The 57,671-nt window shown below is 69.8% G+C and carries 51 protein-coding genes (2 of these 51 cut by a window edge); 16 read left to right on the forward strand and 35 right to left on the reverse strand.

Translation table 11 applies throughout. From position 1 onward, the window contains the following. Positions 1-626, forward strand: the 3' end of a protein-coding gene (locus tag HF323_RS04910; RefSeq protein WP_169581480.1) for an SH3 domain-containing protein. It extends 1,255 nt beyond the left edge of the window; only the last 626 of its 1,881 coding nucleotides appear in the window; its start codon lies off the left edge, out of view; it ends in the stop codon at positions 624-626. Between the two features lie 18 nt (positions 627-644). On the opposite strand, the gene HF323_RS04915 is transcribed toward HF323_RS04910, so the two are convergent. Genes HF323_RS04915 through HF323_RS04925 form a run of 3 tightly spaced genes read right to left on the reverse strand, consistent with a single transcriptional unit; the run spans position 645 to position 2,580 of the window. Beyond that, positions 645-1,013 (reverse strand): hypothetical protein, encoded by a 369-nt coding sequence (locus tag HF323_RS04915; protein WP_169581481.1) that lies wholly within the window; start codon positions 1,011-1,013, stop codon positions 645-647. Then, positions 1,010-1,894 (reverse strand): tRNA pseudouridine(55) synthase TruB, encoded by an 885-nt coding sequence (gene truB / locus HF323_RS04920; protein ID WP_169581482.1) that lies wholly within the window; start codon positions 1,892-1,894, stop codon positions 1,010-1,012. Before truB ends, HF323_RS04915 begins: the two co-directional genes overlap by 4 nt. Then, positions 1,894-2,580, reverse strand: coding sequence for a uridine kinase (locus HF323_RS04925; RefSeq protein WP_169581483.1), 687 nt, complete (start codon positions 2,578-2,580; stop codon positions 1,894-1,896). Before HF323_RS04925 ends, truB begins: the two co-directional genes overlap by 1 nt. Positions 2,581-2,636: 56 nt before the next feature. Between HF323_RS04925 and HF323_RS04930 the strand changes: the two genes are divergently transcribed. Then, positions 2,637-3,503: an A/G-specific adenine glycosylase gene (locus tag HF323_RS04930; protein WP_169581484.1), complete on the forward strand. Its 867-nt coding sequence runs from the start codon at positions 2,637-2,639 to the stop codon at positions 3,501-3,503. 3 nt (positions 3,504-3,506) lie between these two features. Here the strand turns inward: HF323_RS04930 and rbfA are convergent, their stop codons facing one another. The 4 genes from rbfA to nusA form a co-directional block, all read right to left on the reverse strand. Beyond that, positions 3,507-3,947 (reverse strand): 30S ribosome-binding factor RbfA, encoded by a 441-nt coding sequence (gene rbfA, locus HF323_RS04935; protein ID WP_169581485.1) that lies wholly within the window; start codon positions 3,945-3,947, stop codon positions 3,507-3,509. 70 nt (positions 3,948-4,017) lie between these two features. Further along, positions 4,018-6,771, reverse strand: a complete 2,754-nt coding sequence (infB, locus tag HF323_RS04940; protein WP_169582104.1) for a translation initiation factor IF-2 — start codon at positions 6,769-6,771, stop codon at positions 4,018-4,020. 114 nt (positions 6,772-6,885) lie between these two features. Continuing rightward, entirely contained in the window at positions 6,886-7,137 is a 252-nt protein-coding gene (locus HF323_RS04945) for a YlxR family protein (protein WP_169581486.1), read from the reverse strand. A gap of 70 nt (positions 7,138-7,207) precedes the next feature. Further along, complete coding sequence (gene nusA, locus HF323_RS04950; protein WP_169581487.1) at positions 7,208-8,194, reverse strand: transcription termination factor NusA; 987 nt, start codon at positions 8,192-8,194, stop codon at positions 7,208-7,210. Positions 8,195-8,319: 125 nt separating this feature from the next. On the opposite strand from nusA, the gene HF323_RS04955 reads away from it, so the two are divergent. The 3 genes from HF323_RS04955 (at position 8,320) to HF323_RS04965 (ending at position 11,334) form a co-directional block, all read left to right on the forward strand. After that, complete coding sequence (locus HF323_RS04955; RefSeq protein WP_211160313.1) at positions 8,320-9,864, forward strand: alanine/glycine:cation symporter family protein; 1,545 nt, start codon at positions 8,320-8,322, stop codon at positions 9,862-9,864. 45 nt (positions 9,865-9,909) lie between these two features. After that, positions 9,910-10,743, forward strand: a complete 834-nt coding sequence (locus HF323_RS04960; RefSeq protein WP_169581489.1) for a DUF1206 domain-containing protein — start codon at positions 9,910-9,912, stop codon at positions 10,741-10,743. A gap of 69 nt (positions 10,744-10,812) precedes the next feature. Further along, entirely contained in the window at positions 10,813-11,334 is a 522-nt protein-coding gene (locus tag HF323_RS04965; RefSeq protein ID WP_169581490.1) for a pyridoxamine 5'-phosphate oxidase family protein, read from the forward strand. A gap of 51 nt (positions 11,335-11,385) precedes the next feature. On the opposite strand, the gene HF323_RS04970 is transcribed toward HF323_RS04965, so the two are convergent. From HF323_RS04970 to HF323_RS04990, 5 genes are all read right to left on the reverse strand, one after another. Further along, positions 11,386-13,449 (reverse strand): PhoX family phosphatase, encoded by a 2,064-nt coding sequence (locus HF323_RS04970; protein WP_169581491.1) that lies wholly within the window; start codon positions 13,447-13,449, stop codon positions 11,386-11,388. Positions 13,450-13,566: 117 nt separating this feature from the next. Next, a complete protein-coding gene (locus tag HF323_RS04975; RefSeq protein ID WP_169581492.1) occupies positions 13,567-14,625 on the reverse strand; it encodes a TIGR00730 family Rossman fold protein in 1,059 nt (352 codons plus the stop codon). 38 nt (positions 14,626-14,663) lie between these two features. Further along, positions 14,664-16,460 carry a proline--tRNA ligase gene (locus tag HF323_RS04980; RefSeq protein WP_169581493.1) on the reverse strand — a complete coding sequence of 599 codons (1,797 nt, stop codon included), beginning with the start codon at positions 16,458-16,460 and terminating at the stop codon, positions 14,664-14,666. 192 nt (positions 16,461-16,652) lie between these two features. Beyond that, on the reverse strand, positions 16,653-17,834 hold the full coding sequence (locus HF323_RS04985) for a hypothetical protein (protein WP_169581494.1): 1,182 nt from the start codon (positions 17,832-17,834) through the stop codon (positions 16,653-16,655). Then, on the reverse strand, positions 17,831-18,367 hold the full coding sequence (locus HF323_RS04990) for an RNA polymerase sigma factor (protein ID WP_169581495.1): 537 nt from the start codon (positions 18,365-18,367) through the stop codon (positions 17,831-17,833). The genes HF323_RS04985 and HF323_RS04990 overlap by 4 nt, the downstream gene beginning before the upstream one ends. A 122-nt stretch (positions 18,368-18,489) precedes the next feature. On the opposite strand from HF323_RS04990, the gene pcp reads away from it, so the two are divergent. Both pcp and HF323_RS05000 read left to right on the forward strand, forming a co-directional pair. After that, positions 18,490-19,125 (forward strand): pyroglutamyl-peptidase I, encoded by a 636-nt coding sequence (gene pcp, locus HF323_RS04995; protein WP_169581496.1) that lies wholly within the window; start codon positions 18,490-18,492, stop codon positions 19,123-19,125. Positions 19,126-19,205: 80 nt separating this feature from the next. After that, positions 19,206-20,225: a 1-aminocyclopropane-1-carboxylate deaminase gene (locus HF323_RS05000; RefSeq protein WP_169581497.1), complete on the forward strand. Its 1,020-nt coding sequence runs from the start codon at positions 19,206-19,208 to the stop codon at positions 20,223-20,225. Between the two features lie 22 nt (positions 20,226-20,247). On the opposite strand, the gene HF323_RS05005 is transcribed toward HF323_RS05000, so the two are convergent. From HF323_RS05005 to ispG, 5 genes are all read right to left on the reverse strand, one after another. Continuing rightward, the gene (locus HF323_RS05005) at positions 20,248-21,351 is read right to left on the reverse strand and encodes a hypothetical protein (RefSeq protein ID WP_169581498.1); all 1,104 of its coding nucleotides are present in this window, start codon (positions 21,349-21,351) and stop codon (positions 20,248-20,250) included. A 128-nt stretch (positions 21,352-21,479) separates the two neighbouring features. Beyond that, positions 21,480-22,307 carry a hypothetical protein gene (locus tag HF323_RS05010; RefSeq protein WP_169581499.1) on the reverse strand — a complete coding sequence of 276 codons (828 nt, stop codon included), beginning with the start codon at positions 22,305-22,307 and terminating at the stop codon, positions 21,480-21,482. A gap of 305 nt (positions 22,308-22,612) precedes the next feature. Then, positions 22,613-23,674: a hypothetical protein gene (locus HF323_RS05015; protein WP_169581500.1), complete on the reverse strand. Its 1,062-nt coding sequence runs from the start codon at positions 23,672-23,674 to the stop codon at positions 22,613-22,615. A 97-nt stretch (positions 23,675-23,771) separates the two neighbouring features. After that, positions 23,772-24,635 carry a phosphotransferase gene (locus HF323_RS05020; RefSeq protein ID WP_169581501.1) on the reverse strand — a complete coding sequence of 288 codons (864 nt, stop codon included), beginning with the start codon at positions 24,633-24,635 and terminating at the stop codon, positions 23,772-23,774. Positions 24,636-24,639: 4 nt separating this feature from the next. Further along, positions 24,640-25,770: a flavodoxin-dependent (E)-4-hydroxy-3-methylbut-2-enyl-diphosphate synthase gene (gene ispG, locus HF323_RS05025; protein WP_169582105.1), complete on the reverse strand. Its 1,131-nt coding sequence runs from the start codon at positions 25,768-25,770 to the stop codon at positions 24,640-24,642. 117 nt (positions 25,771-25,887) lie between these two features. On the opposite strand from ispG, the gene HF323_RS05030 reads away from it, so the two are divergent. Continuing rightward, the gene (locus HF323_RS05030; RefSeq protein ID WP_169581502.1) at positions 25,888-27,126 is read left to right on the forward strand and encodes a low temperature requirement protein A; all 1,239 of its coding nucleotides are present in this window, start codon (positions 25,888-25,890) and stop codon (positions 27,124-27,126) included. Between the two features lie 173 nt (positions 27,127-27,299). Further along, positions 27,300-29,258, forward strand: a complete 1,959-nt coding sequence (locus HF323_RS05035) for a chorismate-binding protein (protein ID WP_169581503.1) — start codon at positions 27,300-27,302, stop codon at positions 29,256-29,258. A 45-nt stretch (positions 29,259-29,303) separates the two neighbouring features. Here HF323_RS05035 and HF323_RS05040 read toward each other — a convergent pair whose 3' ends face one another. The 3 genes from HF323_RS05040 to HF323_RS05050 form a co-directional block, all read right to left on the reverse strand. After that, complete coding sequence (locus HF323_RS05040) at positions 29,304-30,563, reverse strand: DUF6596 domain-containing protein (RefSeq protein WP_317451000.1); 1,260 nt, start codon at positions 30,561-30,563, stop codon at positions 29,304-29,306. After that, the gene (locus HF323_RS05045; RefSeq protein WP_169581504.1) at positions 30,560-30,928 is read right to left on the reverse strand and encodes a YciI family protein; all 369 of its coding nucleotides are present in this window, start codon (positions 30,926-30,928) and stop codon (positions 30,560-30,562) included. The genes HF323_RS05040 and HF323_RS05045 overlap by 4 nt, the downstream gene beginning before the upstream one ends. Positions 30,929-31,011: 83 nt before the next feature. Continuing rightward, positions 31,012-32,361: a site-2 protease family protein gene (locus tag HF323_RS05050; protein WP_169581505.1), complete on the reverse strand. Its 1,350-nt coding sequence runs from the start codon at positions 32,359-32,361 to the stop codon at positions 31,012-31,014. A gap of 80 nt (positions 32,362-32,441) precedes the next feature. On the opposite strand from HF323_RS05050, the gene HF323_RS05055 reads away from it, so the two are divergent. The 3 genes from HF323_RS05055 (at position 32,442) to HF323_RS05065 (ending at position 35,605) form a co-directional block, all read left to right on the forward strand. Beyond that, on the forward strand, positions 32,442-33,023 hold the full coding sequence (locus HF323_RS05055) for a hypothetical protein (RefSeq protein ID WP_169581506.1): 582 nt from the start codon (positions 32,442-32,444) through the stop codon (positions 33,021-33,023). Positions 33,024-33,120: 97 nt separating this feature from the next. Beyond that, positions 33,121-33,828, forward strand: coding sequence for a YcnI family protein (locus HF323_RS05060; protein WP_169581507.1), 708 nt, complete (start codon positions 33,121-33,123; stop codon positions 33,826-33,828). 112 nt (positions 33,829-33,940) lie between these two features. Further along, positions 33,941-35,605 carry a UDP-N-acetylmuramoyl-L-alanyl-D-glutamate--2,6-diaminopimelate ligase gene (locus HF323_RS05065; protein ID WP_169581508.1) on the forward strand — a complete coding sequence of 555 codons (1,665 nt, stop codon included), beginning with the start codon at positions 33,941-33,943 and terminating at the stop codon, positions 35,603-35,605. Between the two features lie 95 nt (positions 35,606-35,700). Here HF323_RS05065 and dxr read toward each other — a convergent pair whose 3' ends face one another. Together dxr and HF323_RS05075 are read right to left on the reverse strand one after the other, a co-directional pair. Beyond that, the gene (gene dxr / locus HF323_RS05070) at positions 35,701-36,786 is read right to left on the reverse strand and encodes a 1-deoxy-D-xylulose-5-phosphate reductoisomerase (RefSeq protein WP_169581509.1); all 1,086 of its coding nucleotides are present in this window, start codon (positions 36,784-36,786) and stop codon (positions 35,701-35,703) included. Between the two features lie 25 nt (positions 36,787-36,811). Further along, positions 36,812-37,756 (reverse strand): FKBP-type peptidyl-prolyl cis-trans isomerase, encoded by a 945-nt coding sequence (locus HF323_RS05075; RefSeq protein WP_169581510.1) that lies wholly within the window; start codon positions 37,754-37,756, stop codon positions 36,812-36,814. Between the two features lie 183 nt (positions 37,757-37,939). Here HF323_RS05075 and HF323_RS05080 point away from each other — a divergent pair, with 183 nt between their 5' ends. Next, positions 37,940-38,656 (forward strand): lysophospholipid acyltransferase family protein, encoded by a 717-nt coding sequence (locus HF323_RS05080; protein WP_169582107.1) that lies wholly within the window; start codon positions 37,940-37,942, stop codon positions 38,654-38,656. A gap of 6 nt (positions 38,657-38,662) precedes the next feature. Here HF323_RS05080 and HF323_RS05085 read toward each other — a convergent pair whose 3' ends face one another. Next, positions 38,663-39,139, reverse strand: coding sequence for an OsmC family protein (locus tag HF323_RS05085; protein WP_169581511.1), 477 nt, complete (start codon positions 39,137-39,139; stop codon positions 38,663-38,665). Positions 39,140-39,190: 51 nt separating this feature from the next. Here HF323_RS05085 and HF323_RS05090 point away from each other — a divergent pair, with 51 nt between their 5' ends. Together HF323_RS05090 and ald are read left to right on the forward strand one after the other, a co-directional pair. After that, the gene (locus tag HF323_RS05090; RefSeq protein ID WP_169581512.1) at positions 39,191-40,180 is read left to right on the forward strand and encodes an asparaginase; all 990 of its coding nucleotides are present in this window, start codon (positions 39,191-39,193) and stop codon (positions 40,178-40,180) included. A 57-nt stretch (positions 40,181-40,237) separates the two neighbouring features. Further along, entirely contained in the window at positions 40,238-41,353 is a 1,116-nt protein-coding gene (gene ald, locus HF323_RS05095; RefSeq protein ID WP_169581513.1) for an alanine dehydrogenase, read from the forward strand. 67 nt (positions 41,354-41,420) lie between these two features. On the opposite strand, the gene HF323_RS05100 is transcribed toward ald, so the two are convergent. The 7 genes from HF323_RS05100 to HF323_RS05130 all read right to left on the reverse strand — a co-directional run bounded on the left by HF323_RS05100 (position 41,421) and on the right by HF323_RS05130 (position 52,645). Then, a complete protein-coding gene (locus HF323_RS05100) occupies positions 41,421-42,986 on the reverse strand; it encodes an APC family permease (RefSeq protein ID WP_169581514.1) in 1,566 nt (521 codons plus the stop codon). 9 nt (positions 42,987-42,995) lie between these two features. Beyond that, entirely contained in the window at positions 42,996-45,887 is a 2,892-nt protein-coding gene (locus HF323_RS15705) for an FtsK/SpoIIIE domain-containing protein (RefSeq protein ID WP_169581515.1), read from the reverse strand. Positions 45,888-45,953: 66 nt separating this feature from the next. Beyond that, positions 45,954-46,781 (reverse strand): protein phosphatase 2C domain-containing protein, encoded by an 828-nt coding sequence (locus HF323_RS05110; RefSeq protein WP_169581516.1) that lies wholly within the window; start codon positions 46,779-46,781, stop codon positions 45,954-45,956. A 49-nt stretch (positions 46,782-46,830) separates the two neighbouring features. Then, positions 46,831-48,840 (reverse strand): ABC transporter ATP-binding protein, encoded by a 2,010-nt coding sequence (locus HF323_RS05115; RefSeq protein WP_169582108.1) that lies wholly within the window; start codon positions 48,838-48,840, stop codon positions 46,831-46,833. 26 nt (positions 48,841-48,866) lie between these two features. Beyond that, complete coding sequence (locus tag HF323_RS05120) at positions 48,867-50,597, reverse strand: ABC transporter ATP-binding protein (RefSeq protein WP_169581517.1); 1,731 nt, start codon at positions 50,595-50,597, stop codon at positions 48,867-48,869. A gap of 141 nt (positions 50,598-50,738) precedes the next feature. Further along, positions 50,739-51,737 carry an aldo/keto reductase gene (locus tag HF323_RS05125; protein ID WP_169581518.1) on the reverse strand — a complete coding sequence of 333 codons (999 nt, stop codon included), beginning with the start codon at positions 51,735-51,737 and terminating at the stop codon, positions 50,739-50,741. A 101-nt stretch (positions 51,738-51,838) separates the two neighbouring features. Then, positions 51,839-52,645 (reverse strand): large exoprotein, encoded by an 807-nt coding sequence (locus HF323_RS05130; RefSeq protein ID WP_169581519.1) that lies wholly within the window; start codon positions 52,643-52,645, stop codon positions 51,839-51,841. Between the two features lie 158 nt (positions 52,646-52,803). Between HF323_RS05130 and HF323_RS05135 the strand changes: the two genes are divergently transcribed. Continuing rightward, positions 52,804-53,295, forward strand: coding sequence for a DUF4282 domain-containing protein (locus tag HF323_RS05135; protein WP_169581520.1), 492 nt, complete (start codon positions 52,804-52,806; stop codon positions 53,293-53,295). A 2-nt stretch (positions 53,296-53,297) separates the two neighbouring features. Here HF323_RS05135 and HF323_RS05140 read toward each other — a convergent pair whose 3' ends face one another. From HF323_RS05140 to atpA, 5 genes are all read right to left on the reverse strand, one after another. After that, complete coding sequence (locus HF323_RS05140; protein ID WP_169581521.1) at positions 53,298-54,047, reverse strand: peroxide stress protein YaaA; 750 nt, start codon at positions 54,045-54,047, stop codon at positions 53,298-53,300. 84 nt (positions 54,048-54,131) lie between these two features. Beyond that, the gene (locus tag HF323_RS05145; RefSeq protein WP_169581522.1) at positions 54,132-54,392 is read right to left on the reverse strand and encodes a F0F1 ATP synthase subunit epsilon; all 261 of its coding nucleotides are present in this window, start codon (positions 54,390-54,392) and stop codon (positions 54,132-54,134) included. 2 nt (positions 54,393-54,394) lie between these two features. Further along, positions 54,395-55,843: a F0F1 ATP synthase subunit beta gene (atpD, locus tag HF323_RS05150; RefSeq protein ID WP_169581523.1), complete on the reverse strand. Its 1,449-nt coding sequence runs from the start codon at positions 55,841-55,843 to the stop codon at positions 54,395-54,397. A gap of 22 nt (positions 55,844-55,865) precedes the next feature. After that, a complete protein-coding gene (locus HF323_RS05155) occupies positions 55,866-56,762 on the reverse strand; it encodes a F0F1 ATP synthase subunit gamma (RefSeq protein WP_169581524.1) in 897 nt (298 codons plus the stop codon). A gap of 20 nt (positions 56,763-56,782) precedes the next feature. Further along, positions 56,783-57,671: the 3' portion of a F0F1 ATP synthase subunit alpha gene (gene atpA, locus HF323_RS05160; protein ID WP_169581525.1), read on the reverse strand. 749 nt of this gene lie beyond the right edge of the window; only the last 889 of its 1,638 coding nucleotides appear in the window; its start codon lies beyond the right edge, outside the window; it ends in the stop codon at positions 56,783-56,785.

Below are 57,671 nucleotides of genomic sequence, written 5' to 3' on the forward strand. Positions count from 1 at the left end.
CCACCACCGCACCCGCACCCGCACCAGCACCAGCACCAGCACCAGCACCGACGTACTACGCGAAGGTCGCACTCGCGTTCCGCGCCACCGCCTCCAGCACCGGCGCCGTCCTGCCCACGATCCCCGCCGGCGCGAAAGTCGGCGCCATCCAGGCGGCCTCCGGCTCGTGGGCCAAGATCACCTACAACGGCACCATTGGCTGGGTTCAGCAGTCCGGACTCACCACCACGGCACCCGCGCCCGCACCGGCACCGGTCACGACCTACGTGTCGACCGTGGCGCTGGCGTTCCGCGCCACCGCCTCCAGCACCGGCGCCGTCCTGCCCATCATTCCGGCCGGTACGAACGTCGGCATCATCCAGGCCATCTCCGGGTCGTGGGCGAAGGTCACCTACAACGGCACGACCGGCTGGGTTCAGCGCGGCGGCATCGTCGTTGCCCCGAGCTACGTGACGACGGCGGCGCTTCACCTTCGGGAGAGCCCGTCCACCACGGCGTCGAGCATCCTCATCATCGGCTTGGGCGCCGACGTAGGCGTGGTGCTCGAATCGCGCGACGTCTGGCGCAAGGTGAGCTACGCCGGCAAGACCGGCTGGGTGCACTCCGCCTATCTCGTCAAGCGCTGACGCGTCGGGACGCGCCGATCAGGCGACCTGGATCGTCCAGATCACCTGCATGCGCCACACCATGACCGCGACCGCGAGAGCGGCGACGCCCATGATGACGGTGCTCCACCGACTGCGTTCGAGGAGGGCCCAGCCGACGCCCGCGATGGGCAGGAGCGCCGCGGAGACCAGGTAGACCCAGAACTCGAGCACGCTCCCCGTCGGCGGATTGCCCGCGAACGGCGCGACGACGGCGACGACGATCTGGGCGATCAGCAAGAGCTCGAGCAGCGCGAGCGAGCCCACGGTCAGGTCACTCGGGCGCCGGCCCGCGAGACCAGCCACGATGCACAGCACTCCTGCGGCGACGGCGACGGCCATTTCGACGATCGTGAACCACAGGATCATCGTGCCTCCTCGGGCATGTTCATCACGCTCTTGATATCGGTGCCGCGGGCGCCCACCACGCCGACCAGCGACCCGTCCGGGTCGATCGCCGCCGCCGGATCCGCCGGAAGCCGCGACGCCGCGCCGGTCAGCCGCTTGCCGTGGCGGAGATCGCGCGCCTCCTCGGTCGTGACATCGACGCGCCCGAGCACTGCGGCGGCGACGTCTGCGGGCGATCGGAGCGGGCGATCCGCGATCTCGTCCGCGCCGACGGCATCCACGAGGTCGAACGGGCCGATCCGGGTCCGTCGCAGCGCCGTGAGATGGCCGCCCACGCCGAGTGCGGCGCCCACGTCGCGAGCGAGCGAGCGGATGTACGTGCCACTCGAGCAATCGACGACGACGTCCAGATCGACGACGCCACCGGCACGCCGCTCGGCAACGACGTCGAACCGGGAGACCGTCACCTCGCGGGCTTTCAGGCGCACCTCCTGACCGGCCCGCGCCAGATCGTACGCCCGCCGCCCTTCCACCTTGATGGCCGAGAACGTGCTCGGCACCTGCGAGATCCGCCCGGTGAGCGATCCGATCGCGGCATCGATCGCGTCGGAGGTGAGAGCCGAGGCATCCGTGGTCGAGATCGTCTCGCCGTCCGCGTCGTCGGTGTCTGTCGCAACGCCCAGCCGAACGGTCGCCTCGTAGGTCTTGTCGAGGCCCACGATGAAGGTGAGCAGGCGGGTGGCTCCCTCGACTCCGAGGAGCAGGAGTCCGGTGGCCATCGGATCCAGTGTGCCGGCATGCCCGATCTTGCGGGTGCCGAGCGCGCGACGGGCGCGCGCGACGACGTCGTGGGAGGTCATCCCGCCGGGCTTGTCGACGAGAAGGATGCCGGACGCCGCCATCAGCAGAAGTCCCGGTACACGCGGCGGGGGTGGGCGAGGTCGCTGTTGTCGACGATGGCGGATGCCGCGAGTTCGGGCTGCGCCGCGCGCCGATAGATCTCCTGCCCCTCGCGGTAGCGGGCGTTCGACGGCGCCGCCGGGTCGGGATCGCTGCCATCGCGGATGGCCATGCGTGCGCACGCCACTTCGTCGGGGACATCCAGCCACACCGACCAGTGCCAGAGATCCCGCAGCTCGGGCCGGTGGAGGAAGATGCCGTCGACGACGAGAACGGCGTCGCGGGGCGCCGTCACCCACTGCGCCTCGATCGGCGCGTCGCGTGCCACGTCGAAGGCCGCGAGCTGGAATCCGGTCGCACCGGACGTCTGCGCTCCCTCGCGGAACGGGTCGATCAGCACCCTCCGGAACGTCGGGTAGTCGAACGAGTCGAGATAGAAGCCCTCGGGGCTCCGACGCCCGCGCGCGTACCGCTCCGATCGCGGGCGGTGGAACCCGTCGATGCTCGCGCGGTACACCGCGGAGCCCGCCTCGGCGAAGACCTCTGCGAGTCCGTCGGCGAACGTGGACTTTCCCGCGCCGTCGACTCCATCCACCGCCACGATCACACGCCCGCCTGGGTACTGATGACGCACCTCGTCACGCAGCTCGCGCCACAGAGTCGTCGCGGGCGTGATCGGCAGACGCATGCCTCCAGCCTACGGCCGCACGGGTTCCGTCCCGAGCGGCGCCTAGGCTGATGCGCATGCCGGATCTCGCGACGCCCCTCATCGCGTGGTACCGCCACAACGCCCGTGATCTGCCGTGGCGGCGACCCGGCTTCGGGGCCTGGGGCACCCTGGTCAGCGAGTTCATGCTGCAGCAGACCCCGGTGAACCGGGTGATCCCGCACCTGCACGCCTGGCTCGAGCGGTGGCCCACGCCCCCGTCGCTCGCGGCCGATGCCCCGGCCGAGGCGGTGCGGCAGTGGGCGAACCTCGGCTATCCGCGTCGCGCGCTGTGGCTGCATCGGGCGGCGGCGGAGATCCGCGATCGCCACGGCGGTGCGGTGCCCCGCGACGTCGACGCCCTCCTCGCGCTGACCGGAATCGGCGACTACACGGCGCGTGCGGTGGCCGTCTTCGCCTACGGCGACCGGCACCCGGTCGTCGACACGAACACCCGACGGGTGCTCGCGCGTGCGGTCGAGGGGCGCGCGCAGCCGGGCGCGCCGGCGCGGCGCGACCTCGCCGCGATGGACGCGATCCTTCCCGAAGACGACGCGGCGGCCGCGGTCATGAACGCCGCCACGATGGAACTCGGCGCGACCGTCTGCACGGCGCGCGCACCCAGATGCGATCTGTGTCCGGTGGCCGATCGATGCGCCTGGCGTGCCGCCGGGTATCCCGACACGGGTGACGACAGACGTCGCCAGGCGCGTTATGAGGGCAGCGATCGGCAGGCGCGCGGCGCGGTGCTGAAGGCGTTGCGGGATGCCTCGGCACACGCCGTGCCGCTGACCAATATCGCGCCCGACTGGCCGGATCCGCGTCAGCGGGATCGGGCGATCGACTCGCTCATCGCGGACGGGCTGGCCGAGGCATCCGATGGATTCCTCCGCCTGCCCGGCTGACGATCAGACGTCGTCCTCGTCCTCATCCTCACGAGGCTTGAGGTAGGGGTCGGGATCGCCCGCGTACGTGGCCGAGGAGGCGAGGCCGGCGACCGCCTGGTCGCGCTCGCGCGCCTCGCGGAGCAGGTCGGCGATGTGGTCGGCGTTCTCGGGGATGGCATCGGGGATGAACTCGAGCGACGGCGTGAGGCGCACGTTGAGGTGCTTGCCGACCTCGGAGCGGAGCATCCCGGTCGCCGAGCGGAGAGCGGCAGCGGACGCCTCGCGCTCCTCCGCGGTGCCGAGCACCGTGTAGAACACCGACGCGTGCTGCAGGTCGCCCGTCACGCGCACGTCGGTGATGGTGACGAAGCCCAATCGGGGATCGCGCAGCCCCTTCTCGAGCCGCTCGGCGAGGATCACGCGGATGCGGTCGCCCAGCCGTGCCTGACGTTCGCCGGCCATGTCCGTTCCTTTCAACAGGTGAGGGGCGCCCGCTGCTGTTCAGCACCGTGGCGCCCCTCACCGCTTGCGATCAGCCGCGAGGCTTCTCGACCAGCTCGGTGGTCTCGATCTCGTCGCCGATCTGGATGTCGTTGTACTTGCCGAGGCCGATACCCGCCTCGAAGTCCGTACGGACCTCGGTGACGTCGTCCTTGAAGCGGCGCAGCGACTCGATGGCCAGGCCATCGGCGATGACGACGCCGTCGCGGATGACGCGCGCCTTGGCGTTTCGGGTGATCGTGCCCGAGCGGACGATGACACCCGCGATGTTGCCGAACTTCGAGGAGCGGAACACCTCGCGGATCTCGGCCACACCCGACTGGACCTCTTCGTACTCCGGCTTGAGCAGGCCCTTGAGCGACTGCTCGACGTCGTCGATCGCGTTGTAGATGACCGAGTAGAACCGGACGTCCACGCCTTCGCGCGAGGCGCGCTCGCGCGCCTTGGTGTCGGGGCGGACGTTGAAGCCGATCACGATCGCGTTGTCGATCGTGGCCAGGTTGATGTCGGACTCGGTGATCGCACCCACACCGCGGTGGATGATCCGCAGCTGCACGGACTCGTCGACCTCGATCTTGAGGAGCGACTCCTCGAGCGCCTCGACGGCACCCGAGACGTCACCCTTGATGATGAGGTTGAGCGACTCGACCTTGCCCTCTTCGAGAGCGCGGGTGAAGTCCTCGAGCGAGATGCGCTTGCGGGCCTTCGCCAGCTGGGCGTTGCGCTCGGCGGCCTCGCGCTTCTCGGCGATCTGGCGGGCCGTACGGTCCTCCTCGGTCACGATGAACGTGTCGCCGGCACGCGGCACCGAGTTCAGACCCTGCACCTGCACCGGACGCGAGGGGTAGGCCTCCTCGACCGGCTCGCCGTTCTCGTCGATCATGGCGCGCACGCGGCCGTAGGCCGTGCCCGCCACGATCGCGTCGCCGACGCGGAGCGTTCCGGACTGGATGAGCACCGTCGCCACCGAACCCCGGCCCTTGTCGAGCTTCGCCTCGATCGCGACACCGCGGGCGTCCTTGTTCGGGTTGGCCGTGAGGTCGAGACCGGCGTCCGCTGTGAGCAGCACCGCGTCGAGGAGCTCCTGGATGCCGGTGTTCTGGCGTGCAGAGACGTCGACGAACATGACCTCGCCGCCGTACTCCTCGGCCACCAGCCCGTACTCGGTGAGCTGCTGGCGCACCTTGGCCGGGTTCGCCTCGGGCTTGTCGACCTTGTTGACCGCCACGACGATCGGCACGTTCGCCGCCTGCGCGTGGTTCAACGCTTCCACCGTCTGCGGCATGATGCCGTCGTCGGCCGCGACCACGAGGATCGCGATGTCGGTGACCTGGGCACCACGTGCACGCATGGCGGTGAACGCCTCGTGACCCGGGGTGTCGATGAACGTGATGGCGCGCTCGATGCCGTCGTGCTCGGTCCACACCTGGTACGCGCCGATGTGCTGCGTGATGCCGCCGGCCTCGCCCGCGACCACGTTGGTCTGTCGGATGGCGTCCAGCAGTCGGGTCTTACCGTGGTCGACGTGACCCATGACGGTCACGACCGGCGGACGGATCTCGAGGTCTTCCTCGTTCTCCGCCTCGAGCTCGGCCTCGAGGTCGAGACCGAAGCCCTCGAGGAGCTCCTTGTCCTCGTCCTCGGGCGAGACCATCTGGATCTTGTAGCCCAGCTCGGCGCCGAGCACCTCGAACGTCGCTTCGTCGAGCGACTCGGTGGCCGTGGCCATCTCGCCCAGGTTGAAGAGGATCGTCACCAGCGTGCCGGGCTGGACGGTGTAGCCGTTCAGCGCCTCGAGCTTGTCGGCGAAGTCGGCGATCGACGCACCGCGACGCAGGCGGATGATCTCGCCGTTGCCCTTCTGGACGTTGACGCCGCCGACGACCGGAGCCGACCGCATCTCGAATTCCTGCCGCTTCGCGCGACGCGACTTGCGCTGCTTGGACTTGCCGCCGCCCTTGCCGAAAGCACCTGCGGTACCACCGCCGGGACCGCGGCCACGGCCGCCGCCTCCACCGGGACGACCCGCGAAGCCACCGGGAGCACCCGTGCCGGGTGCGCCGGGACGCTGGAAGCCGCCACCACCGCCGCCGGGACGGCCGGGGCCGCCGGGACGCTGCTGGAAGGGCGCGCCAGGACGACCGCCGCCGCCGGGACGACCCGCACCACCGGGGCGCGGGGCACCGGGACGGGGCGCGCCGGGTCGGGGAGCCTGCGGACGCGGGATGTTGCCGGGGGTGGGACGCTGTCCCATGCCCTGCGCAGATGCGAAGGGATTATTGCCGGGTCGCGGGCCGGCTGGGCGCTGTCCCATGCCCTGCGCCGACGCGAACGGGTTGTTGCCGGGACGGGCGGCGCCGCCGGGGCGCGGAGCACCGGGGGTGGGGCCGCCGGGCTTGGGCCCGGAGGTCGCCGGAGCGGAAGTCTCGGCAGCGGGGGCAGCGGGAGCGGCGGGAGCGGCCGGAGCCTTCGCCGCGGCAGGCGCGGGGGCGGGTGCCGCAGCGGCCGGAGTCGCAGCGGCGGCGGGAGCGGCCGGAGCGGCGGGGGCCGCGGCCGGAGCGGCGGGTCGGGCCGGTCCGGGGCGAGCAGCGGGGCGCGCGGGGGCGGCCGGCTTCGCGTCAGCGGCCGGCTTGGCGGTCCCGTCGGCCTCGAGGGCGGCGCGCAGCTTTCGAGCGACGGGCGGCTCGATGGTCGACGACGGGCTCTTCACGAACTCGCCGAGTTCCTTGAGCTTCGCAAGGGCAACCTTGCTGTCGACGCCGAGCTCGGACGCGATCTCGTGCACGCGGGGTTTGGCGTTTGCCACAATTCTCCTGTCTGGGGTCTACCCAGACAGGGCAGACCACACTATTGGCGGACGGGTCTCATTTCGAGCCGTTCACTTTGATTCCATAGCCGTTCAGCCTTTTCGCTGGATGTGCTCTTCGATGGTCTGCGTGTCAAGCGGGCCCGACACGCGCAATGCCCGCACGAACGCGCGACGCCGCAGTGCGGCATCCACGCATTCACGCGTCTCATGCACCCACGCGCCTCGTCCCGGCATCGACGCTCGCTCGTCGGGGACGAGAACGGAATCGATGGAGACCACCCTCAGAAGGGCGGACCGGGGAGCACGCGCGCGGCATCCGACGCACGTTCGTACGGCTTCCATGTTACACCTCCGCGCTGGGTGGCCGCCGCGCCCTCCGGCTTCAAGACCGCAGACCGACCGGCGAGCGGCGTCAGGACTCGAGGATGCTGTCGGGCTGGATGTCGATCTTCGCGCCGGTGAGCTTGGCGGCCAGACGGGCGTTCTGGCCTTCCTTGCCGATGGCGAGCGAAAGCTGGTAGTCGGGCACGAGCGCGCGCACGGCCTTGCTCGAGGCATCCAGGATGAAGCTGGACGTCACCTTCGAGGGAGAGAGCGCGTTCGCGACGAACTTCGCGAGTTCGGGGTCGTAGTCGACGATGTCGATCTTCTCGCCGCCGAGCTCCTCGGTGACGGCACGGACTCGGCGGCCGAGCTCGCCGATGCACGCGCCCTTCGCGTTGATGGTCGGGTCGTTCGCCTTGACGGCGATCTTGCTGCGGTGGCCGGCCTCGCGTGCGAGCGAGACGATCTCGACCAGGCCGCTGGCGATCTCGGGCACCTCGAGGGCGAAGAGCTTGCGGACCAGTCCGGGATGCGTTCGCGACACGGTGATCTGCGGGCCCTTGGTGCCCTTCGAGACCGAGGTCACGTAGACGCGAAGCCGCGACCCGTGGGGGTACTCCTCCCCTGCCACCTGCTCCTCGGGTGGAAGGATCGCCTCGACCGTGCCGAGGTCGACGTGAACCATGCGGGGATTGGGGCCCTGCTGAACGACGCCCGCGACGATGTCACCTTCCTTGCCGCGGAACTCGCCGAGCACTGCATCGTCGGCGATGTCCCGGAGCCTCTGGCTGATGACCTGCTTGGCGGCGAACGCGGCGATGCGGCCGAAGTCCTCGGGCGTGCTCTCCTCCTCACCGATGACCGCGCCCTCGTCATCGAGAACGGGCACGAAGACGGCGACATGACCGGTCTTGCGGTCGAGTTCGGCACGCGCGCCGGCGGGCAGTTCGCCAGTGGGAGAGGTGTGCTTGGCATACGCCGTCAGGATCGCCTGCTCGATGATCCTGACGAGTTCGTCGAAGGGAATCTCCTTCTCACGCTCGACGGTCCGCAGCAATCCGAGATCGATGTCCACTCTGGCCTCCGTATTCAGCTCTCACCGACGCGCAACCAGCCGCCGGAACCCTCTAACGTTACCGGATGCCGCGGCCGGCGACGCTGGGAAGTGTCCGCCCCGGGGTCGCGGATCACCCGAAGAGGATGGCGTCGCCGGATGAAGGCCGCCGCCATACTGAGCGCGTGGACGCTGTGAACCAATGGCTCATCACGTGGGGCGACAATCTGTGGAATTGGATCGTGCTGCCCCTGGTGATCCTGCTCGGCCTGTACTTCACCATCCGATCGAGGGTGGTCCAGTTCCGGATGATCCCGGAGATGTTCCGCACCCTGACCGACAGGACGCCGCGTGGAGAAGGCGGCAAGACGCAGTCGGTGTCGGCCTTCCAGGCCTTCACGATCTCCGCCGCGTCCCGGGTGGGAGTGGGGAACATCGCCGGCGTCGGGACGGCGATCGCCCTCGGCGGTCCGGGCGCGGTCTTCTGGATGTGGCTCATGGCGTTCATCGGCGGGGCGTCGAGCTTCATCGAGTCGACGCTCGCGCAGCTGTTCAAGGTGCGCGATGCAGACGGCTTCCGCGGCGGCCCGGCGTACTACATGCAGCGCGGGCTCGGGGTGCGGTGGATGGGCATCCTCTTCGCCGTCATCCTCATCGTGTGCTTCCCGTATGCCTTCAGCGCGCTGCAGGCGAACACGATCACGGCCACCCTCAGCGGGACGATCGGCCCGGATGCACCGGCCTGGCTCCCTTGGGCGGTCGGAGCCTTCCTCGCGGCGCTCACGGCGCTCGTGGTGTTCGGCGGTGTCCGCCGGATCGCCTCGGTGACGCAGGCCGTGGTGCCCGCCATGGCGCTCGCCTATCTCCTCCTGGGCCTCGGGGTCGTCGCCACCAATGTCGACTACATTCCCACCGCGTTCGCCGAGATCTTCACGCAGGCCTTCGGATTCAACGAGGTCGTCGGAGCGACGTTCGGATACATCGTCCTGGTCGGCGTGCGAAGGGGGATGTTCTCGAACGAGGCCGGGCTCGGCTCCGCGCCGAACGCCGGTGCGACGGCCGCCGTGACCCACCCGGTGAAGCAGGGTCTCGTGCAGACGCTCGGCGTCTACTTCGACACCTTCCTCGTATGCTCGATCACCGCGTTCATCATCCTCGTCTCCGAACCCGATCTGGCCAACGCGTCCCGGGGCATCAGCCTCACCCAGAACGCCCTCGTGTCCACGCTCGGCCAGTGGTCCAGCGTCGTGCTGACGCTGATCATCTTCCTCCTCGGCTTCAGTTCGATCCTGGCCAACTACTACTACGGCGAATCGAACGTGGAGTTCATCACGGAGCGGCGCGGCGTCCTCGCCGGCTATCGGATCCTCGTCGTCGCGGCCGTGCTCGTGGGCGCCGTCGTCGGAGCGGACATCGTCTGGAGCTTCGCGGACGGCGTCATGGGATTCATGGCGCTGACGAACCTCATCGCGATCGCACTGCTGTCGGGGATCGCCTTCCGCCTCCTCAGTGATTACACGAGGCAGCGCAGGCTCGGACGGGATCCCCTGTTCACACGCGACCTCCTCCCTGACGTCCGAGGGATCGCGGTATGGGAGAACGCCCTGAGCGTGACCGGGCCGATCGACGCCACGCTCGAGCAGCGACAGGCGACGAAGCATCGCGACCGGTTGCACAGCCAACGCCGGTGAGGCAAGGCCCGGACGATCGCGCGCCGCTCGTCTTAGGCTGACGGGATGCCGGCACCCAGCCCCAAGGCCGCCGCGAGGGCCGCGGCGCGGGACGCCGAGTCGAGCACGGCGTTCGAGGTGCTCGCACGCGCAGGCTACGTCGCGAACGGCCTCGTCCACATCCTGATCGGCCTGATCGTGCTGGTGCTCGCCTTCGGTGGCGACGCCGAGGGAGATCAGGCGGGAGCGATGAAGGCGCTCGCCGCCGCTCCCCTCGGGTTCGTGCTGCTGTGGGTGATCGCCGTCGCACTGTGGGCCCTCGGCTTGTGGCATCTCGCCGAGGGCATCCTCGCCGTGGACCTGTCGGGCGACGCGAAGGGTGCCGCCCGCAAGTGGGGGCGGCGTGCGGCGGAGTGGGGTCAGGCCCTGGTCTTCCTCGCCCTCGGTACGATCGCGGCGGCGATCGCGCTGGGCGCGCGACCCGACGCCGAAGCCACCGCCGAGTCCGCGAGCCGGGGCCTGCTCGAGATCCCCGGCGGCCCCATCGTGCTCGCGCTGATCGGCATCGGCGTGGGAGCCGGCGGCGTGGCGTTCGTCGTGATGGGCATCCTCCGCAGCTTCCACAAGCGGATGGACCTCCCCGACGGCAAGCGGGGCCGATCGATCGAGATCGCGGGCGTCATTGGGTTCGTCGCGAAGGGGATCTCCCTCGTGATCGTCGGGGTGCTGATCCTCATCGCAGCAGTCAGGACGGATGCCGAGACGGCGGGCGCGCTGGACGGCGCCGTCGAGGCGCTGCTCGACCTCGCACTCGGGCCAGTGCTGGTCGGGATCGTCGGCGCGGGATTCCTGGCCTACGGTTTCTTCACGGTCTTCCGGGGGCGCTTCGCCAGAATGTGAGGCGAGGACGAGGCATCCGTCCCCTGTCAATGCCTTGTGCCCCGCGCAACCCCGGAGGAGCGTCGAGGCATGGCAGAGACAACACCGAACGAGATCGGCGGCGCCGAGGCGATCGCGCGGGTGAAGGAACTGGTCGAGGACATCGACTTCACGATGCTGACGACGCGCGACAGCTCGGGAAACCTCATCAGCCGCCCGATGAGCACGCGGCAGATGGACGATGCGGGAGACATCTGGTTCTTCACGCTCGAGCACACGCAGAAGGTCGCTCAGGCCGAGAGCGATCCGGAGCATGACGTGGGGCTGTCCTACATCGACGCCAAGGATCATCGGTATGTCTCGGTCGCCGGGCGCGCCACCGTGGTCCACGACCGCGCGAAGATGAAGGAGCTCTACTCCCCCGACCTCGACATCTGGTTCGAGGACGGCCTCGAGACCCCCGACATCGCGCTTCTTCGCGTCACTCCTGTCGAGTGCGAGTTCTGGGAGCCGGCGCACGGAAAGCTGGTGACGGCCGCCGGGATGCTGAAGGCTCTCGTGACGCGGGACTCCCCCGACGACACGATGCGTCACGGCCGCGTCAGCTGCTGAGCCGCGAGGGGCGGTGCCGGGCCGTCGGCACCGCCCTTCGTTCTTCCGCGGTCAGGCGCGGTACACCTGCACCACCGAGGGTCGCGGAGCGTTGGGCACATCGCCGGGCGCCGTCGAGCCGTAGTCGGGGAAGCGTGACGTGGGAGCGGCGAATGTCCCGTTCTCTCCCGGATGCTGCACGGCGACGAAGACGAGGCCCTCCCTGTCGTGGATGACAGGCCCGCACGTCTCGGCCTCGCGGGGCACCGCGAGGAACTGCTGAACGTGGCCGCGCTCGGACCCTTCCAGCGGGACGAGGAACAGTCCGTCGTTGTAACCGATCGTGCTCGGGGCTCCGTCGGTGGAGACCCACAGGTTCCCCTGCGAGTCGAACGCGACGTTGTCCGGGCACGAGATCGGCGAGACCAGCTCCTTCGGGAACCCCGCGAAGTAGGAGTTCGCGAACACCTTCGGGTCTCCGCACAGCAGCAGGATGCTCCAGCCGAACGTCGTCCCCGCCTGGCCGGCCGTCTCGGTCATCTCGATCACGTGGCCGTACCGGTTGCCGGTGACCGGGTTCGCCTCGTCGAGCGTCGCGACCGAACGTGCCGAGTTGTTCGTGAGCGCCAGGTAGACCTTTCCGGTCTTGGGGCTCGGCTCGACATCCTCCGGGCGGTCCATCTTGGTCGCGCCGACCGCGTCTGCCGCGAGACGCGTGAAGACGAGCACCTCCTCCGTGGTGAAGCCGGGCACGACGCTCTCGCCGTTGCGCGTCAGCGGAATCCACTCGCCGCTGCCGTCGAAGAGCTGGTCGGCGGGAAGGGCGCCCGTGCCGGTGATCTCGCCGCGCGGCGAGTTGCCCCGGAACTTGGCGACGAACAGGTCGCCTTCGGACAGCAGCGTCAGGTTCTTCTTGCGTGAGCCCGAGAGTTTGTTCTTCGAGACGAACTTGTAGAGGTAGTCGTTGCGCTCGTCGTCGCCCATGTACGCCACGACACGGCCGTCCTCGGCGACGATGACGTTCGCGCCCTCGTGCTTGAAGCGCCCCATCGCCGTGTGCTTCTTCGGCGTGGATGTGGGGTCCTGAGGATCGATCTCGACGATGTAGCCGAAGCGGTTCGGCTCGTTGGCGTAACCGGGGTCATGCGCGTTGAAGCGGGGGTCGTAGGTCTCCCATCCCGTCGACGTCGATGTGGACGGGGTCGACTGGTAGCGCTTCTGCCCGGCGGTCTCCGCCTTCCACGCGAAGTAGCCGTTGAAGTTCTCCTCGCCCGAGAGGATCGTTCCCCACGGCGTCGTCCCGCCCGCGCAGTTGCCGAGCGTGCCATGCACCCACCGTCCCTCGGGGTCGGTGGCCGTCTTGACGAGATCCGTTCCTGCGGCGGGCCCCGTCAGCTCGAAGACGGTCTCGACGGTGATGCGGCGGTTGCGCTTGCCGCCCACGACGTAGCTCCACGGCTCGCCGACGCGCTTGCGACGGATCTCCACCACCGACATCCCTTGAGCCGCCTTGTAGATGTCGCCACGACGACGCAGTTCGACGGGGTCGGCGCTCGGCGCGAACATGAGGTTCGGGTTGACGTACTCGTGGTTGTTGACGAGCACGCCGGTCTTGCCGCTCGGGTCGGCGATGATGTCGAGATAGTCGCTGTTGTAGCCGAACTGCAGCGCCTGCGCTTGGGGCGACTGGGCGGCGAAGTCGAAGACGGGAGAGTTGGCGAACAGCGGATCGCCCCAGCGGATGATCGGCTGCCAGACGTAGCCTGCCGGCACGGTGAAGGCGTCGACGCTCGCTGCCACGGGCGCGATGGGCTCGAAGGCGAGACCCGCGGACGCGGGACGTCCGAAGGAGGCACCCGCGCCGCCGACGCCCGACGCCGATGCGGCCGAGACCGGCGCGCGTCCACCGGCGGACGCCAGCGCGACCGATACCGCGGCCGCGGCGCCCAGTCCGAGCAGAGCCCGGCGTGAGAGGGCCGCGTGAGCGACTTCCTGGAACGTCTCGTTCCGGGACGGATTGCACTCCGGGTTCATGCAGGCGTTGGCGCACTTGAGCTGGCAGGTCACCGCCGAGCGCTTGCCTCGTGCGTGCTCCGCGAGCGGAAGCGACCGGCGGTTGTTGTGGATGATGCTCATGTGCCCTCCCTGGCGATGCGTCCGCGCCAGCCTGACGGCCCGCTCGTACGCCAGAGGGAATCGCAGATGAACGACAGGCGACCGCCGGATGAGAAGCACTTCATCCGGCCGTCGTGCTCAGGCCGCGCGGGCGGGTCCTTCGGGGGCGCTCGGGAGGCGGTTGATCGCCCGGATGAGCCGGTAGAGCGAGCCGACCCGCATCGGGTTCAAGCGCATCACCAGTCGGGGCAACACGGCGCGTGGCTCGTCGTCCGCCTCCGCCCGCAGGGCCTCGGTGCGCTCGATGCGCCCGGATGACAGGAGCCCCGCGAACTCGTCGTTGAGCGCTGAGATCTCCGCGTCGCTGGGCTCCGACTTGAGGCGCAGCACCAGGCGGTCGCCCACCCAGCGCAGCGAGTCGTAGTTTCGCCAGAAGTCGGTGATGGCGGCGGCCGCCTCCTCGACCGAGTCGGTGAGGAGGAGCCGATCGAAGTCATCGGGTGAGATGAGGCCCGATCCGGCGAGCTCATCGTCGACGAAACGCTGCAGTCCACGCCAGAAGGACCCGCCCGGCTTGTCGAGCAGCACGATCGGCGTCGGCTCGGCCTTCCCCGTCTGCTGCAGCGTGAGCAGCTCGAACAGTTCGTCCAACGTGCCGAATCCGCCGGGCACGCACACGAATCCGTGCGACTCCTTCACCAGCATGAGCTTGCGGGTGAAGAAGTACTTCATGGCGACGTTCCGCGAGTTCTCGGCGATGACGGCGTTCGGCCGCTCCTCGAACGGGAGTCGGATCGACACCCCGAGGGAGCGATCGGGACCCGCCCCCTCTGCCGCCGCCTGCATGATTCCCGGCCCCGCTCCGGTGACCACCATCCAGCCGCTCTCGGCGAGCGCCTCGGCCACCCTCGACGCGGCGAGGTACACCGGCTCATCGGGTTTCGTGCGCGCGGACCCGAAGATCGTCACCTTCGGCACGCCGGCATAGGGGGCGAAGTGCTGGAAGGCCGCGCGCATCTCGGCGAGCGCCGCCGTCGTGATCTTCAGGTCGAGTCTGCTCGCGCGGTCCAGGCCCAGTCCCACCCCGGTGGCCAGGATGCGCGCGATGAGGTCGGTGTTCTCGGTGATGCCGGCGTCGGCCATGACGCCGCGCAGGTCGTTGGTGACATCGGACGACACGGAGGCATGATCGTGCATGCCTCCAGGGTGCCACGCCCAGGCGGCCCGAGCCGGTGTCAGCCGCCCAGCCGCGCGACCGCGTCCGCGACCGAGACCACGTCGCGCTCACCCGACCGGCGATCCCACAGCTCGACCTGACCGTCGGCAGCGCCGCGTCCGACGATGACGATCTGCGGCACGCCCACCAGCTCGGCGTCGCCGAACTTGACACCGGGCGACACCTTGGGCCGGTCGTCGTAGAGGACGTCGAGGCCGGATGCCTCGAGCTCAGCCGACAGCCGCTCGGCCAGGTCGAACGCGACCGCGTCCTTTCCTGTCGCGACGACGTGCACGTCGAACGGCGCGACCGAGGCCGGCCATACGAGGCCCTTCTCGTCGTTGTTCAGCTCGGCGAGGATCGCGAGGATGCGGGTGACTCCGATGCCGTACGACCCCATCGTGACCGTGACGAGCTTGCCGTTCTCATCGAGGACCTTGAGCCCCAGTGTCTCGGCGAAGAACCGGCCGAGCTGGAACACGTGTCCGATCTCCATGCCGCGTGCGAGCTCGACAGGGCCGGAGCCGTCGGGCGCCGGGTCGCCGGCGCGGACGTTGGCCACCTCGACGAATCCGTCCCCGGTGAAGTCGCGCCCGGCCACGAGCGTGTGGACGTGCTTCTCGTCGATGTTGGCGCCGGTGACCCACGCGGTGCCGTCGACCACACGCGGGTCGAGCAGGTACCGGATGCCTGTGGCCGACTCCTCGCCGAGGACGGGGCCGGTCTCGGACCAGGGCCCGATGTAGCCCTTCACGAGCAGCGGGTTGTTCTCGAAATCCTGCTCGGTCGCCGGCTCGACGGCCGCGGGAGCGAACGCGACCTCGACGCGCTTGTCGTCGACGTCGCGGTCGCCGGGCACGCCGACGATCACGAGCTCGCGCGTGCCGTCGAGATGGGTGAGGGCGAGCACGACGTTCTTCAGCGTGTGGGCCGCAGTCCACTCGGTCACGCCGTCGGTGTCGGGTCCCGCGATGCCGGCCGCGGGCGGGTCCAGGTGGGCGTTGGAGTGATCGACGAGAGTCTGAATCGTCGGGGTGTTCGGGGAGTCGAAGATCACGGGCTCACCGAGGCCGTCGAACGGGATCGCGTCGGGAACGGTGGTCGTGTAGGCCTCGACGTTGGCTGCGTAGCCGCCGGCGGAACGGACGAAGGTGTCCTCCCCCACCGCGATGGGGTGGAGGAACTCCTCCGAACGGGCGCCGCCCATCAGGCCGTTGTCGGCCGCCACGATGACGTACTCGAGACCCAGGCGCTGGAAGATCCGCTCGTACGCGTCGCGCTGCGCCTGGTACGAGGCATCCTGACCCTCGTCGGTGTAATCGAACGAGTACGCGTCTTTCATCGTGAACTCGCGTCCACGGAGGAGGCCGGCGCGCGGGCGTGCCTCGTCACGGTACTTGTCCTGGATCTGGTAGATCGACAGGGGCAGGTCCTTGTAAGAGGAGTACAGATCCTTCACGAGAAGGGTGAACATCTCCTCGTGCGTCGGAGCGAGCAGGTAGTCCGCGCCCTTGCGGTCGTGAAGCCGGAAGATGCCGTCGCCGTATGAGGTCCAGCGACCCGACTGCTCGTAGGGCTCACGCGGAAGCAGCGCGGGGAAGTGCACTTCATACGCACCCGCGTTCGCCATCTCCTCGCGGATGATGTCCTCGATCTTCGCCTTGACCCTCAGTCCCAGCGGCAGCCACGTGAAGATACCGGGCGCGGCGCGGCGGATGTAGCCGGCGCGCACGAGCAGCCGGTGGCTCGTGACTTCGGCATCAGCCGGGTCTTCGCGGAGCGTGCGGAGGAAGAAGTGCGACAGACGGGTGACCACGAGGGTCAAGTCTATGGGGGCGCGCCGAAGGCGCCGGCGAGCGAAGCGAGTCCTCGCGGGGACCACCCCGCGATCAGACAAGCACAGCGCGCGCCGAAGGCGCCGGCGAGCGAAGCGAGTCCTCGCGGGGACCACCCCGCGATCAGACAAGCACAGCGCGCGCCGAAGGCGCCGGCGAGCGAAGCGTCCCCCTCACGGATGCATCATGCTCAGCAGGATCGACGTCAGCGCTGCGGCATCCGAGGCGGGCCGGATGAAGTCCGGTGTCACCATGAGCACGTTGACGCCGTCGGTGGCGACGACGACGCTCCCTGCCCCCTCATACCGGTTCAGCCCCGGGGCGATGACTGCGGCTTGCGCCCCGTCCACCGTGACCGGCTGCGTATCCGCTGCGTCGAGAGCGGTCTGGAACGCGATGGCGCCACCCGGCACCACGTCGATCCGGACGACCTCGCCGGAGCTCGAATCACCGCTTCCAGACGTGAAGTGCAGTTCGCACCAGCTCGTCGCTCCTGAGATGAGCGTGAGGTCGCTCTGCGCCTCGGTGGGCTCCCCGGGCGAACTCTGCGCGAGGAGCGCGACGCGTTCGAACCCGTACACGGCCGGATCCACAGCGGCGACGACCTCGTTGCAGTCCGGAAGCGTCCACCACTCGTCCGTCCGTGTCGCAGGCACGGGCGAGGGGTGGTCGGCGAGCCTTGTGGAGGCTTGTGTGAGCAGACCGTCTGCGGACGCCTCATTGACGCTGGTCTCAGCTCCGGTGACTCGAACGAGAACCCAGGTGTCATCGGCAAGCGCTGCCTGGGTGCACTCGACGCGCGAGCCGTCCTCTGCTACCGGGCGGCACCCCGTGGGGGTACCGGCGCGCAGCTCCTCGCTCACCACGGCGGAAGGGTAGGCGAGCAGGTGAACGATCGCCTCCAAGTAGGCGCCGTCGGACACCCACACGCAGTCGATTCCGCCGAGCACTTCGTTGGCGCCGGTCCTCCAGCGGTAATCCGACAGCATCATCGGGATGCCTGCAGCAACTTCGACCTCTCCGTCGCTGAGGGCGTTCTCACACTCGCCTTCGAACGCCACGTTCCCCTCCGCCGGGGGTCCAGGCGGGACCGTCGGCTCGGGGGCAGGCGCGGTGACGCTCGGCTCCGGGTCAGGAGTCGCGGTCGGGGTCGCGACGGGGCCGGGATCGGTGCCGAGGCCGATGAGGGATGCCGTCGCGATCGCTCCGCCGCTGATACCGGCGACCAGCACGAAGGCGACGGACGCCGCGATCACCTGCATGCGGCGCTGGCTCGTCGAGCGAAGGCGTTGCGCGCCGGCGAGGATCGTGTCGCGCATGTCCGCGTGCTCGCGCGGCGTGAGTTCCGGGTTCATGCCCATGCTCCTTCCATCGCCGCCATTTCGTCTCGCAGCTTGGCCTTTGCGCGCGCGAGCCGGGACTTGACAGTGCCGACCGGTATTCCCAGCGTCTCCGCTGCCACGCGGTCGGGGTAGCCTTCGAGCACGGTCAGGACGATCACGCTCTGCTCCCGCGCGGGAAGTCGCTTGAGAGCTGCCAGGATGCCTGTTTCGTCGGGTGCAACCGGGGCCTGCGTGTGGGGAGACAGCGGCGCGCGGACGAGCAGAGCGCGGTAACGCCGCGCCGAGCGTTCGAGGTTCCTCGCTGAGTGGGACACCGTGTTCAGCAGCCACGGAAGCGGCGATCCGTCAACGAGCCGTACCGTCTCGCGTTTGCGCCAGAGTTCGAAGAATGCGACGGCGACAGCGTCCTTCGCGTCCTCGCGCGCCGTGAGGAGGCGGCTGGCATGGCGGAATAGTCGCGCCTCATGGCGATCGAACAGGTCGCCCAGAGCGGACTCGTTCCCAGCCCTCAGCCGCGCCCAGAGGGCCGCGTCATCTTCGCTCATAACAAGTAGTGTCCGGCAACGGCGATTTCGTTCACACCCACTCGCTGCGCACCGGGACGTAGCCTGGACCGAGGACACCGATCATCGACCGGTCGGGGGCCGCGAGACTGAAGGGCAGGCGGATGGCCACCGTTCTCCTCACCGGATTCGAGCCCTTCGGCGGCGATGCCGCCAACCCGTCCAGCGAGGCCGTGCATCGGGTCGCTGCGCGATGGAACGGCCCGGAAACGCTCATCACCGCGATTCTGCCGGTGGCGTTCGGCGGGGCAGCACGCCGCCTTCGTGAACTGCTCGCCCTGCACGCGCCCGACGTCGTGATCGCCGCAGGACTCGCCGGTGGTCGCGCGGCGATCGGGATCGAGCGGGTCGCCGTGAACCTGATTGATGCCCGTATCCCCGACAACGACGGCGCTCAACCTGTCGATGCGCCCTCGATCGAGGGCGCGCCTGCCGCGGCGTTCGCAACCCTTCCGGTCAAGGCGATCGCGAAGGCGATCTGTGACGCCGGCATCCCCGCAGAGGTGTCGTATTCCGCCGGCACGTTCGTGTGCAACCACGTCCTCTTCACCGCACTCGACGCCGCTGCGCCCGGCACGCGCGCCGGTTTCGTCCACGTGCCATGGTCCGCCGAGGACGCACCGGGACCGGATGCCTCGACCCTGCCGCTCTCCGACATCGTGCATGCCCTCGAGATCGCCGTCCGCACGGCGCTCGATGAGCCCACCGACCTCCCCCTGCCGGGCGGCACGCTGCACTGAACGCGGAGCGGTCGACCGAGCGCGATATATTGCATATCGACCTGTCGTCGCGCGTCGACGACCCGACTCGAGGAGATCCCGTGAAGCTCGACCAGTTCCCCCGCTATCCGCTCACCTTCGGGCCCAGCCCGCTCCAGCACCTCAAGCGCCTGACGCAGCACCTCGGCGGCGCGCAGGTGTGGGCCAAGCGTGAGGACGTCTCGAGCGGGCTGGCCTACGGCGGCAACAAGATGCGCAAGCTCGAGTACATCGTTCCCGACGTGCTCGCCTCCGGCGCCGACACGCTCGTGTCGATCGGCGGCTATCAGTCCAACCACACGCGGCAGGTCGCCGCCGTCGCCGCCCACCTCGGGCTCAAGGCCCGCCTCGTTCAGGAGAAGTGGGTGCCGTGGGACAACCCGGTGAATGACAAGGTCGGCAACATCCTGCTCTCGCGGATGATGGGTGCCGATTCCCGGCTCGACGACGCCGGCTTCGATATCGGAATACGTGATTCGTGGAAGAACGCACTCGCCGAGGTCGAGGCATCCGGAGGCACCCCATACCCGATCCCCGCCGGCGCCTCTGAGCACCCTCTCGGCGGACTCGGCTTCGCGAACTGGGCGTTCGAGGTCGCGGAGCAGGAGAAGCAGCTCGGCGTGTTCTTCGACACGATCGTGGTCTGCACGGTCACCGGTTCGACGCACGCCGGCATGATCGCGGGATTCGCGGCGCTCGAGGACCTCACCGGAGTGAAGCGCCGGGTGATCGGCATCGATGCCTCAGCGACCCTCGAGAAGACCCGCGACCAGGTGGCGCGCATCGCGCGGAACACCGCCGAGCTCATCGAACTCGGTCGAGACCTGCGCGACGAAGAGATCCACGTGCTCGAGGGATGGGCGGGTGACCTCTACGGGATCCCGGTCCAGTCGACGATGGACGCGATCGCGCTCGGTGCCCAGCTCGAGGCGATGATCACCGACCCCGTTTATGAGGGCAAGTCCCTGGCCGGCCTCATCGACCTCGTGAAGAGCGGCGACATCGCGAAGGAATCGACCGTGCTCTACGCGCACCTCGGCGGCCAGCCGGCGATCAACGCCTACCACTCGCTCTGGAGCTGACCGAGAAGGGGTGTTGCGAGGGTCAGCTCTGCAGAGCCCCGAGAATCCGCTCCGCGACGAGGATCCGATCCGCCCCCTCGAGGCCGTAGACACCTATCAGGTTCACGCCGTCGGTCACAAAGAGGGTCGCCCAGGGCTCACCCGGGCGCGGGATCACCGCGCCGACAGCCCCCTCGACGTCGACCGCGACGGCCGACTCGAGTCCGGCGATCGCCTCCCAAGCCCAGGCACCTCCCGCTGCAAGGATCGCGGTCGGGAAGAAGCTATCGCCTCGCGGACCGCTGCCGTCGACGCTGAACCACGGGCAGACGACGGCGACCCCAGCTTCCCTGATCATCGCGTCCTCGGGCGCCTCTGAAGCTCCCCAAGGGTCTCCGTGCTCGTACCCGGTGCCGATGATCTCGTCGAGTCGGATGTCACGAGCGAGATCCTCGCACTCAGGGAGGAGAAGCCAATCGGCCTGGCGCTGTCGCGCCGTGCCCTCGAACGTCGCGCCGACGGTGCTCGCGACGTGCCCCGTGGCGCGCTCGAGCATCTGTGTCGGGAGGTCGTCGGACGCCGCAAGCGCCTGGGTCATCACCCAGTAGTCCCCGGCGAATGCACTGGCACGGCAGACCGTGCCGTCGGACGACTCTTCGCAGCGCACCGGAGAGTACGCGTCGACGAAGGCGGGGGGAACCCGATCCGCGGGGAGGATGATCACGCTCAACGAACCGGTTCCGGCGGTGAATATGTTCTCGGACTGCCAACGGCATTCGATCCCACCCAGCGTGCCGATCGACACACGCCGCATGTATTCGGTCGGCAGGTCGTAGGTCGTCCACCCCGCGCCGAGCAGGTCGTCGAGCTGGGGTTCGGTCAGTACCCTCGTGCATGCGCCGGCGGGCGAGGTCGGTGCGGCTGACGGCGTCGGCGCAGGCCCGGGCGTCGGTGTAGCGGTCGGGGAAGAATCATCACGCGGCGCCGCAGCTGTCGGCGTTGGCGTCGGCTCCTGCGTGGGAACCCACGCGCCGGGCGCCGACGCCGGTGCCGCGGCGTTCCCGAGTACCACGACGAGAGCGACCACGAGCAGAATCCCCAGCAGCGCGGCGACGCTCGACAGCACGACAACCGCACGTTTTCCCATGACAGGAATCATCACTTGCCGGCCCGACCGGCGCAGCACCTCATCGACAACAATCCGATCACGCCCATGCCCATGACGGCATGCGTCCGCAACCCGTCAGTCGACCTTCGCTCATGCCGAGGGATCGGTCACGGCCCGAGCTCCCCCACGACGGCCGCGGCGACGTCTTCGGCCGAGGAACCGACCACGGTCACGCGATTGTCACCGACGACCGCGAGGACCGCGGTGCTGCGTGCACTCGGGCGGTCGTCGAGCACAAGGAAGAAGGCCTCATCTGCTCCCGCGATCTCGATGGGCCTGGCGTTCACGTCGTCCAACTCCTCGATCGAGGGCGTCTGGGCGCCCGGCATGACGATGACCTCGGTGGCGACCAGGTCCGCCCCTTTGTATTCGTGCCAGGCGCACGACTCGATGAGACCGTTCGCGCGTATGACCTCCCAGGCCGGGCCGTCCGACGTCGCATCGGATGGGAAGCCGGGCTCGGGGGCGCTCATCGCCGCCGCAGCGGCGACGGTCCCCTCCAGGTCCTCGCAGGAGGGAGGACTCCACCAGGTGGTGGCCGGCGGGCTGGGTACGCCCAGGAGCGTCTGGGATGAGAGATCGATGATCGACGAAAGCATCTCGTCGACGGCCTCAACCAGTGTGGCCGCCTCCTCGTCGCCGAGCGGTCGCTCGGGAGCCAGGGAACGGGCCACGTCGACCCGGACCCACGTCCCGTCGTGCGCCACAGCGCGGCCGCAGATCCCGAAGCCGTCGCACTCGAAGGATGATCCCTTCGCGACGACTTCGTCGGGCACGATCTCGGCCGGGAAGATCGTCACGCCCATCCAGGGGATCTGCGACGACGGCGATATCCATGCGCACGCGATGCCGCCGAGCAGCGCGGCGGGCGCCGGGGAGGAGGGGAGAACATGCCCGAGCGGCTCGACGGACGGTGCCGCTGCGGTCCCGAACACTGCTTCCGCCGCGGGCACCGACAGAAGCGCATCGCAGTCGCCGTCGAGAGGGACTTTCGGAGCGGGAGCCGCCTCGGTCGACGGTGAGGGCGATCTCGTCGACTCGACTCGCGGTGCGGCGGTTGGCTCCGCTGGTGCGGAGCAGCCCACGACAACGAGGGTCGCTACGGCGATCAGCGTCATGGAGGAGAGGCGATGGCGGCGCACGGATTGATCATCGCATGGTTCGGCGGTCCGTTCGGTCCGCTGTCCACAACGACGAGATCGCCCCATGCCGACCGCGGAATACCTCTTGCTCGCTCGTCCTATCCCGCGAGGACGGACAGCATCCGCTCCGCGATCGGCACCAGGTCCGACGTCGTGGCATTTGTGAGCTCGACGACATTGGCACCGTCTGTGGCGTAGAGCCACACCCGGTCGTTGGCGACCTCGAAGGTCACCGCACTGACCGCACCGTCGACAGGGACGGGAACGGCCCCCTCCGTCGCAGCCAGGCGGTCCCAAGCCCAGGATGCCCCCGCACCCACCGTGCCGGTGACGATGAAGCTGCGCCCGCCCGGGGCGCTCCCATCCACGCTGAACCAGGGGCAGGTGAGACCGACTCCGGCGGTGGTGAGCATCGCCTCCTCAGGCTGCTCGACCCCCTCCCAGTACCCGTTCACATAGCCGCTCCCCAGCGATTTCTCCAGTCGCATCGCCTCGGCGAGGGCGTCACAGGCCGGGAGCGTCGCCCAGGTCTCCTGCCGGTCGGCCGCGACGCCGTCGAATCGATCGCCGACGGTTGCCGCGGCCTCATCTGCGGCGCGCGCGAGGAATCCTTCCGGCATGTCTTCTGACGAGCGGTATGCGCGCGTCATGATCCAGTAGTCGCCTGACCGCTTGCCGATCCGGCAGCCGAGCGCGTCGTACGAGGGGTCGCATCGCTCCTCGGCATACGCCGCCGCGAACGCGGGCGGTACCTGGGCGACGGGAAGAATGACGACCCCGAGGTCCCCGACCGTTCCGTCGGCGGAGTACCACTGGCACTCGAGCCCGCCCAGCGTACCGAGGGACACCTCGCGCATGCTGGGAAGGGTGGGCCCATTCCACGTGTCGCGGTACTGCGCCTCCGGCATCCATCCCGCTCCGAGCAGCCCGTCGAGCTGGGTGGCGGTGAGCACCTGGGTGCAGTCGCCGCCGAGTGGCACCGTCGGCTCGATCACCGTCTCGACAGTCGGGGTGGCGATCGTGGCCGGTTCGGTGGGGGGCGGTGCAGGGCGACCCGAGGCCTGCGCGTCGCGCGTGAACAGAACCGCCAGAGCGATCGCCACCATCACCAACAACAGCGCGGCGATCATCGCCAGCACTGCCACGCCGCGCTTTCCCATGGCGGATATCGTCGCATCTCTTCGAGATGGCCCCAGCACCCTGTGGACAACGATCCGATCACGCGCATGCCCACGGCGGCATGCGCGTGACCCCCAGTCAGGCTGGCGCTGCCTCCAGAGCCGCCGCGATCATCCGGTGTCCTTGTGCCTCGAAACCGGCGTCGGCCACTCGGCGCGCCCACGCCGCGGTGGCCACCGCCTCCCGCAGCTGGACGAGGCGCCAATGCGCCGGCTCGCGCGGGTCTCCTCCGTAGCCCTCGAAGAATGCGACCTCGCATTCCGGTGAGTCCAGCCACTCCTGGGCGGCGAGGCGAGCGAAATCGGTGTCGGCCGAGCGCATCGCGAACCTTCCCAGATCGATGACGCGCACGCGGTCCCGATCGACCAGCCAATTGCGCGGCTGCCAATCCCCATGCGTCGGCACGAGAGGGGGCTCGGATGCCTCGGCGCTCCGCAGCGCCTCACGAATACGAGCCTCTACTTCCGGCGCGATCGCGTGTGGTCCGTCCAGCCACTGCAACGTGCGGCGGGTGGCCGCGGCATCCGCCCCCTCCTGCACGACGCGCGCCTGATCGTGGAACCGGCGGAGCAGCGCGCCGGCGCGGCGATGAACCTCCGGATCGGTGGCGGCGGAGGTGCGGTACGCCAGGCGTCCGGGGAGGTAGCAGAGGACGAGCAGGCGGTGGGCACGATCAGCGTGAACGACACGCGCCGCACTCTCGTCGCGCCGCCACGCAGCGACCCGATCCACGCCGCCGTCGAACCCGTGCGCATCGAGCTCACGACCGATGTGGTGATCGGCGGGGCCGCCGGCCTTGACGATGTACTCGGCTCCTCCCGAACACACGTGGAGGACCGTCGTCGAACCGTCCCGCCAGCTGAGGTCGGCGATGACGCGGCACTCCGGGAGCCACGCGCTCACCAGTCCGAGCTGCGAGGGCGGGAGCCGCGAGAGGATCATCCGCTCAGCTGGTGACGACCTGGGCGGTGCCGACCGGCGCGCTCGGTCCCATCTCCTCGGCGATGCGGTTCGCCTCTTCGATGAGAGTGGCGACGATCTCGGCCTCGGGCACGGTCTTGATCACCTGGCCCTTGACGAAGATCTGGCCCTTGCCGTTTCCCGAGGCGACCCCGAGGTCGGCCTCGCGGGCCTCACCGGGACCGTTGACGACGCATCCCATCACCGCGACGCGCAGCGGCACGGTCATGTCCTTGAGCCCCTCGGTCACGTTGTCGGCCAGGGTGTAGACGTCGACCTGGGCGCGTCCGCACGAGGGGCACGAGACGATCTCCAGCTTGCGTTCGCGCAGGTTCAGCGACTGGAGGATCTGGTGGCCGACCTTCACCTCTTCGGCCGGCGGCGCCGAGAGCGAGACGCGGATCGTGTCGCCGATGCCCTCGCCGAGCAGGATGCCGAAGGCGGTCGCGCTCTTGATCGTCCCCTGGAACGCCGGGCCCGCCTCGGTGACGCCGAGGTGCAGCGGCCAGTCGCCGCGCTCGGCGAGAAGCCGGTACGCCTGCACCATGATCACCGGGTCGTTGTGCTTGACGGAGATCTTGAAGTCGTGGAAGTCGTGCTCCTCGAAGAGGGAGGCCTCCCACACGGCACTTTCGCACAGCGCCTCGGGCGTGGCCTTGCCGTACTTCTCGAGCAGGCGCCGGTCGAGCGAGCCCGCGTTGACGCCGATGCGCAGCGACACCCCCGCAGCCTTGGCGGCAGCGGCGATCTCGCCGACTTTGTCGTCGAACTGCCGGATGTTGCCGGGGTTCACACGCACCGCCGCACAGCCGGCGTCGATCGCCTGGAAGACGTACTTCGGCTGGAAGTGGATGTCGGCGATCACCGGGATCTGGCTCTTCTTCGCGATGATGTGGAGCACATCGGCGTCGTCCTGAGACGGCACCGCGACGCGCACGATCTCGCAGCCGGACGCCGTGAGCTCGGCGATCTGCTGGAGTGTGGCGTTGATGTTGGTGGTCGGCGTGGTCGTCATCGACTGGACGCTGACGGGAGCGTCGCCGCCTACCAGCACCTTGCCGACCTTGATCTGGCGGCTCTTGCGGCGAGGGGCGAGCGTTACGGGGACCTTGGGCATCCCGAGATTCACGGCTGGCACGGTCCCAGCCTACGCGGGCGGAGAGCGTCGGGGCTGGCCGTGGGCTGGGTGAACGCGACGCTCCTGCGCCGCCCAACTCGGTGTATCTTCCCGGTCATGACGGTCAACCACCTCTACGCGCGCATGACGGGCCGCGATCCGCATGAGGCCCATCGCTCGGCCACGCCGTTGGAGCTGCTGTTCGACCTCGTGTTCGTGGTCGCCTTCAGCCAGGTCGGCACGCAGATGGCGCATTACCTGGAGCTCGGCCATACCGGCACGGCGCTGCTCGGCTGGTGGTTCGCGGCGTTCGCGACGACCTGGGCGTGGATCAACTACTCGTGGCTCGCGTCCGCGTACGACACCGACGACATCTACTTCCGCGTCGCGACGATGGTGGTGATGATCGGCGTCCTGATCGTCGCCCTCGGCGTGCCGGATGTTTTCCGCTCGATCGACGAGGGCGGCAACCTCAACAACGGCGTCATGGTCGCCGGATACGTCATCATGCGGATCGCCACGATCGCGCTCTGGCTGCGGGTGGCGCGGGATGATGAGAAGCGCCGGCGGACGGCACTGGCATACATCGCGAACATCTCGATCGCCCAGGTCGGCTGGATCGCGCTCATCTTCCTCAACCTGCCGCTGGGCACCACGCTGATCTTCACGACGGTTCTCGTGCTCTTCGAACTGGCCGGGCCGCTGTTCGCCGAGTTCCGGTTCGGCCGCACGCCGTGGCATCCGCATCACATCGCCGAGCGGTACGGACTGCTGCTGATCATCACGCTCGGCGAGGTGATCCTCGGCACCATCCTCGCCATCTCCGCCGTGGTGGAGGTCCAGGGGTGGACGTTCGAGACCGCCCTCGTGGCGTTCGGCGGCGTCGCACTCGCGTTCGCGATGTGGTGGATGTACTTCGCGATCCCCTGGGCGATGGTGCTGGAGCACCACCGCGAGCGCTCCTTCACCTGGGGATACCTGCAGATCCTGATGTTCGGCTCCGTGATCGCTGTCGGCGCCGGCCTGCACGTCGCCGCCTATGTCATCTCCCACGATGCCCACGTCGACGCGGTCTTCGCGGCGCTCTGCATCGCGATCCCGGTCCTTGGCTTCGAGACGATGCTCTTCGTGCTGTACTCGCTGCTGCTCATGCAGGTGGACCCGTTCCACGTCTGGCTCTACCTCGGGGTGATCGCCTTCCTCACCGCCGGAGTCGTCGCGGTGGCCCTCGGCGCAACGCTCGGAGTCGGCATCCTCCTCATCGCGTGCTCCCCCGTGGTCGTGGTCGTCGGCTACGAGACGGTGGGCTGGCGTCATGGCCAGGAGATGCTCGCGAAGGCGACGACGCCGAGCTGATCCGAGGCGTCATCGAGCGGATGCCCCGGCACGCCGTGTGATAGGTTCACCCCATGTCCGCGCAGCTCACCTGGTGGCTCACCGCATAGGCGGTGGGTTCGCGCGACCACAGACCGCCCTCGGGCGGTCTTCTTTTTCGTAGGGCTGACCGCCCCCACGACGAAAGACCGACCATGACAGGGTCCGCCCTCACCTCCCTCCGTGATCTGGCCGCGCGCGGCATCCCGTTCGCTCTCATCGCGCGTGACGGCGCAACGGTCGAGGTCCTCACCGGCGATGTCGTCGACGTCGACCTGCTCGCCGACATCCCGCTGCACGATGACGCAGGCTCACCGCGGGAGGTTCTCGCACTCGTCCCCTTCCGTCAGGTGCGCGAACGCGGTTTCGAGTGTCACGACGATCGCGCGCCGCTGCGGTGCCTCGTGGTGACCGAGCACACCGCGGTCTCGCGAGACGCCGCGCTGGCCGAGTTGCCGACCGACCCGGTCCCCCTCGCGGATGCCGGCTTCGACATCGCCGACGAGGAGTATGCCGACATCGTCCGCACCGTCATCGCCGACGAGATCGGGCGTGGTGAGGGAGCGAACTTCGTCATCCGGCGGGACTTCACCGCCGCCGTCGACGCCGATCCGACGCTTGCGGCGCTCACCTGGTTCCGGGCCCTCCTCGAGTTCGAGCGCGGCGCGTACTGGACGTTCGCCGTCGTGACACCCGGACACGTCGCCGTGGGTGCGAGCCCCGAGGCCCACGTGTCGGCACAGCAGGGCGTCGTGACGATGAACCCGATCTCGGGCACGTTCCGCCATCCCGCAGGCGGCGCGACACCGGAGGCGCTGACCGATTTCCTCGAGTCGACCAAGGAGACCGAGGAGCTCTTCATGGTCGTCGACGAAGAGCTGAAGATGATGAGCGCCGTCTGCTCCGACGGCGGACGCATCACCGGACCGCATCTCAAGGAGATGTCGCGCCTCACGCACACCGAGTACGTTCTGCGGGGTCGCAGCCGCCTCGATCCTCGCGACATCCTGCGCGAGACGATGTTCGCACCCACCGTGACGGGCTCGCCCATGCAGAATGCCTGCACCGTCATCACGCGGCACGAGCGCACGCCGCGCGGCTACTACTCCGGCGTCGCCGCCCTGTTCACGCCCCGAACGGATGCCGCGACCGACGTCCCGTCGCACGACCTCGACGCGCCGATCCTCATCCGTACGGCGTATCTCGTCGATGGCCGGCTGCGCGTGCCGGTCGGCGCGACCCTCGTGCGCCACTCGGATCCCTATGGCGAGGTCGGAGAGACGCACGGCAAGGCGGCAGGAGTGCTGGGGGCGATCGGAGCGATCGCCCGCGATCCTTCGACGAAGCTCGCGGCCAGCGACCCCGCCGGCGCCTCCGTCGCGCAGACCGAGGCCATCGACGAGGACGCGCCCGCCGCCGAGCCGCGCCGTCTCGCCGACGATCCGGCGATCGCCTCGCTCCTGGCCTCTCGCAACGGCCGGCTGGCGTCGTTCTGGCTCGAGCCGCAGGGCTCCGACAGCGGGCCGTTCGACGGCCGCAGCGCCATCGTCGTCGACGCCGAGGACCGCTTCACGACGATGCTCGCGCACCAACTGCGCCACCTGGGCCTCGACGCCCGGATCGTGCCCTGGAACGAGGTCACCGACGCCGACGTCGACGGCGCCGAGCTCGTCGTTTCGGGCCCCGGCCCCGGCGACCCCCGCGACCCGGCGAGTCCCCGTCTGCGGCGTATGCGCGAGGTCGTCGCACGTCGCCGGGCCTCCGGCCGACCGCTTCTCGCGGTGTGCTTGAGCCACCAGATCCTCGCCGATTCGCTCGGCATCGACCTCGCCCCGCTGGCCGCGCCGCACCAGGGCCTCCAGAAGACCGTCGACGTGTTCGGGGAGCCCGCCTCCATCGGCTTCTACAACACCTTCACCGCCCGCGTTCCCGCAGGCACGTCGGTCATCGGCGACACCGAGATCGCGGCGGATGCCTCGACCGGCGCGGTCTACGCGCTGCGCGGACCGGGGTACGCGTCGGTGCAGGGGCACCTCGAGTCGATCCTGTCGCGGGACGGCATGACGACGCTCGAGCGACTCGTCTCGCACGCCCTCGAGCCCGTCGCGTCCTGAAGCGGGGGCGTGGACCGAGTCCCTGATCTCAGCCGGTACACGGACTCACCGGCGGGCGCGCTCGGCGAGCAGCCGACGCTCGGCCTCGTTCGCGGTGAGCTCGAGGGCCATGAGGTCCTCGGCGAGCGCCTCATCGCGGCGCCCCAGGTCGCGCAGCAGCGACGCCCGGACCGCGTGCCACAGGTGCGACCGCGCCAGCGGTCCGGAGAGCGCATCGACCTCGGCGAGCGCTGCGTCGGGGCCGTCGATGCGCGCGAGGGCCACCGAGCGGTTCAGGCGCACGACGGGCGACCGGTCGTACGCGAGCAGCATGTCGTAGAGCGTGAGCACCTGCAGCCAGTCGGTGGCCGAGGCATCCGGAGCATCTGCATGGCAGGCCGCGATGGCGGCCTGCAGCTGCCACCGCCCGGGTCGGCGCAGACGCGCGGCTCGCTCGAGCGCGGAGCGCGCCTCGCCGAGCAGCGCCTGATCCCAGCGCGACCTGTCCTGGTCGGGCAGTAGCACCAGCGCTCCTCCGACGGCGCGCGCCGCTTCACGGGCACGGTGGAAGGCCAGGAGTGCGAGCAGACCGAGTGCCTCCGGCTCGCGGGGCAGCGCGAGCGCGACCACGCGGGCGAGCCACAGCGCATCGTCTGCGAGGTCCCGATCCGCCGAGGCATCACCGCCGGCGACGAGGTGCGCCTCGCTGTACATGACCGAGATCGTGGCCAGCACGATGTCGAGCCGCTCCGCGCGTTCGGCGCCTTCGGGGATGCGGAGCGGAATGCCCGCGGCGCCGATCTTCCGCTTGGCCCGCACGATCCGCTGACTCACCGCCGCGTCGGCGCTGAAGGTCGCCCGCGCGATCTGCGCGGTCGTGAGCCCGCACACCGCGCGCAGCGTCAGCGCGAGCTGCGCGTCGGGCGACAGCGCCGGGTGGCAGCATCCGAAGAGCAGCGGGATCCGCTCGTCCGCCTCGCCGGGCTCACTGTGTGACGCAGACGCCGTCGGGGGCGTCGCCGCGAGCGCCGGCATCCGCTCTCGCAGACCGCGATCCCGCCGCACGCGGTCGAGCGCGTTGTGACGGGCCGCCTGCAGCAGCCACGCCCCCGGCTTGGGCGGGACCCCCTTCACGCGCCACGCGCGCAGCGCCTCCTCGACCGCCTCGGCGACGGCCTCCTCGGCGATGTCGAGACTGCCGAAGGCTCGGGTGAGGGTGGCCACGAGCATGCCCGACTCTTCGCGGACGACACGGGCGAGATGCAGATCGGATGCCGCGGCACCGCCGCCGCTCGGGCGAGGAGCCGCGGCATCCGACTCGTTCACTGCTCGAACTGGCTGTAGTCGACGATCATCGGACGCACCTCGACGGCGACCCCCGGCAGCTCGAGCGCCGGCCACGTCTTGGCGATAGCGATCGCCGCGTCGAGGTCGGGCACATCGACGACGCTGAACCCTCCGATGACCTCTTTCGCCTCGGAGAAGGGGCCGTCCGCGACGACCGGTCCGTCTCCGCCGTGCTTGACGGTCGTCGCCGTCGTCACCGGATGAAGCTCCGCGCCGGAGTCGTCGAGGTGGTCGGCGTGCTGGCCGAACCACTCGAAGATGCGGCCGTACACCTCCTGGGCGCGCTCGGGCGGAACAGCGGCGTCGAGTTCGGGCGTGCTGGTGAACATCAGGACGTACTTCACGGTCGGAGTCCTTTCGTCAGTGGAACCGTTTCATCTCCACAGCGAACGGACAAGACCGTTTTCGACAGCCTCGGCGAAATCTCCTACGGACCGAACAGCGAGACCGGGTTGATGATGTCGGCGAGGATCAGCACGCCGCCCATCGTGATGAGCGCGATCACGACGACGAAGGTCACCGGCACGAGCTTCGTCGCGTCGACGGGCTTCGGGGGCGGGCGGTGGAAGAGCTTGGCCCACGTGCGCTTGATGCCGTCCCACAGCGCGACCGCGACGTGGCCCCCGTCGAGCGGGAGCAGCGGAATGAGGTTGAAGACGAAGAGCGCGATGTTGAGCGAGGCCAGGAGCGACAGGAATCCCGCCAAGCGGTTGAGCACCGGTGCCTCCGCGGCGGCGACCTCGCCCGCGATGACCCCCGCTCCGACGATGCTGAGCGGGCCGTTCGGGTCGCGCTCTGCGCCGGTGACGAGGGTGACGCCCGTCTCCCACACCTTCACCGGGAGCTGCCAGATGATCCCGGCGACCGCGGCGGTGTTCTCGATCGCGGCCTGCGGTCCCGCCCAGATCGGCGCACGCAGGTACGCCACCTCCTGGCGGATGCCGGCGATGCCGACCTCCTCGGTCTGCGGCTCGCCATCCTCTCCGAGGACAGGGTTGCCCCGCTCGTCGGTCACGGTCTGCTCGGTCGCGACCGGCGTCAGTGTGAGCGTCTGCTCCCCGCCGTCGCGCTGCACCGTGATGGCGATCGCCTGGCCCGGAGAGGACTGGATGATCGCGGCGGCGTCGGCGAACGTCGCCACCGATTCGCCGTCGACCGCCACGATGACATCCCCGGGCCGGATGCCCGCGGCCGCGGCGGGAGCGGCGGGATCGGATGCCTCGCACTCCGTTCGCTCGGACGACGCGGGAATGATGCACTCGCTCACGCTGGACACGGTGGTGGTGGCCGTCTGCACCCCGATCCCGGAGAGCAGGATGGCGAAGAGGACCATCGCGAACAGCAGGTTCATGATCGGGCCGCCGAGCATGATCACGACGCGCTTCCAGACGGCGAGCTTGTAGAAGACCCGATCGTCATCCTCGCTGAGGAGGGTTTCGTCGTTGGCGGCGCGCGCGTCCTGCACCATGGTCGCGAAGAAGCCTCCGCCCGCACGGCCGGCCCGCTGGCCCGCGGAGGCGGCGGCGAGCTGCCTGGGCGATGGCGGATACATCCCTGCCATCGAGATATAGCCGCCCAGCGGGATGGCCTTGAAGCCGTACTCGGTCTCGCCGATCCGGCGCGACCACAGCGTCGGACCGAAGCCGATCATGTACTGCCCCACCCGGACGCCGAACTTCTTCGCCGGCCACAGATGGCCGAGTTCGTGGAGCGCGATCGACACCGCCACGCCCACGGCCATGAGCACGACGCCGATCACGAAGGCGAGAGTTTCCACACGTTCACGCTACCCGCGTCGGGCTTTGAGTTGGCCGTGACACCTGCGGGACTCGCGTAGGCTTCGCTGAGGAGGATCCCGTGACCCCACGCCACGTCCGCACCCTGCGCGGTGCCGCCGCTGCGTCGGTCGCGACGATCCTGGCGGCGACCTCTCACACGCTGGCAGGCGGGGGCGCGCCCGCTCCGCTCCTGGTCGCGGTCATGGCGACGCTCGCCTGGCCGTTCGCGACGGCTCTCATCGGGCGGCGCCTGTCGGTCTCGCGCATCGGAGCCGCCGTCGTCGTCGGCCAGCTGCTGTTCCACGCCGCGTTCGCCGTCACCGCAGGAGCCGATCCGGCTTCCGCAACCGGCCATCTCCACCACGCCGCACTCGCGGGCACGGCCGGAACGGGGCTGGCCGTGCCTGCGGCGCCCATGCTCGTCGCGCACGCCTTGGCGGCGCTGGTGACGGTCCTCGGGCTGTACGGCGGCGAGCGGATGCTGCGGGCGCTCGGCCGGGGCATCCGATCGATCCTCCGGCGCCCCGCCCTCGCGACGCCGCTCCTGCGCACTCGACTCCCCCGCACGGCGACCGGGGTGGTGGCCGTCGCGGCCCACGCCGTCGTCCTGTCCGATCTCTCTCGGCGGGGTCCTCCCGCCATCGTCGACGCGGTCGCCTGACCGCGGCATCCGCCGGCACCCGCCCCCGCGCGTGCCGATGCCCCCTGCATCCGCGACGCGACGACCTCGTCGCGCGCTTCTTCGACGAAAGAGAACAATGACCACGCGCACCCTCACGCCCCGCATCCTGCTCCTCGGTTCGGCCGCCGGGCTCGTCCTCGCCGTCGGCGTCCCCCTCGCCGCCTCGGCACACGTCCACATCGACCCCGGCACGGCTTCGGCCGGTGCCACCGAGACCCTCACGTTCGCGTTCTCGCACGGCTGCGACGGGTCGCCGACGACCGCCCTGGTGATCGACATTCCCGAGGGTGTCGGCAATGCGACGCCGATCGTGCAGGGCGGCTGGACGATCTCACGGGAGGCGGGCGCCGACGGCATCCCCACCCAGATCACCTTCACGAGCGACACCCCCGTCGACGACGGACTCAAGGCGACCCTCTCGATGGACGTGCTGTTCGAGGAGTCCGCCGCCGACACGTCCGTCGCCTTCCCCGTGACGCAGACGTGCGTCGAAGGCGAGACCGCGTGGACCGAGGTCGCCGAGGAGGGCCAGGATCCGCACGATCTGGAGTCGCCTGCTCCGGTCGTCGAGGTGGGTGCCGCCGCCGGGGAGGGCGACGGCCACGGCGATGCATCCGCCGACGATGAGCACGCAGAGGAGCAGGCCGGCGCCGACGCCGCGGACAGCGCCGCCGCCTCGACCGAGGCCGACCCGGTGGCGCGCTGGCTCGCTGCGGGCGGACTCGTAGCCGGCATCGCCGCGCTCGTGGTCGTACTGGTGCGCGGCCGCGCCCGCAAGAGCTGACAGCAGGGCGAACGGGGAGGGCTCCCATCGCGGGCCGCCCTCCCCTGAGACTGCCGACGGCGTGACCCCAGCGCCCGGATGACGCGCGCCCGGATGAGAGGATGGATGCGACATGCCCACCGATGCACCCTCGAACCTGCCGCCCGTCCTCCGACCGGACGCGCCGCCTGTCCACTCCCTGGCCGATCTCGCCGAGCGCTTCGCCGTGAGCGTGCGCGGCGACGTGGCCGGCGTGATGCTGACGGGCATCACGCTCGCCACGGCCGATCTGCGCCCGGGCGACGTGTTCGTCGCGGTACGGGGTGCGAACCGCCACGGGGCCGACTTCGCCGCCGCGGCAGCGGAGAAGGGAGCCGTCGCCGTCATCACCGACGCGCATGGGCTCGACCTCGCGGCTGCGAGCGGCCTCCCCGTTCTCGAGGTCGAGGACCCCCGAGGTCTTCTCGGAGACCTCTCGGCGTGGGTCTACAGCACGGGCCGCGACGATGCCCTCCCGATCCTGTTCGGCACGACGGGGACGAACGGCAAGACGAGCGTGTCGCACCTGCTCGAGGGCATTCTCGGGCAGCTCGGCGCGATCACCGGCCTCTCTTCCACCGCGGAGCGCCATATCGCCGGGCAGGTCGTCGTGTCCCGCCTGACGACGCCCGAGGCCTACGAGATGCACGCCCTCCTCGCGCTCATGCGCGAACGCGGCGTCGAGGCCGTCGCCGTCGAGGTGAGCGCGCAGGCGCTCAGCCGGCGCCGGGTCGACGGCATCGTCTTCGACGTCGCGGGGTTCACGAATCTCACCCACGACCATCTCGACGACTACGCCGATATGCGGGAGTACTTCGAGGCCAAGCTCCCGCTCTTCCTGCCCGACCGCTCTCGTCGGGCCGTGGTCTGCGTCGACTCGGAGCAGGGCGCCGAAGTCGTCGCCCGCAGCCAGGTGCCGACCGTGACGGTGGGCACGCCGGTGCTGGCATCGGATCCGGATGCCTCGGCAGCCGCCGACTGGGTGGTCGAGATCCTCGACGAGCGCCAGGTCGGGACAGAGTTCCGCCTCACCGCCCGCGACGGCCGCACCCTCACGACGCTGGTGCCGGTGATCGGGCGTCACATGGCAGCGAATGCCGGCCTCGCGATCGTCATGATCCTCGAGGGCGGCTACGCGTGGGAGCGGCTCGTCGAAGCGCTCGACGGCGGCCGCATCGATGCCTACCTCCCCGGCCGTACCGAACTGGTGTCGGGCGAGACCGGCCCGGCGGTCTACGTGGACTTCGGCCACTCCCCCGACGCGTTCGAGAAGACGCTGGCGGCCGTTCGCCGTGTGACCCCTGGCAAGGTCGTCATGCTGTTCGGCGCCGACGGGGACCGCGACGCCACGAAGCGTCACGACATGGGTCGCACCGGGGTCGAGGGTAGCGACATCCTCGTCATCACCGACCACCACCCCCGCCACGAGGATCCGGACTCCATCCGCGCGACTCTGATCGAGGGCGCACGGCGGGCGCGGCCCGACGCCGAGATCCATGAGTACTCACCCCCGGAGCGTGCGATCATCGAGGCCGTCGCGCTGGTAGGCGACGGCGACGCGATCCTGTGGGCGGGGCCTGGGCACCAGGACTACCGCGACATCCGCGGTGTCCGCACGCCGTACTCGGCCCGCGAGCTCGCGCGCCGAGCCCTGCGCGCCGCCGGATGGGAAGTTCCCGAGCCGCACTGGCCTGTGCCCTACCCCGACGACGAGACTCCGGCTTCCGACCCGCTGCGCCCGGCGTTCCCCGACGCCTGACGCGTTCCGACTCGCTCCGCTCGCTCGGCGACCGGACAGCACCCCGGTCGTTGAGCGAGGGAGCGCAGCGACCAAGACGAAACGCGTCGACCGCCTCAACCCGCCGCAGCGATCTCGCGGTCGGCGGTCTCGCGCGCCCAGCGCTCAGCCTCGGCGAGGCTCTCTCGGCTGAGCGCTCCCGGCGCCTCATGCCGATCGACGACGCGATCGACGACGTCGAGGATGCCGAGGAAGCTGAGCCTTCCCTCGTGGAACGCATCGACCGCCTGCTCGTTGGCGGCGTTGAACACGGCGGGGTACGTCCCTCCGGCGCGTCCAACCCGCTTGGCCAGGCGCACGGCGGGGAACGCCGCTTCGTCGAGGGGCTCGAAGGTCCAGGATGCTGCGACCGACCAATCCAGCGGGCGGCCCACGCCGGCGACGCGATGCGGCCAGTCCAGACCGAGCGAGATCGGGAGCCGCATGTCGGGCGGAGACGCCTGTGCGATGGTCGATCCGTCACTGAACTCGACCATCGAGTGCACGATCGACTGCGGGTGGACGACCACGTCGATCTCGCCGTAGGGAACCCCGAAGAGGAGATGCGCCTCGATCACCTCGAGGCCCTTGTTGACCAGCGTGGCCGAGTTGGTGGTGACAACGCGCCCCATGTCCCACGTGGGATGGGCGAGGGCTTCGGAAGGCGTGACTCCTCCCAGCGATTCGCGGCTGCGCCCGCGGAAGGGGCCGCCCGACGCGGTCAGCACGAGTCGTCGCACCTCCGCGCGGTCGCCGGCGCGGAGCGCCTGCGCGATGGCCGAGTGCTCCGAGTCGACGGGAACGATCTGACCGGGCTTCGCCAGGGCGGTGACCAGATCGCCGCCGACGATCAGCGACTCCTTGTTCGCCAGGGCGAGCGTGCGGCCGGTCTCCAGCGCAGCGAGTGTCGGCCCCAGGCCCACCGATCCCGTGATGCCGTTGAGCACCACGTCGGCCTCGACGTCGCGCACGAGCTGCTCCGCCTCGACCGCGCCGAGCGCGACGTGCTCGACGCCGAACTCGGCGGCCTGGGCTTCCACCGCTCCTCGGTTGGAACCCGCGGCGAGGCCGACGACTTCGAACCGACCGTGGTTGGCCCGGATGACGTCGAGCGCCTGTGTGCCGATCGATCCGGTGGAGCCGAGGACGAGGACGCGACGCATCGCGCCAGCCTACCCGCGCCGGCGGTTACTGCTGGGTCGCGCGCTGCGTCCCGAGGATGTCCACGACGAAGACGAGCGTCTCGTCCTGCAGCTCGTGGCCCTCGGACGGGCCGTAGCCGAACTCCGGCGGGATCACCACGACGACCTGCGAGCCGACGGTCTGGCCTTCCAGCGCCTGCTGGAAGCCTGCGACGACGCCGGTGGTCTGGAACGACGTGGGCACTCCGCGGTCCCAGCTCGAGTCGAAGACGGAGCCGTCCGACCACTTCACGCCGGTGTAGTGCACGAGCACGGTGTCTCCCGGTTCGACGGTCGCACCGTCGCCCTTCTTGAGGGTCTCGAGCTCGACCTCGGTCGGCGCTTCACCCTCGGGGATCGTGATCGTGGGCGCGCCGTCGTCGGCCAGCTCCACGCCGGGCATGCCGTCGACCGCGTCCTGCTCCTCGCCCCAGGCAGCGCTCGGGACGACCTCCAGGAGATCGACGACGTAGACCTCGGCCCCTGCCGACTCCGATGCCGGGAACGTGGCGACGACGCGCGTGCCCGGCGCCGAGCACCCGAGGAGCTGGCCGAGCGGGTTCTCGGGCGAGATCTGCTGCGGGAGGACCGGGTTGTCGGCGTAGCCGAACGAGCCGAGCTCCTCGCCGGTCTCCGCGTTGAAGGCGGTGAGGGCGTAGCTGACGAGGTCTCCTGCGGCGACCGGGTCTCCGTCGCCCTCGACGATCACGGTGCTCTGCAGCTCCTCGACCTCGAGCGGCGAGGCGAAGGTGGCGGTCGACTTCTCGCCGGCCTCGCCATCGACCGTGATCGAGTCGGATGCCTCGCCCGACGGTGCCATCGCTCCGCAGAGGTCGGCGGAACCGGTACCCGTCGGGGTGGGCGACGCCTGGGGAGCGGCCCCCGAGCAGCCTGCGAGCAGGACCGCCGACAGGGCGGCGACGGACAGAGCGGCGAGCGGGCGAATGCGCACGGTGGGACCTCGAGTCGATTGCAGGGGACGCTCCATCCTGTCGCATCTTTCCTCTGTCTGGGCTGAGAGCGCGACATACCGGTAACGGAATGAGAACGGGAGTACCCTCGACGGGTGACTTCCGACCTGGTGCCAGAAGCGGACGACCCGACCGCTGACGACGCACCCGCGCCGGGAACCAGCATGGGCGCGACCTACTTCCTCGGCCGATTCATCCTCACTCCGCTCGCCCGGATCGCGTACCGGCCGCACATCGAGGGCCGGGCCAACGTGCCCAAGCACGGGCCCGTCATCTTCGCGAGCAACCACCTGTCGTTCATCGACTCGATCGCGATCCCCGTCGCAGCCCCGCGTCCGGTGCACTTCCTCGCGAAGGCCAGTTACTTCGACGGGCACGGATTCAAGGGCTGGGCCTCGCGGGAGTTCTTCACCGCCATCGGGGCGATCCCCGTCAAGCGGGGTGCCGGGCAGGCCGCCCTCGACGCACTCGACCAGCAGCGGCTGCTCCTCGAGCAGGGAAGCGCGGTCGCGCTCTACCCCGAGGGCACGCGGTCACTCGACGGCCGTCTCTACAAGGGCCGCACCGGCGTCGCGTTCCTCGCTCTCCAGACGGGCGCCCCGGTCGTGCCGGTGGGCCTCATCGGCACCGACAAGGTCATGCCGGTCGGCGCGAAGCGACCCTCCTTCAACGAGCGGGTGACTGTGAAGTTCGGCGAGCCCCTGCACCTGGGGCATCACGGCCCGGCCACCTCGGGACGGGCCCGGCGCCTGGCGACCGACGACATCATGGCGGCGATCCATGCCCTCTCGGGCCAGGAGCTCGCGAACGCCTACAACGAGGTGCCGGCGCAGACGCCGATCGAGCGCATCAAGCAGGTACTGCCGCACGAGCGCCGCTGAGGCGCCTCACTCGCCCGCGACGACGATCGTGGGTTCATGACGCACCGGGAAGTTCACCGAGTTGGCGATGAAGCACCACTCGTTGGCCTGCGCGTGCGCGGCGGTCGCGGCATCCGTCATCGACGCGTCCGCGACCGTGACACGCGGTCTCAGCACGACCTCCCGGAATGCACCGCCGCCCCGCCCGTCCTCGACCATGAGCCCGGAGGCGTCGTCCTCGTAGCCGACCACGACCACCCCGGCCTGGACGCACGCGTGCAGGTAGGACAGCAGATGGCACTCGCTGAGCGCCGCGAGCAGCAGATCCTCGGGGTTCCACCGCGACGGGTCCCCGCGGAAGGGCTTGTCGGAGGAGGCGAGCATCGTCGGCTTGCCGGGGATCTCGATCGTCGAGGTCCGGTCGTAGTCGCGGTATCCGGAAGTGCCGGTGCCGCGGTCGCCCGTCCAGGTCGTCCGGACGGAGTATCGATGCTCACCCCACATGTGCACAGTCTGTCATGCGGGCCCCTCGCGCTCCGGCGGTAGGCTGGCCGGGTGCCGCAGACCTTCGCCGCAGCCGACGCCGTCGAGCTCGCCGTCGTCGACCGCAGCGGATTCATCGAGTCGCGCCACGCGGGCATCGCGATCGTCCTCGCTCCCGACGGCACCATCGCGGAGCGCCTCGGCGATCCCTCGGCCCTGATCCTCCCCCGGTCGAGCCTCAAGCCGCTGCAGGCCCTCGCGTGCCTCTCGGCGGGTGCCGTGCTCGAGGGTGAGCGCCTCGGCCTCGCCACGGCGAGCCACTCGGGCACCGACCGCCACGTCGCGGTCGTGCGCGAGATCCTCGCAGCGGCCGGTGCGGGTGAGGAGGACCTCGGCTGCCCGCCGGCCTGGCCGGGCGACACGGCGGCGCGCGACGAGATGATGCGCGAGCTGGCAGAGCCCTCGCGCATCCGCATGAACTGCTCCGGCAAGCACGCCGCGATGCTGCTGACGTGCGCCGCGAACGATTGGGACACCGCCGGCTACCTGTCTGCGGAGCACCCGCTGCAGCTGCACATCCGCGAGGTCGTGGAGCGCCTCCTCGGCGAGAAGGTGTCGGCGATCGCGATCGACGGCTGCGGCGCACCGGTGTACGCGACGACGCTGTTCGGTCTCGCGCGGGCCATCCACCGCATCGGCACGTCCTCGACGACGTCTCCCTTCGCGCTGCATCGCAGCGCCGGCCTGCTCGTGCAGGCGGTCCGCGAGAACCCGTGGACGATCGACGGTCCGGGTCGTCCCGACACCGTCGTGATCGAGCGCCTGGGCGTGTTCGCGAAGGGCGGTGCCGAGGGGGTCATGGTCATGGTCGCTCCCGACGGCACCACGGTCGCGCTCAAGATGCTGGACGGCAGCGGGCGAGCCGCGACGGCCGTGGCGCTGAGGCTGCTCGAGCGAGCGGGCGCGCTGGCGCCGGCCGACGTCGCAGCGACGATGCAGCAGCTTCCGCTGTCGGTCTCCGGCGGCGGGCAGGTTGTCGGGGCGATCCGCCCCGCGTTCTAGAGGCGCTCCCACAAGGAGCCCGAGCGCTCCAACGGCGGAGCGGAAAGGATCACAACGATGAGGATCAGCGTCCCCACCGAGGTGAAGAACAACGAGTACCGTGTGGCCCTGACTCCTGCGGGCGTGCACGACCTCGTCGCCGCAGGCCACGAGGTCTTCGTGCAGCGCGGGGCCGGGCTGGGCTCCTCGATGCCCGACAGCGAGTACGAGTCGGCCGGGGCGACGCTCCTCGACGACGCGGCCGACGTCTGGGCCCGTGCCGAGCTGCTGCTGAAGGTCAAGGAGCCGATCGCGTCGGAGTACGGCTACTTCCGCGACGACCTCGTGCTGTTCACGTACCTCCACCTCGCCGCCGACCGCCCCCTCACCGAACGGCTCGTCGCCGATGGAGTGACGGCGATCGCGTACGAGACGGTGCAGGTCGCGGGCGGTGGCCTTCCGCTGCTCGCCCCGATGAGCGAGGTCGCGGGTCGTCTGGCGCCGATGGTGGGCGCCTCGACACTGATGCGCTCTGCCGGCGGCCTCGGCCTGCTCATGTCCGGCGTACCGGGCACGCGCCCCGCGCGCGTCACGGTGATCGGCGGCGGAGTGGCCGGCGCGAACGCCGCGGTCATCGCGGTCGGCATGGGCGCCGACGTCACCGTGTTCGACACCAACGTCCAGCGCCTGCGCTACCTCGACGACCACTTCCAGGGACGGGTCAAGACCGCGGCATCCAACCCCTTCGACCTCGACCGTGCGGTCGTGGACTCCGACCTCGTGATCGGCTCGGTGCTGATCCCGGGGGCGAAGGCTCCCAAGCTCGTCACCAACGACATGGTGTCGCGGATGCGGCCGGGCAGCGTGCTCGTCGACATCGCGGTGGACCAGGGCGGATGCTTCGAAGACACCCGCCCCACGACGCACGCGGACCCGACCTTCACGGTGCACGACAGCGTCTTCTACTGCGTCGCGAACATGCCCGGTGCGGTGCCGAACACGTCGACCTCGGCGCTCACGAACGCGACGCTCCCCTACATCCGCCAGATCGCGCGCCGCGGCTGGAAGGATGCCCTCCGCGCGGACGCCGCCCTCGCCGGCGGCCTGAACGTCGTCGGCGGCAGGATCGCGAATGCCGGCGTGGCGACCGCGCACGGCCTCGAGCTCGCGCCTCTCGAGAGCGCACTGGCCTGAGACACCGGATGCCTCGCCCCACCGGGAGCCGGGGGGCGAGGCATCCGTCGTCTTGAGAACCTGGTCGTCAGGCCAGCCCGCCGTCGATCGAGCGGCTGAAGTCGGCGGGATCCTCGGGCACGAGCACCGGGGTCTCGCGGTTGAGGCTCTCCCCGCGGAAGAACGGCTTGGATCGCGGGAAGGTGAACCACAGGAACATCAGGAGCACGCCGAACGCGAGCGCGCCGACGCCCATGACGAAGGTGCCTCCGATCCCGAGCAGGACCGTGTACCCGTAGTCGACGTCGTACATGTCGATGGCGGAGTGGATGAACGCATAGGTCAGCATTCCGGCGCCCAGCAGCGGGAAGAGGAACCGGTAGAGAAAGTTCCTCGCCGAGGTGAAGAGATCGCGTCGGAAGTACCAGACGCACGCATAGCCGGTGATCGCGTAGTAGAACGCGATGGCGAGGCCGAGCGAGAGGATCGAGTCCTGCAGGATGTTGTCGCTGATGAGCGTCATGCCCACGTAGTAGACGATCGCGACCGCGCCCATGACGAGCGTGGAGAACGACGGCGTCTTGTAGCGCGGGTGCACGGTGGCGAATCGCCGCGGGAGGGCCTTGTACGCGGCCATCGCCAGCGTCCCTCGCGCGGTCGGCAGGATCGTGGTCTGCGTCGATGAGATCGCGGAGATCATCACCGCCACGACGAGCACCCAGCCGAGAGGGCCGAGGAGGCCGTCCTTGATCGCCAGGAAGAAGTCGTCGGCGTTGGCCTCGTTGCCCAGGCCCGTACCGGTCTCGCCGAGGCCGGCGTACATCATCGCGGCGACCGTCACGCCGACGTAGGTGATGAGCAGGATGACCGTGGTGAGGAGGGCCGCGCGCCCGGGGATGCGCTTGGGGTCTTTCGTCTCCTCGTTGAGCGCGAGGCAGGTGTCCCAGCCCCAGTAGATGAACAGGGCGAGGAGGATCGCCTCGATGAACCCTGACCACTCCGTGAAGGCGAACGGGTTGAACCACGACCACTCGAACGGGGTCGGATCGGGAGCGGAGCCCGCGAAGAAGTGCCACAGCGCTGCGACCACGAAGACGGTCAGCGCGAGGTACTGGATGGCCAGCAGCACGTTCTGGATGCGTTCGCCGATCTCGACGCCGCGCCAGCTGACCCACGTCATCGCGGCGATGAACACCACGCCGGTCGCCGTGACGAGCGGGACGTTGTCGGCGAGCAAAGCGTCCTCGGAGGTGCGCACGATGCCGTCGATCAGGGCCCAGAAGTAGATCCCGGCGATCTGCGCCAGGTTGGCCAGCACGACCATGCCCGCCACGGCGACGCCCCAGCCGCCGAGCCAGCCCACCCACGGGCCGAACGCTTTGGTTCCCCACGTGAACGTGGTGCCGCAATCGGGAACGTCGTTGTTCAGCTCCCGATAGGCGAAGGCGATGAAGAGCATCGGGATGAACGCGATGACGAAGGCGATGGGAGCCTGCGCGCCGACGGCGAGCACGACGAACCCCAGCGTCGCGACGAGCGAGTAGACGGGCGCGGTCGAGGCGAGACCGATGACGGTCGAGCCCCAGAGTCCCAGCGTCCCTGTTGCGAGTCCCTTGCCTTCCGGTCGTGCGAGGTCGATCGGAGTTGTTGACACACAGCGAAGCTACGGGGACCCGCCGAACGGGTCAATGCCGTGCGAGGGACGGATCGGCTGGAGATCCTCCGCGGGAAGGACGATGCGGACGGGATCCGCGCCCGCCACCACGAGCCATCCTCGACCGCGACCGGGTTCGCAGTAGGGTGCGAGCCCGCGTGAGCCCGTCAGCAGCCGCAGCTCGGCGGCGCACGACGAGTCGACCGCCAGCTCGTGGTCGCCGCGCAGCTCGGCTAGGAGCCGCCACTGCCGCTGCCAGTCGTCGGGCTCCCCCACCACGAGGACCGGTCGTTCCGCCGTTGCCGAGGGATCGGCCAGGTAGGACTCGACGCTCCTCACCTCGATGCCCTGCTCCCGCCAGTGCGCGATCGCGGCCCGCGCGACCGGAGACCGGCGCGAGACGAAGCCGGTGAGCGGCGCCGTCGGCTCCCAGACCGCGGGAGCGGACGGACGTGACGGCAGGCGCGTCGGAGACAAGGCGACCTGCACCTCCTTGCCGTCCAGCTCGCCACGCCCGGCGGGCGCGCCCGCCTCGAAATGCGAGGGTGAGCCGCCCGCCGCGATGTGCTCGGCGCGCGAGGGAAACGCCAGGCGCAGACGCCGCGGGAAGAGATCGATGAGCCGGGAGACGGGTCCCGACACGCGATGGCCGCCTGCCACGACCAGGAACCCTGCGGCACCCGCCCTTCGCAGTGTGCCGTCGAGGGAATCGAGCACCGCCTGCGCATGGTCGGGAGGGAACCGCGCCGTCAGGGTGTCGAGGTCGTCGATGCACACCAGCGACCCGGGAGCGGGCGGGGCGTCAGCCAGCGCCATCACGGCGTCCCACGTCCCTTCCGGGTCGTGGGGAACGTGGATGACCGTCCCCGATGCCTGTGCCGCGATCAGGGCGACCGCATTGCTCACCCCGGCGCCGGGCCCGCCCAGGATGAGGAACCCGCGATCGGCCGCGGTGATGGTGACGGGACGCTGCTCCTGCTGCTCTGGGATGTCGGCGAGCCCCACGAGCAGAGCGCCCGCCGCGCTGCCCGCGCGCAGATCCGCGAGCGAGAGCTGGTGCGGAAGCTCCGGGAGCCAGGGCCGGCGGGGCGCCGCACCGGCAGCGCGCGCGCACGCGGCGGCGACGTCGGCGGCGTCGGAGAGCGCGATGCGAACGGGGAGGGGGCGCGCATCTCCCGCGCGCCGCACGTACGCTCGCCCACGGCTGTCGACGCCGCCGGGGAGCTCCGCCGCCTGGTCGGTTCCGAGCACGGTGCGGCTGTCCGAGGCATCCGTCACCCGGAGGCTGATGCGGAGCGGGCAGTTCGCGAGGAGGCTCTCGCGGATGACGCCCGCGGCGCGCTGCGTGCCCAGCACGAGGTGGATGCCGAGTGCGCGGCCTCGCGCGGCGAGATCGGCGAACAGCGCGTGCAGTTCGGGATGGTCGCCGAGCAGCGCCGCGAACTCGTCCACGACCACGACCAGCCTCGGCAGGGAGACGCGGGGGTCGCGGATGTCGCGTGCGCCGCACCCCGCGATGGCCGCCTCGCGCCACCGCAGCTCGGCACGGAGGCTCTCGATCGCGCGTCGCGCGCCGACGCCGTCGAGATCCGTGATCACCCCGGTGACGTGCGGCACCGAACTGAGGACGTCGAAGGCGGTGCCGCCCTTGAAGTCGGCCAGGAGGAAGGTGACGTCGTCGGGTGAATGGGTGCGACAGAGCGACAGGATCCACGTGATGAGCAGCTCGCTCTTCCCCGCGCCGGTCACCCCCGCGACCACGGCGTGCGGCCCGTCGGCGACGAGGTCGACGACGACCGGCGTTGCGCCGTCGTCGCCGATGACCGCCGCCAGACCTCCGGGCGACGCGGCGTCGGCTTCGATGAGCGATCCGAGCGCGAGCGGGGCGGCCTCGCGCGGCAGGATTCCGAGCGTGTGCTCCGCCCGCACGGCCAGGTCAGCCGCGATCGCCTCGGCCTGAGCGACCGCGAGTGCCTCGATGCGCACCGGCGACACCTCGCCCGCGCTCTCGAGGCGGGCCTCATCGGCGGAGGGCACCGTCAGGACGGTGCCGCACTGCGGCGGGAGCGGGTCGCCCGGCCGTCGTCGGGCGAGAGCGATGTCTGCGTCCGCCGGAACTGGTTCGCCGGGACCCACCAGTGCGAGGCGCCGCCGACCGGGTGCGCAGCGGTGGGGCAGGCGCGCCGCCCAGCCGAACTCCTCGGCGCCGGAGGTGGCGAGCGCCAGCTCGCCGGGAGGGAGGGCGAGGCACAGCTGCACAGCGAGGGCCCGCTGGACGGCCGATGCGACGACCGCCGGGCCCACGACGGCGATGCCGCGAGAGGCGGGGACGACGAGCGGTGCGCCGCGGAGCCGTGCTGCCTCGGCTCGGAGGGACGAGGCATCCGGATCTCCGTCGCCTCCCGAGACCCGCACACCGCTGGCCACCTCACCCTCGCCCACGACGAGCGCGTCGGCGCGCTCCGCGGAACGACGCCAGACATCGTCGTCGCGGGTCAGGAACGAGGCGACATCGGGATGGCGCGCCCACGCCCGTCGTCGCTCGGCGTCGTGCCTCGCGGTCACGGCATCGGCGACCTCGCCTCGCCTGCGAGCCACCGCGGCCTCGTGTCGTCGTCGGTCGCGGCGCGCGGTGCGTGCGGCGTCTGCGAGGGTCGCCACCGCGATGAGCGGGCCGAGCGCCGCCAGCCAGAGCGACAGCACCGATCCGGTGACGAGCCACAGCGCGACCGCAGCGAGGACGGGCACGACCGAAGCCACGATCGGCAGCGGCGGCCGCGCCGGTGGCGACCAGGCCGGGAGCAGGACGAGGGCGTCGTCTGCGACATCGCTGCGAGAGCCGGGCTCCCCCGCTTCGGTGAGCGGACGCGAGCCTACGGCGGGGCTGGGAGGGAAGCGCACACTTCAGTCGACCTCATCGGGCCGCTCGGCCGTCGCCGCCCCGGGGAATCCGACCAGAACCCGAGGTCAGAACTCGGCTGTGGAGGAGTCGCCGTCGGCCTCGTCGACGTCGTCACCGGCGGGCGGGACCGGATGCCCGACGTCCAGCACGATGATCGTGATGTTGTCGCGCCCGCCGTTCTCGAGGGCGGCGTCGAGCATCGCGCGGGCGGCGTCGGCCGGGTCGGGATTCTCGTCGAGGAAGTGACGGATGCCGTAGTCGGTGAGCTCCTTCGTCAGGCCGTCGGAGCAGATCACGAAGCGGTCGCCCTCGGCGACGTCGAGTCGCACGTAATCGGGCGTGACGCCCTCGCTCGGGCCGACCGCGCGGGTGATGACGTTGCCGTAGGGGTGGTTCTCGGCCTCCTCGGGGCTCAGCCGCCCCGAGGCGATGAGCTCCTGCACGACGGAGTGATCGGTCGTGATCTGGATGATCGAGCCTTCGCGCACGAGGTAGACGCGGGAATCGCCGATGTTCAGAGTCACCCAGTGCGCGGCATCGCCGGTGGTGTCGAGGTACACGCCGGTGAGCGTCGTGCCGGTGCCGTCATCGGTGGCCTCGGGATGCGAGGCGATGTCCTTCACCGCGCGCGCGAGCGCCTTCTCGATCGCCTTGGGGCTCACCGAGCCGTGCTCGACCATAGCCTTGAGCCGGTCGATGGTGCTCGCGCTGGCGATCTCGCCGCCCACATGACCGCCCATGCCGTCGGCGACGACGAAGAGGGGGTAGGTCGCGAACACCGCGTCCTGATTGACTTCGCGACGACGCCCGGTGTCTGTGACGGCGGCCCACGAGAGGTCCAGCGATCCCCCCGGCACGGCAACCGTGCGTGACTGGGTGGATACCTCGGGCACGCCCATGTCCTCCCGGTCGACGGTGGCAGCCCGATGGCCTGCCGCGTCCTCACATACTAGTAGGTTCGGCGGCGCCCTCCTCGGCGCGGGCCGTCGGCGACGCGCCGGACACGGCGGTTCCGGCGAGCGGGTCCACGAGGATCTCCTCGTCCATCGGCGCCTCGAACTGGGCGTTGTAGAGGCGCCAGTACGCTCCCTTGGCAGCGAGGAGCTGATCGTGCGTGCCCTGCTCGACGATCGCGCCCTCCTCCATCACGAGGATGAGATCGGCGTCGCGGATCGTGGAGAGCCGATGGGCGATGACGAAGGCCGTGCGGTCCTCTCGCAGGCGCGACATCGCCCGCTGAATGAGGAGCTCGGTGCGCGTGTCGACGGAGCTCGTCGCCTCGTCGAGGATCAGGATCCGCGGGTCGGCGAGGAAGGCGCGAGCGATGGTCACGAGCTGACGCTCGCCCACGCTGAGGTTCGTCGCCTCGTCGTCGAGCAGCGTGTCGTACCCGTCGGGGAGCGCATGCACGAACCGATCGACATAGGCGGCGGTGGCGGCCTGAAGGATCTCCTCCTCCGAGGCATCCGGCCGCCCATAGGCGATGTTCTCGCGGATCGTGCCGGAGAAGAGCCACGTATCCTGCAGGACCATGCCCGTCCGCGACCGCAGGTCGTCACGCGTCATGCGGCGCGTGTCGACGCCGTCGAGCGAGATCCGGCCCGCATCGACGTCGTAGAAGCGCATGATGAGGTTGACCAGGGTCGTCTTGCCGGCACCGGTCGGGCCGACGATCGCGACCGTGCTTCCCGGCTCGGCGGCCAGAGAGAGATCGTCGATGAGCGGCGTGTCGGCGACGTAGCGGAACGACACGTCCTCGAAGGCGAGCCGGCTGGCGTGGTCGGGCGCCGTCTCGGCGGAGACGTCGTCGGGCTCCTCCTCCGTCTCGTCGAGCAGCTCGAACACGCGCTCGGCGCTCGCGACCCCCGACTGGAGCAGATTCGCCATCGACCCGAGCTGGCTGAGCGGCTGCGTGAACTGCCGGGAGTACTGGATGAAGGCCTGGACGTCGCCGATCGACAGGAGCCCTGCCGCGACCTGCAGCCCGCCGACGACGGCGATCGCGACGTAGACGAGATTCCCGATGAACATCATCGAGGGCATGATCACACCCGAGAGGAACTGCGCGCCGAAGCTCGCCTTGTAGAGCTCCTCGTTCTCGGCACGGAAGTCGGCCTCGACTTCCTTCTGGTGCCCGAAGACCTTCACGATCGCATGCCCCGAGAAGGTCTCCTCCACTCGGGCATTGAGGACGCCGGTGGACTTCCACTGCGCCACGAAGAGCTTCTGCGAGCGTCGGGCCACAACGACGGTGACGACCACCGTCAGGGGGATCGTCACGAGAGCGATCACCGCGAGGAGCGGCGAGATCACGAACATCATGACGAGCACGCCGACCACCGTCAGCAGCGAGATCACGACCTGCGACAGGGTCTGCTGCATCGTCTGGCCGATGTTGTCGACGTCGTTGGTCACGCGGCTGAGCAGTTCCCCTCGCTGCACCTTGTCGAAGTACGACAGCGGCAGCCGGTGCACCTTGTCCTCCACCTGCAGGCGCAGGCGATGCATCGCCCGCTGCACGATCCCGTTCAGCAGCCGCGCCTGCAGCCAGCCGAAGAGGCTCGCGAGCACGTACACGACCAGCACGAGCACGAGGATCGACGCCAGCTGCTCGAAGTCCACCCCCGCGCCCGGCGTGAAGTCCATCGCGGCGATCATGTTCGCCTGATCCTGGTTGCCCTCGGCGATGAGAGCGTCGACGACCTGCTGCTTCGTCGCTCCCGGGGGAACCTGCAGCGACAGATAGCCCGCGAACACGACGTTGGTCGCATTCCCCAGAAGCTTCGGGCCGATCACCGTGAGAGCGACCGACAGCACCGAGAAGACCAGCACCACCACCAGCAGCGGCATGTCGGAGCTGAGCGTCGCCAGGAGCCGTTTCGCGCTCGGGCCGAAGGTCTTCGCCTTCTCGCCGCCGGCGACCTGCCCCATGGGTCCGCGCTGCATCGGCATGCGCTGCGGTCCGCGCTGCATGCCGCTCATGCCGCTGCCTCCGCCGTCAGCTGCGACTCCACGATCTCGGCGTACGTCTCGCACGTCTCGACCAGTTCGTCGTGGGTGCCGAGGCCGACCATGCGTCCGTGGTCGAGCACGATGATCTGATCGGCGTGCCGGATCGTCGAGACGCGCTGGGCCACCACGATCCTCGTCGCATCGGGCAGCTGCGTATCGAGTGCGCGGCGGAGCGCGGCATCCGTCGCCAGATCCAGCGCCGAGAACGAGTCGTCGAAGATGTACACCTCGGGCCGCTTGACCAGCGCCCGGGCGATCGCGAGGCGCTGCCGCTGCCCGCCCGACACGTTCGTGCCGCCCTGGGCGATGGGGGCCTCGAGTCCCTCGGGCAGCGCCGCGACGAAGTCGCGGGCCTGCGCGAGCTCGAGCGCCCGCCACAGCTCGTCGTCGGTCGCCTCGCCGTTGCCGTACCGGAGGTTCGACGCGACCGTTCCCGAGAAGAGGAATGCCCGCTGCTGGACGAGGCCGATGCGTCGCCACAGCTCGTCGGGGTCGTAGTCGCGGACGTCGAGCCCGTCGACCCGCACCGCGCCGGCGGTCACGTCGAACAGGCGCGCCACCAGGCCGATGAGGGTCGTCTTGCCCGCACCGGTCGAGCCGATGACCGCCGTGGTCGTGCCGGGCTCGACGGTGAACGTGATGTCGCGCAGGACGGCGTCCTCGGCTCCCGGGTAGGCGAAGTCGACGCCGTCGAACTCGACGCGGCCGGCGGGCGCGGGCGCCCCCGCGGCGACCGCCGGGGCCGACACCGACGGCTCGGTCTCGAGCACCTCGCCGATGCGGTTCGCGCACACGGCCGCCCGCGGGATCATCACGAACATGAAGGTCGCCATCATGACGCCCATCAGGATCTGCATGAGGTACTGCAGGAACGCGAACAGCGTGCCGATCTCGACGCCCTCCTGCACCTGGAAGGCGCCGAACCAGATGACGGCGACACTCGACACGTTCATGACGAGCATGACCGCGGGGAACATCAGCGCCATGAGGTTGCCGGCCCGCAGCGCGGTCTCCTGCACCTCGTCGCTCGCGACGGCGAACCGGGCGCGCTCCTCGCGCTCGCGCACGAACGCGCGGACGACACGGATGCCGGTGAGCTGCTCGCGCATGATCTGGTTCACGCGGTCGATGCGCTTCTGCATCGTGGTGAACGCGGGCACCATGCGCCACACGATCAGCCCGACGATCACCAGCAGGACGGGGATCGCCACCGCCATCAGCCAGGCAAGGCCGGCGTCCTGCCGCACCGCCATGATGACGCCGCCGATGGCGAGCATCGGCGCGGCGATCATCAGGGTCGCGGAGACCTGCACGAGCATCTGCACCTGCTGGACGTCGTTGCTGTTGCGCGTGATGAGCGACGGGGCGCCGAACTGCCCGACCTCGCGCTGCGAGAACGCGACGACGCGGTGGAAGACGTCCCCGCGCAGGTCACGGCCCATCGCCATCGCAAGCCGGGAGCCGAAGTAGACCGCGACGATCGCGCACACGATCTGCACGAGGCTCACGCCGAGCATGACGCCGCCGGTCTCCCAGATGTAGGGGATGTCGCCGGTCACCACGCCGTTGTCGATGATGGCGGCGTTCAGCGTCGGCAGCAGCAGCGACGCGATCGACTGCGCGAGCTGGAACACGACGACGGCGACGATGAGCGGCCACGCGGGCCGCAGGTACCGCACCAGGAGCTTTCCGAGCACGAGGGTCCTTCCCGTGCGCTCCCCGCACCGCGGATCGCGGCATCGCGCACAGGATGCGACGCTACGCCTCGCCGAGGACCGATGACAATTTCCCGGCGTACGCCCTCCGCGAACCGGCCGGAGCCGGTCGCGAACGAGTCGTCAGACGCGAGCGCCCGGGTCGGCCGGCAACGGGAAGAGCGCGTCGATGCGGGCGAGCTCGTCTGCCGTCGGCGACCACGCGGTGGCCGCGGCGGCGTTCGCGTGGACCTGCTCGGGCGACGTCGCCCCCGCGATCACGCTGGCGAGTGCCGGGCGAGCCAGCAGCCAGCCGAACGTGGCCTCGAGCATCGTGATGCCTCGCTCGTCGCAGAACGCCTGGAACGCCTCGAGCGCGTCCCACGGCGCCTCCTGCCACACGTGCTGACGCTGCCGCATGATGCGGGTGTCGGCGGGCGCGTGGTCGCGGGTGAACTTTCCGGTGAGCAGGCCGTTGTGGAGCGGAAAGTATGGCAGGAACCCCAGCCCGAAGCGCTCGACGGCCGGCAGCACCTCGCGCTCGGCGGCGCGGGCGAGGAGGCTGTAGTGGTTCTGCGCCGATACGAACGGCACGCCCGCCCGCTCCGCGGCGACGTAGTGCGCCTCGGCGATCTGCCAGCCCGAGAGGTTCGAGTGGCCGATGTAGCGCACCTTGCCCTCGCGGACGAGATCGGCCAGCACGTCAAGGGTCTCCTCGATCGGCGTCAGGGGGTCGGGCGTGTGCAGCTGGTACAGGTCGATCCAGTCGGTCTGAAGGCGGACGAGGGATGCCTCGACCGCCCGCCGGACGTACGAGCGCGATGCGGGCGAACCGATGGGTCCGTACCCCATGTCGCGCCCCGAGTGACCGAACTTGGTCGCCAGTGTCACCCGGTCGCGACGCCCGCGGAGCGCCTCGCCCATCAGCGTCTCGGACAGACCGGGGTCCTTGCCGTACATGTCGGCCGTGTCGAGGAACGTGACGCCGGCGTCGATGGCCGCGTCGAGCACGTCCCGGGTTCCGTCGAGCGTCTCGGTGCGCGTGCCCGGGCGACCGAAGTTGTTGCATCCGAGTCCGACAGCGGACACGAGCAGGCCGGAGGCGCCGACGCGGCGCGCGGGAACAGCGGTTTCGGGGGTCATCCCTCCACGTTAGCCTTCGCCGGGAGGGCCGCCCCGCGGCGCCAGCAGTGCCCGCATGCGACGATCCCCCGCCCGTGCGGGCGAGGGATCGTCGGAAGCCTTTACGGCTTGGGCGGCTCGGGCGATGCCGGCGGCTCCGTCGCGGCAGGAGGCTCCGTCGCGGCGGGAGGCTCGGTCGCGGTGGGAGGCTCCGTCGCCGCGGGCGGCGGGGTCGCAGCCGGAGGCGTCGCCGGCGGCTGAGCGGCAGCGGGCGGGGGCGTGTACGCCGGCGGTGCGGCCGGGGCAGCCGGCGGAGCAGCGGGCGCGGCGGGCGGGGGCGTGTAGCCAGCCGGGGGCTGGTAGCCCGCGGGCGGGGCGGCGTAGCCGGCGGGAGCCGCAGCCGCAGCGGGACCGACGGGTGCGCCGGGCTGGATCGGGATCCCCTGCCACACCACGGTGTCCTTGAGGAAGCTGTTGCGCCACGGCGCGGGCGCGATGTTCGGGTTCCACGGCGAGGTGGTGAACGCCAGGATGCCGAGCCACACGAGATAGCCGACGCCCGGGATCAGCCACAGGAGCAGATACGGCCAGTCCTTGCCGAGCTTGAGGCCGACGCGCCATCCCACGAGGACCGATGCCGCCAGGGCAGCGAGCGAGAGGATCCACCCGATGACGGGGATCTGGCTGAACAGCGACAGGGCGAGGGCGCCCAGCATGACCCACGGCGAGAGATCGCCGAGCTTGGCGAGCACCAGCATGTTGTACACCGGCACCCAGGCGCGCCACTTGCCCTGCACACCGGCCTTGTCGAAGATCTTCATCAAGAAGAAGGAGCCGATGACATAACCGGCGATCGCCAAGATGAAGATCAGCGGAAGCAGCACGAGCAGCACCGCCGCCATCGCACCGTAGCCATAGTCGTCGTACATGAGCGTCCTCTCCGGAACGATCGTCGATATGCCCCTGCACACCGAGCCGGGCACGCGCCCCGCGGCTCACATGCTAGCGATGCGCGCGCACGCATGTCAGCAGAAACGACGTGTTTCGGGGGCTGACCCCCGCCGCCTGGGTGGGTAGCCTGAGCATCATGACCGATCCCACACGCCCCGTTCCGCCTCTGCCCGACCAGCCCGCGGACGAGGCGGCCCGTTCTGCGGGCGCCCCGACAGGCGCGACGACGCCCGCGTACGACCCGGCGAGCGACCCCGACAACACCGGCGTGCCCCGGTCTCTCGGCGACGACGCCCCGGCGATCGGCCGAGGCTTCTTCGCCGCCCTCTTCGATCTCAGCTTCCGCACCTTCATCACCCGTCGCCTGGCGAGCGTGTTCTACCTCGTCGGGCTCATCGCCATCACGATCGGCTTCATCGTCTACCTCGTCAACGGCATCGTCGGCGGGGTGTCCCTGCTGTGGATCAACACCGGGGCGGGCATCACCGCCATCATCGCGACGCTGATCATCGTGCCGCTCGTGTCGTTCATCGCGATCATCGCCCTGCGGTTCATCATCGAGGCCGTCGTCGCCCTGATCGCGATCGCCGAGAACACCGAGCGCACCGCCCAGCACACGCGTCTGTGAGCTCAGGCGAAGAGTTCGAGTTCGCCTGACGCCCCGTCACGGACGCGGAGGCCCGCGGCATCCGCCCACCGCACGAACGCACCGCGGGACGCGATGCGCGGGCGCTCGTCTGCCAGGCGGCGCACCAGCGCGCCCTTGGCGTGCTTGTTGAAGTGATTCAGGGCGCGGACCGCGCCGCCGTCCGTCTCGCTCACGACCCGTACGTACGCCGACGGGACGGCGTCGGGCAGGGGCCCCAGAGCGACGTACGCCTCGGAGCGCAGATCGAGCACGAAGCGCGGTGATTCGTGCTCGAAGGCGGCGGTGACGGCATCCGCCCACACGCGCTTGAGCGCCGGGAGGCCCGGAAGCGACGCGGCGGCCCCGAGCCGGTAGGCGGGAATGGGGTCGAGCGCGCCGACGGGTCCGAAGGGCGCGGAGTGGACGAGCACGTGCGCGCCCAGCCAGCGGCGTGATGAAGCGGGGAGGGATGCCGCGTCCAGCGCGTCGTAGAGCACACCGGTGTACCGGTCGACGGCCGGCATGGTCGGCGCTGTCCGCAGCGCAGCGTTGACCGCCACCTCACCCCGCTGGGTGGCGCCGAGCTTGAGCACGCGCGCCGCGTGGTCCTCGTCGGCCGACAGCGCGATGAGCGCGTCGATGACAGCCGCGCGCTGCGGTGCGAGAGAGGGCAGGGCGAGGGATGCCGCCTCCACCGGTCGCCCGCGCCCGCCGGGGCGCTTCGTCTCGGACGGCGGCAGCAGGATCAGCACGAGGACTCCGGGTGCGGGGCGGGTGATGCGAGACGAAACGCCCCGCGTCCGCGGACGGACGGGGGCGTTTCGCTCTGAACGATGTCAGGAGATGAGGGCCGCGTTGCCGGCGACGATCGTGAGGTCGTCCCCCGCCATGGAGAGGAAGCCGTCCTGCGCGTTCGCCACGATCTTCGACCCCGAGGTCTGGGTGATGCGCACCTGACCCTCGGCGAGGATCGCGAGCACCGGCTCATGACCGGACATGAATCCGATCTCGCCTTCGACGGTCTTGGCGACGACCAGCGACGCCTCCCCCGACCAGACCTCCGCGTCGGCGGAGACGAGACTCACCTTGAGCGGCATGATCAGCCGTTCTCCTTCTGGATGCGGGCCCACGCCTCTTCGACGTCGGAGATGCCGCCGACGTTGAAGAACGCCTGCTCGGCGACGTGGTCGAAGTCACCCTTGACGATGGCGTCGAACGACTCGATGGTCTCCTTGATCGGAACCGTGGAGCCCTCGACACCGGTGAACTTCTTCGCCATGTAGGTGTTCTGCGAGAGGAACTGCTGGATGCGGCGTGCACGGGACACGACGACCTTGTCCTCTTCGGAGAGCTCGTCGACACCGAGGATCGCAATGATCTCCTGGAGCTCCTTGTTCTTCTGCAGGATCTGCTTCACGGCGGTGGCCACGCGGTAGTGGTCCTCACCGATGTAGCGCGGGTCGAGGATGCGGCTCGTCGAGGCGAGCGGGTCGACCGCGGGGTACAGACCCTTCGACGCGATCTCACGCGAGAGCTCCGTGGTGGCGTCGAGGTGCGCGAACGTGGTCGCCGGGGCCGGGTCGGTGTAGTCGTCGGCCGGCACGTAGATCGCCTGCAGCGAGGTGATCGAGTGACCGCGCGTCGAGGTGATGCGCTCCTGCAGGATGCCCATCTCGTCGGCCAGGTTCGGCTGGTAGCCCACCGCCGACGGCATGCGGCCGAGGAGGGTCGAAACCTCGGAGCCCGCCTGCGTGAAGCGGAAGATGTTGTCGATGAAGAGGAGCACGTCCTGCTTCTGGACGTCGCGGAAGTACTCCGCCATCGTCAGGGCCGACAGCGCGACGCGAAGACGCGTCCCCGGCGGCTCGTCCATCTGGCCGAACACGAGGGCGGTCTTGTCGAAGACGCCCGCCTCCTCCATCTCGTGGATGAGGTCGTTGCCCTCACGGGTGCGCTCGCCGACACCGGCGAACACCGACACACCACCGTGGTCCTGCGCGACGCGCTGGATCATCTCCTGGATGAGGACCGTCTTGCCGACGCCCGCACCGCCGAAGAGGCCGATCTTTCCACCCTGCACGTACGGGGTGAGCAGGTCGATGACCTTGATGCCCGTCTCGAACATCTGGGTCTTCGACTCGAGCTGGTCGAAGTTCGGCGCCTTGCGGTGGATCGGCCAGCGCTCGGTGACCTCGATGGTCTCGCCCGGCTCGCCGTTGAGCACCTCGCCCGTGACGTTGAACACCTTGCCCTTGGTGACGTCGCCGACGGGGACGGTGATCTGCTCGCCGGTGTCGCGCACCTCCTGGCCGCGGACCATGCCGTCGGTGGGCTTGAGCGAGATGGCGCGGACGAGGTCGTCGCCGAGGTGCTGCGCGACCTCGAGCGTGATCTCGGTCGACTCGCCGTCGATGGTGATCGTGGTCTTCAGCGCGTTGTAGATGTCGGGGATCGAGTCGTGCGGGAACTCGATGTCGACGACCGGACCGGTCACGCGCGCGACGCGGCCGACGACCGCGGTCTCGGTCTTCTCTGCGGTGAGGCTCATGGCTTCTTCTCTTTCGTGTGGTCTATTTGCCCGACGCCAGAGCGTCGGCGCCGCCGACGATCTCGGCGATCTGCTGCGTGATCTCGGCCTGGCGAGCGTTGTTGCGCAGGCGGGTGTAGTCGGTGATGAGCTTGTCGGCGTTGTCGCTGGCCGACTTCATCGCCTTCTGGGTCGCGGCGTGCTTCGCGGCCGACGACTGCAGGAGGGCGTTGAAGACGCGGCTCTGGATGTACACCGGCAGGAGCGCGTCGAGCACCGTCTCGGCATCCGGCTCGAACTCGTAGAGCGGGTACACCTGGGCCGACGACGCCTCTTCGGCCTCGACGACCTCGAGCGGAAGCAGGCGGACCTGCTCCGGCGTCTGGGTCATCATGCTCACGAAGCGGTTGTAGACGAGGTGGATCTCGTCGACGCCGCCGTCCTCGCCGCCGCGGTCGTACGCGTCGAGCAGCGTCGCCGCGATCTCCTCGGCCGTGTGGAAGTGGGGGGTGTCGGTGTCACCGGTCCACTCGGCAGCGGCCTCCATACGACGGAACTGGAAGTACCCGACGGCCTTGCGACCGACGAGGTAGTACACCGGCTCCTTGCCCTGCTCGCGCAGGAGCTGCGCGAGCTCGAGGCCCTCGCGGAGGATCTGCGAGTTGAACGCGCCCGCGAGACCTCGGTCGGACGAGAAGATCACGACGGCGGAGCGGCGGATCGTCTCGCGTTCGACGGTCAGCGGGTGATCGACGTTCGAGTGCGTCGCCACGGCGGAGACGGCTCGCGTCACGGCACGCGCGAAGGGCGACGACGCGCGCACACGCGCCATCGCCTTCTGGATGCGCGAAGCCGCGATGAGCTCCATCGCCTTCGTGATCTTCTTGGTCGTCTGAGCAGAACTGATCTTCTGCTTGTAGACCCGCAGTTGTGCGCCCATGGTCCCTGTCCGGTATCGCCTTAGCGGCGGCCCTTGACGATCTTCTCCTGGTTCACATCGGCCGCCTCGGCTGCCGCGACCTCTTCGTGGCCGGGCTTGCCGATGGCCTGACCCTTGCCGGCCTGGAACTCGAGGATGAACTCGTCGGTCTTCTTCGAGAGCTCGGCCACCGTGTCGTCGTCGAGGACGTTCGTGTCACGGAGGGTGTCGAGGATCGAGGTGTTGCGACGCAGGTAGTCCAGCAGCTCGCGCTCGAACGACAGCACATCCTCGACCTCGATCGAGTCGAGCTTGCCGTTGGTGCCGGCCCAGATCGAGACGACCTGCTCCTCGACCGGGTACGGCGAGTACTGCGGCTGCTTGAGCAGCTCGGTCAGACGAGCACCGCGGGCGAGCTGACGACGCGAGGCCGCGTCGAGGTCGGAGGCGAACATCGCGAACGCCTCGAGCGAGCGGTACTGCGCCAGCTCGAGCTTGAGCGTGCCGGAGACCTTCTTGATCGACTTGACCTGCGCGTCACCGCCGACTCGCGAGACCGAGATGCCCACGTCGACCGCCGGACGCTGGTTCGCGTTGAAGAGGTCCGACTGGAGGAAGATCTGGCCGTCGGTGATGGAGATGACGTTCGTGGGGATGTACGCCGAGACGTCGTTCGCCTTGGTCTCGATGATCGGGAGTCCCGTCATCGAACCGGCGCCCAGCTCGTCGGACAGCTTCGCGCAGCGCTCGAGCAGGCGCGAGTGCAGGTAGAAGACGTCACCGGGGTACGCCTCGCGGCCCGGCGGGCGGCGGAGGAGCAGAGACACGGCGCGGTAGGCCTCGGCCTGCTTCGACAGGTCGTCGAAGATGATCAGGACGTGCTTGCCGCCGTACATCCAGTGCTGGCCGATGGCCGAGCCGGTGTAGGGA

It is taken from the genome of Microbacterium sp. MF43, from assembly GCF_012847295.1.
Classification (GTDB): Bacteria; Actinomycetota; Actinomycetes; order Actinomycetales; family Microbacteriaceae; genus Microbacterium.

Coding starts and splice junctions, on each gene's coding strand:
- HF323_RS04965 (WP_169581490.1), top strand. CDS start 10,813: ATGGCAGAGACAACACCGAACGAGATCGGCGGCGCCGAGGCGATCGCG.
- HF323_RS04975 (WP_169581492.1), bottom strand. CDS start 14,625: ATGCACGATCATGCCTCCGTGTCGTCCGATGTCACCAACGACCTGCGC.
- pcp (WP_169581496.1), top strand. CDS start 18,490: ATGGCCACCGTTCTCCTCACCGGATTCGAGCCCTTCGGCGGCGATGCC.
- HF323_RS05115 (WP_169582108.1), bottom strand. CDS start 48,840: ATGCCGATGCAGCGCGGACCCATGGGGCAGGTCGCCGGCGGCGAGAAG.
- dxr (WP_169581509.1), bottom strand. CDS start 36,786: ATGCGTCGCGTCCTCGTCCTCGGCTCCACCGGATCGATCGGCACACAG.
- HF323_RS05060 (WP_169581507.1), top strand. CDS start 33,121: ATGACCACGCGCACCCTCACGCCCCGCATCCTGCTCCTCGGTTCGGCC.
- HF323_RS05080 (WP_169582107.1), top strand. CDS start 37,940: ATGGGCGCGACCTACTTCCTCGGCCGATTCATCCTCACTCCGCTCGCC.
- ispG (WP_169582105.1), bottom strand. CDS start 25,770: ATGCCCAAGGTCCCCGTAACGCTCGCCCCTCGCCGCAAGAGCCGCCAG.
- HF323_RS04960 (WP_169581489.1), top strand. CDS start 9,910: ATGCCGGCACCCAGCCCCAAGGCCGCCGCGAGGGCCGCGGCGCGGGAC.
- HF323_RS05085 (WP_169581511.1), bottom strand. CDS start 39,139: ATGTGGGGTGAGCATCGATACTCCGTCCGGACGACCTGGACGGGCGAC.
- atpD (WP_169581523.1), bottom strand. CDS start 55,843: ATGAGCCTCACCGCAGAGAAGACCGAGACCGCGGTCGTCGGCCGCGTC.
- HF323_RS04925 (WP_169581483.1), bottom strand. CDS start 2,580: ATGCGTCTGCCGATCACGCCCGCGACGACTCTGTGGCGCGAGCTGCGT.
- HF323_RS05020 (WP_169581501.1), bottom strand. CDS start 24,635: ATGATCCTCTCGCGGCTCCCGCCCTCGCAGCTCGGACTGGTGAGCGCG.
- HF323_RS05005 (WP_169581498.1), bottom strand. CDS start 21,351: ATGGGAAAACGTGCGGTTGTCGTGCTGTCGAGCGTCGCCGCGCTGCTG.
- HF323_RS04955 (WP_211160313.1), top strand. CDS start 8,320: ATGGCGTCGCCGGATGAAGGCCGCCGCCATACTGAGCGCGTGGACGCT.
- HF323_RS05135 (WP_169581520.1), top strand. CDS start 52,804: ATGACCGATCCCACACGCCCCGTTCCGCCTCTGCCCGACCAGCCCGCG.
- HF323_RS05155 (WP_169581524.1), bottom strand. CDS start 56,762: ATGGGCGCACAACTGCGGGTCTACAAGCAGAAGATCAGTTCTGCTCAG.
- rbfA (WP_169581485.1), bottom strand. CDS start 3,947: ATGGCCGGCGAACGTCAGGCACGGCTGGGCGACCGCATCCGCGTGATC.
- HF323_RS04970 (WP_169581491.1), bottom strand. CDS start 13,449: ATGAGCATCATCCACAACAACCGCCGGTCGCTTCCGCTCGCGGAGCAC.
- truB (WP_169581482.1), bottom strand. CDS start 1,894: ATGGCGGCGTCCGGCATCCTTCTCGTCGACAAGCCCGGCGGGATGACC.
- HF323_RS05015 (WP_169581500.1), bottom strand. CDS start 23,674: ATGGGAAAGCGCGGCGTGGCAGTGCTGGCGATGATCGCCGCGCTGTTG.
- HF323_RS04985 (WP_169581494.1), bottom strand. CDS start 17,834: ATGAACCCGGAACTCACGCCGCGCGAGCACGCGGACATGCGCGACACG.
- HF323_RS05030 (WP_169581502.1), top strand. CDS start 25,888: ATGACGGTCAACCACCTCTACGCGCGCATGACGGGCCGCGATCCGCAT.
- HF323_RS05035 (WP_169581503.1), top strand. CDS start 27,300: ATGACAGGGTCCGCCCTCACCTCCCTCCGTGATCTGGCCGCGCGCGGC.
- HF323_RS04930 (WP_169581484.1), top strand. CDS start 2,637: ATGCCGGATCTCGCGACGCCCCTCATCGCGTGGTACCGCCACAACGCC.
- HF323_RS05125 (WP_169581518.1), bottom strand. CDS start 51,737: ATGACCCCCGAAACCGCTGTTCCCGCGCGCCGCGTCGGCGCCTCCGGC.
- HF323_RS04990 (WP_169581495.1), bottom strand. CDS start 18,367: ATGAGCGAAGATGACGCGGCCCTCTGGGCGCGGCTGAGGGCTGGGAAC.
- HF323_RS05065 (WP_169581508.1), top strand. CDS start 33,941: ATGCCCACCGATGCACCCTCGAACCTGCCGCCCGTCCTCCGACCGGAC.
- HF323_RS04945 (WP_169581486.1), bottom strand. CDS start 7,137: ATGGAAGCCGTACGAACGTGCGTCGGATGCCGCGCGCGTGCTCCCCGG.
- HF323_RS04915 (WP_169581481.1), bottom strand. CDS start 1,013: ATGATCCTGTGGTTCACGATCGTCGAAATGGCCGTCGCCGTCGCCGCA.
- HF323_RS05130 (WP_169581519.1), bottom strand. CDS start 52,645: ATGTACGACGACTATGGCTACGGTGCGATGGCGGCGGTGCTGCTCGTG.
- HF323_RS05145 (WP_169581522.1), bottom strand. CDS start 54,392: ATGCCGCTCAAGGTGAGTCTCGTCTCCGCCGACGCGGAGGTCTGGTCG.
- ald (WP_169581513.1), top strand. CDS start 40,238: ATGAGGATCAGCGTCCCCACCGAGGTGAAGAACAACGAGTACCGTGTG.